The 56,303-nt window shown below is 67.0% G+C and carries 57 protein-coding genes (1 of these 57 running past the window's edge); 34 read left to right on the forward strand and 23 right to left on the reverse strand.

What is annotated here, in order from left to right; translation table 11 throughout:
- Window positions 1-1,178: DUF3556 domain-containing protein (locus NCO8_RS08980; RefSeq protein ID WP_067638046.1), on the reverse strand; the 1,178-nt coding region annotated here is incomplete at its 3' end.
- A gap of 90 nt (window positions 1,179-1,268) precedes the next feature.
- The gene (locus NCO8_RS08985; RefSeq protein WP_067638048.1) at window positions 1,269-2,705 is read right to left on the reverse strand and encodes a class I adenylate-forming enzyme family protein; all 1,437 of its coding nucleotides are present in this window, start codon (window positions 2,703-2,705) and stop codon (window positions 1,269-1,271) included.
- Between the two features lie 160 nt (window positions 2,706-2,865).
- On the opposite strand from NCO8_RS08985, the gene NCO8_RS08990 reads away from it, so the two are divergent.
- The 4 genes from NCO8_RS08990 to NCO8_RS09000 all read left to right on the forward strand — a co-directional run bounded on the left by NCO8_RS08990 (window position 2,866) and on the right by NCO8_RS09000 (window position 8,852).
- On the forward strand, window positions 2,866-4,086 hold the full coding sequence (locus tag NCO8_RS08990) for an RsbRD N-terminal domain-containing protein (protein WP_067638050.1): 1,221 nt from the start codon (window positions 2,866-2,868) through the stop codon (window positions 4,084-4,086).
- 207 nt (window positions 4,087-4,293) lie between these two features.
- Window positions 4,294-4,461, forward strand: a complete 168-nt coding sequence (locus tag NCO8_RS31800) for a hypothetical protein (protein WP_166655812.1) — start codon at window positions 4,294-4,296, stop codon at window positions 4,459-4,461.
- Window positions 4,462-4,554: 93 nt separating this feature from the next.
- On the forward strand, window positions 4,555-5,817 hold the full coding sequence (locus NCO8_RS08995) for a PucR family transcriptional regulator (protein ID WP_067639877.1): 1,263 nt from the start codon (window positions 4,555-4,557) through the stop codon (window positions 5,815-5,817).
- A 974-nt stretch (window positions 5,818-6,791) separates the two neighbouring features.
- A complete protein-coding gene (locus tag NCO8_RS09000) occupies window positions 6,792-8,852 on the forward strand; it encodes an AMP-binding protein (RefSeq protein WP_067638052.1) in 2,061 nt (686 codons plus the stop codon).
- Window positions 8,853-8,875: 23 nt separating this feature from the next.
- On the opposite strand, the gene NCO8_RS09005 is transcribed toward NCO8_RS09000, so the two are convergent.
- Window positions 8,876-9,544 (reverse strand): hypothetical protein, encoded by a 669-nt coding sequence (locus NCO8_RS09005; RefSeq protein WP_067638054.1) that lies wholly within the window; start codon window positions 9,542-9,544, stop codon window positions 8,876-8,878.
- A gap of 363 nt (window positions 9,545-9,907) precedes the next feature.
- On the opposite strand from NCO8_RS09005, the gene NCO8_RS09010 reads away from it, so the two are divergent.
- Window positions 9,908-10,204 (forward strand): polyprenyl synthetase family protein, encoded by a 297-nt coding sequence (locus NCO8_RS09010; RefSeq protein WP_067638055.1) that lies wholly within the window; start codon window positions 9,908-9,910, stop codon window positions 10,202-10,204.
- Window positions 10,201-11,160: a phytoene/squalene synthase family protein gene (locus NCO8_RS09015; protein WP_067638057.1), complete on the forward strand. Its 960-nt coding sequence runs from the start codon at window positions 10,201-10,203 to the stop codon at window positions 11,158-11,160. The genes NCO8_RS09010 and NCO8_RS09015 overlap by 4 nt, the downstream gene beginning before the upstream one ends.
- 70 nt (window positions 11,161-11,230) lie before the next feature.
- Here NCO8_RS09015 and NCO8_RS09020 read toward each other — a convergent pair whose 3' ends face one another.
- The 3 genes from NCO8_RS09020 to NCO8_RS09030 form a co-directional block, all read right to left on the reverse strand.
- On the reverse strand, window positions 11,231-12,706 hold the full coding sequence (locus NCO8_RS09020) for an SDR family oxidoreductase (protein ID WP_067638059.1): 1,476 nt from the start codon (window positions 12,704-12,706) through the stop codon (window positions 11,231-11,233).
- Between the two features lie 12 nt (window positions 12,707-12,718).
- On the reverse strand, window positions 12,719-13,180 hold the full coding sequence (locus NCO8_RS09025; protein ID WP_067638061.1) for an SRPBCC family protein: 462 nt from the start codon (window positions 13,178-13,180) through the stop codon (window positions 12,719-12,721).
- Window positions 13,181-13,241: 61 nt separating this feature from the next.
- Window positions 13,242-14,726, reverse strand: coding sequence for a cytochrome P450 (locus NCO8_RS09030; RefSeq protein WP_439951672.1), 1,485 nt, complete (start codon window positions 14,724-14,726; stop codon window positions 13,242-13,244).
- A 161-nt stretch (window positions 14,727-14,887) separates the two neighbouring features.
- On the opposite strand from NCO8_RS09030, the gene NCO8_RS09035 reads away from it, so the two are divergent.
- Window positions 14,888-15,268 (forward strand): VOC family protein, encoded by a 381-nt coding sequence (locus NCO8_RS09035; RefSeq protein WP_245655287.1) that lies wholly within the window; start codon window positions 14,888-14,890, stop codon window positions 15,266-15,268.
- 161 nt (window positions 15,269-15,429) lie between these two features.
- On the opposite strand, the gene NCO8_RS09040 is transcribed toward NCO8_RS09035, so the two are convergent.
- Window positions 15,430-15,783, reverse strand: a complete 354-nt coding sequence (locus NCO8_RS09040) for a histone-like nucleoid-structuring protein Lsr2 (protein ID WP_067638065.1) — start codon at window positions 15,781-15,783, stop codon at window positions 15,430-15,432.
- Window positions 15,784-15,959: 176 nt separating this feature from the next.
- Window positions 15,960-16,607 (reverse strand): TetR/AcrR family transcriptional regulator, encoded by a 648-nt coding sequence (locus tag NCO8_RS09045; RefSeq protein ID WP_084456811.1) that lies wholly within the window; start codon window positions 16,605-16,607, stop codon window positions 15,960-15,962.
- Window positions 16,608-16,685: 78 nt separating this feature from the next.
- On the opposite strand from NCO8_RS09045, the gene NCO8_RS09050 reads away from it, so the two are divergent.
- Window positions 16,686-17,255: a hypothetical protein gene (locus NCO8_RS09050; RefSeq protein WP_067638067.1), complete on the forward strand. Its 570-nt coding sequence runs from the start codon at window positions 16,686-16,688 to the stop codon at window positions 17,253-17,255.
- 38 nt (window positions 17,256-17,293) lie between these two features.
- Window positions 17,294-18,091 carry an SDR family NAD(P)-dependent oxidoreductase gene (locus NCO8_RS09055; protein WP_067638069.1) on the forward strand — a complete coding sequence of 266 codons (798 nt, stop codon included), beginning with the start codon at window positions 17,294-17,296 and terminating at the stop codon, window positions 18,089-18,091.
- Here NCO8_RS09055 and NCO8_RS09060 read toward each other — a convergent pair.
- Window positions 18,078-18,740, reverse strand: a complete 663-nt coding sequence (locus tag NCO8_RS09060) for a cyclase family protein (protein WP_084457103.1) — start codon at window positions 18,738-18,740, stop codon at window positions 18,078-18,080. The two genes, NCO8_RS09055 and NCO8_RS09060, sit on opposite strands and share 14 nt — an antisense overlap.
- Before the next feature lie 372 nt (window positions 18,741-19,112).
- Here NCO8_RS09060 and NCO8_RS09065 point away from each other — a divergent pair, with 372 nt between their 5' ends.
- The 6 genes from NCO8_RS09065 to NCO8_RS09090 all read left to right on the forward strand — a co-directional run bounded on the left by NCO8_RS09065 (window position 19,113) and on the right by NCO8_RS09090 (window position 24,018).
- The gene (locus NCO8_RS09065) at window positions 19,113-19,736 is read left to right on the forward strand and encodes a hypothetical protein (protein WP_067638071.1); all 624 of its coding nucleotides are present in this window, start codon (window positions 19,113-19,115) and stop codon (window positions 19,734-19,736) included.
- Window positions 19,733-20,806, forward strand: coding sequence for an NAD-dependent epimerase/dehydratase family protein (locus NCO8_RS09070; protein WP_067638073.1), 1,074 nt, complete (start codon window positions 19,733-19,735; stop codon window positions 20,804-20,806). The genes NCO8_RS09065 and NCO8_RS09070 overlap by 4 nt, the downstream gene beginning before the upstream one ends.
- 303 nt (window positions 20,807-21,109) lie before the next feature.
- Window positions 21,110-21,817: a hemerythrin domain-containing protein gene (locus tag NCO8_RS09075; RefSeq protein ID WP_067638075.1), complete on the forward strand. Its 708-nt coding sequence runs from the start codon at window positions 21,110-21,112 to the stop codon at window positions 21,815-21,817.
- Between the two features lie 30 nt (window positions 21,818-21,847).
- On the forward strand, window positions 21,848-22,366 hold the full coding sequence (locus NCO8_RS09080) for an SRPBCC family protein (protein WP_067638076.1): 519 nt from the start codon (window positions 21,848-21,850) through the stop codon (window positions 22,364-22,366).
- Window positions 22,367-22,381: 15 nt separating this feature from the next.
- Complete coding sequence (locus NCO8_RS09085) at window positions 22,382-23,551, forward strand: zinc-dependent alcohol dehydrogenase (protein ID WP_067638078.1); 1,170 nt, start codon at window positions 22,382-22,384, stop codon at window positions 23,549-23,551.
- A complete protein-coding gene (locus NCO8_RS09090) occupies window positions 23,548-24,018 on the forward strand; it encodes a DUF1360 domain-containing protein (protein ID WP_067638080.1) in 471 nt (156 codons plus the stop codon). The genes NCO8_RS09085 and NCO8_RS09090 overlap by 4 nt, the downstream gene beginning before the upstream one ends.
- Window positions 24,019-24,204: 186 nt before the next feature.
- On the opposite strand, the gene NCO8_RS09095 is transcribed toward NCO8_RS09090, so the two are convergent.
- Together NCO8_RS09095 and NCO8_RS31190 are read right to left on the reverse strand one after the other, a co-directional pair.
- Window positions 24,205-25,398 carry an MFS transporter gene (locus NCO8_RS09095; RefSeq protein WP_067638082.1) on the reverse strand — a complete coding sequence of 398 codons (1,194 nt, stop codon included), beginning with the start codon at window positions 25,396-25,398 and terminating at the stop codon, window positions 24,205-24,207.
- Window positions 25,395-25,553 (reverse strand): hypothetical protein, encoded by a 159-nt coding sequence (locus NCO8_RS31190; RefSeq protein WP_157104846.1) that lies wholly within the window; start codon window positions 25,551-25,553, stop codon window positions 25,395-25,397. Before NCO8_RS31190 ends, NCO8_RS09095 begins: the two co-directional genes overlap by 4 nt.
- Before the next feature lie 115 nt (window positions 25,554-25,668).
- Between NCO8_RS31190 and NCO8_RS09100 the strand changes: the two genes are divergently transcribed.
- Window positions 25,669-26,253, forward strand: coding sequence for a helix-turn-helix domain-containing protein (locus tag NCO8_RS09100; RefSeq protein ID WP_067638084.1), 585 nt, complete (start codon window positions 25,669-25,671; stop codon window positions 26,251-26,253).
- Window positions 26,254-26,415: 162 nt separating this feature from the next.
- Here the strand turns inward: NCO8_RS09100 and NCO8_RS09105 are convergent, their stop codons facing one another.
- The 3 genes from NCO8_RS09105 to NCO8_RS09115 form a co-directional block, all read right to left on the reverse strand.
- Entirely contained in the window at window positions 26,416-26,721 is a 306-nt protein-coding gene (locus tag NCO8_RS09105) for a hypothetical protein (RefSeq protein WP_067638086.1), read from the reverse strand.
- A gap of 160 nt (window positions 26,722-26,881) precedes the next feature.
- Window positions 26,882-28,105, reverse strand: a complete 1,224-nt coding sequence (locus tag NCO8_RS09110) for an ABC transporter substrate-binding protein (protein ID WP_084456813.1) — start codon at window positions 28,103-28,105, stop codon at window positions 26,882-26,884.
- A 131-nt stretch (window positions 28,106-28,236) separates the two neighbouring features.
- Window positions 28,237-29,118 (reverse strand): DMT family transporter, encoded by an 882-nt coding sequence (locus NCO8_RS09115; protein WP_067638088.1) that lies wholly within the window; start codon window positions 29,116-29,118, stop codon window positions 28,237-28,239.
- A gap of 144 nt (window positions 29,119-29,262) precedes the next feature.
- Between NCO8_RS09115 and NCO8_RS09120 the strand changes: the two genes are divergently transcribed.
- Both NCO8_RS09120 and NCO8_RS09125 read left to right on the forward strand, forming a co-directional pair.
- A complete protein-coding gene (locus tag NCO8_RS09120; RefSeq protein ID WP_174550310.1) occupies window positions 29,263-29,436 on the forward strand; it encodes a hypothetical protein in 174 nt (57 codons plus the stop codon).
- A 73-nt stretch (window positions 29,437-29,509) separates the two neighbouring features.
- Window positions 29,510-30,442 (forward strand): phosphotransferase family protein, encoded by a 933-nt coding sequence (locus NCO8_RS09125; RefSeq protein ID WP_245655288.1) that lies wholly within the window; start codon window positions 29,510-29,512, stop codon window positions 30,440-30,442.
- 73 nt (window positions 30,443-30,515) lie between these two features.
- Here the strand turns inward: NCO8_RS09125 and NCO8_RS09130 are convergent, their stop codons facing one another.
- On the reverse strand, window positions 30,516-31,388 hold the full coding sequence (locus NCO8_RS09130) for a TetR-type transcription factor C-terminal domain-containing protein (RefSeq protein ID WP_067638094.1): 873 nt from the start codon (window positions 31,386-31,388) through the stop codon (window positions 30,516-30,518).
- A gap of 128 nt (window positions 31,389-31,516) precedes the next feature.
- Here NCO8_RS09130 and NCO8_RS09135 point away from each other — a divergent pair, with 128 nt between their 5' ends.
- The 5 genes from NCO8_RS09135 (at window position 31,517) to NCO8_RS09155 (ending at window position 36,889) form a co-directional block, all read left to right on the forward strand.
- Complete coding sequence (locus NCO8_RS09135; RefSeq protein ID WP_067639883.1) at window positions 31,517-32,725, forward strand: acyl-CoA dehydrogenase family protein; 1,209 nt, start codon at window positions 31,517-31,519, stop codon at window positions 32,723-32,725.
- Entirely contained in the window at window positions 32,722-33,744 is a 1,023-nt protein-coding gene (locus NCO8_RS09140; RefSeq protein ID WP_067638096.1) for a phosphotransferase family protein, read from the forward strand. The genes NCO8_RS09135 and NCO8_RS09140 overlap by 4 nt, the downstream gene beginning before the upstream one ends.
- A complete protein-coding gene (locus NCO8_RS09145) occupies window positions 33,741-34,478 on the forward strand; it encodes an SDR family NAD(P)-dependent oxidoreductase (protein WP_067638098.1) in 738 nt (245 codons plus the stop codon). Before NCO8_RS09140 ends, NCO8_RS09145 begins: the two co-directional genes overlap by 4 nt.
- Before the next feature lie 228 nt (window positions 34,479-34,706).
- A complete protein-coding gene (locus NCO8_RS09150) occupies window positions 34,707-36,254 on the forward strand; it encodes an MFS transporter (RefSeq protein ID WP_067638100.1) in 1,548 nt (515 codons plus the stop codon).
- Entirely contained in the window at window positions 36,254-36,889 is a 636-nt protein-coding gene (locus NCO8_RS09155; protein ID WP_210739936.1) for a TetR/AcrR family transcriptional regulator, read from the forward strand. The genes NCO8_RS09150 and NCO8_RS09155 overlap by 1 nt, the downstream gene beginning before the upstream one ends.
- A 23-nt stretch (window positions 36,890-36,912) precedes the next feature.
- On the opposite strand, the gene NCO8_RS09160 is transcribed toward NCO8_RS09155, so the two are convergent.
- Window positions 36,913-37,272, reverse strand: a complete 360-nt coding sequence (locus NCO8_RS09160; RefSeq protein WP_067638102.1) for a nuclear transport factor 2 family protein — start codon at window positions 37,270-37,272, stop codon at window positions 36,913-36,915.
- Between the two features lie 133 nt (window positions 37,273-37,405).
- Between NCO8_RS09160 and NCO8_RS09165 the strand changes: the two genes are divergently transcribed.
- Both NCO8_RS09165 and NCO8_RS32860 read left to right on the forward strand, forming a co-directional pair.
- Complete coding sequence (locus NCO8_RS09165) at window positions 37,406-38,350, forward strand: sigma-70 family RNA polymerase sigma factor (protein WP_067639887.1); 945 nt, start codon at window positions 37,406-37,408, stop codon at window positions 38,348-38,350.
- A gap of 91 nt (window positions 38,351-38,441) precedes the next feature.
- The gene (locus NCO8_RS32860) at window positions 38,442-39,296 is read left to right on the forward strand and encodes a YybH family protein (RefSeq protein WP_067638103.1); all 855 of its coding nucleotides are present in this window, start codon (window positions 38,442-38,444) and stop codon (window positions 39,294-39,296) included.
- Window positions 39,297-39,347: 51 nt separating this feature from the next.
- On the opposite strand, the gene NCO8_RS09175 is transcribed toward NCO8_RS32860, so the two are convergent.
- The 3 genes from NCO8_RS09175 to NCO8_RS09190 form a co-directional block, all read right to left on the reverse strand.
- The gene (locus NCO8_RS09175) at window positions 39,348-39,929 is read right to left on the reverse strand and encodes a TetR family transcriptional regulator (protein ID WP_067638105.1); all 582 of its coding nucleotides are present in this window, start codon (window positions 39,927-39,929) and stop codon (window positions 39,348-39,350) included.
- Complete coding sequence (locus NCO8_RS09180) at window positions 39,916-41,436, reverse strand: MFS transporter (RefSeq protein ID WP_067638108.1); 1,521 nt, start codon at window positions 41,434-41,436, stop codon at window positions 39,916-39,918. The genes NCO8_RS09175 and NCO8_RS09180 overlap by 14 nt, the downstream gene beginning before the upstream one ends.
- 338 nt (window positions 41,437-41,774) lie before the next feature.
- Window positions 41,775-43,607 carry an FAD-dependent oxidoreductase gene (locus NCO8_RS09190; protein ID WP_067638112.1) on the reverse strand — a complete coding sequence of 611 codons (1,833 nt, stop codon included), beginning with the start codon at window positions 43,605-43,607 and terminating at the stop codon, window positions 41,775-41,777.
- Between the two features lie 291 nt (window positions 43,608-43,898).
- Here NCO8_RS09190 and NCO8_RS09200 point away from each other — a divergent pair, with 291 nt between their 5' ends.
- Window positions 43,899-44,369 carry a winged helix-turn-helix transcriptional regulator gene (locus NCO8_RS09200; protein ID WP_067639889.1) on the forward strand — a complete coding sequence of 157 codons (471 nt, stop codon included), beginning with the start codon at window positions 43,899-43,901 and terminating at the stop codon, window positions 44,367-44,369.
- Between the two features lie 255 nt (window positions 44,370-44,624).
- Here NCO8_RS09200 and glpK (NCO8_RS09205) read toward each other — a convergent pair whose 3' ends face one another.
- Window positions 44,625-46,127 (reverse strand): glycerol kinase GlpK, encoded by a 1,503-nt coding sequence (gene glpK, locus NCO8_RS09205; protein ID WP_067638116.1) that lies wholly within the window; start codon window positions 46,125-46,127, stop codon window positions 44,625-44,627.
- Between the two features lie 28 nt (window positions 46,128-46,155).
- Window positions 46,156-46,908 carry an IclR family transcriptional regulator gene (locus NCO8_RS09210; RefSeq protein ID WP_067638118.1) on the reverse strand — a complete coding sequence of 251 codons (753 nt, stop codon included), beginning with the start codon at window positions 46,906-46,908 and terminating at the stop codon, window positions 46,156-46,158.
- A gap of 122 nt (window positions 46,909-47,030) precedes the next feature.
- Here NCO8_RS09210 and glpK (NCO8_RS09215) point away from each other — a divergent pair, with 122 nt between their 5' ends.
- From glpK (NCO8_RS09215) to NCO8_RS32020, 7 genes are all read left to right on the forward strand, one after another.
- The gene (glpK, locus tag NCO8_RS09215) at window positions 47,031-48,533 is read left to right on the forward strand and encodes a glycerol kinase GlpK (RefSeq protein WP_067638120.1); all 1,503 of its coding nucleotides are present in this window, start codon (window positions 47,031-47,033) and stop codon (window positions 48,531-48,533) included.
- Between the two features lie 26 nt (window positions 48,534-48,559).
- Window positions 48,560-50,239: a glycerol-3-phosphate dehydrogenase gene (gene glpD / locus NCO8_RS09220; RefSeq protein WP_157104847.1), complete on the forward strand. Its 1,680-nt coding sequence runs from the start codon at window positions 48,560-48,562 to the stop codon at window positions 50,237-50,239.
- 155 nt (window positions 50,240-50,394) lie between these two features.
- Window positions 50,395-50,814 carry a VOC family protein gene (locus tag NCO8_RS09225; RefSeq protein ID WP_067638124.1) on the forward strand — a complete coding sequence of 140 codons (420 nt, stop codon included), beginning with the start codon at window positions 50,395-50,397 and terminating at the stop codon, window positions 50,812-50,814.
- Between the two features lie 76 nt (window positions 50,815-50,890).
- Window positions 50,891-51,226 carry a YciI family protein gene (locus NCO8_RS09230; RefSeq protein WP_067638126.1) on the forward strand — a complete coding sequence of 112 codons (336 nt, stop codon included), beginning with the start codon at window positions 50,891-50,893 and terminating at the stop codon, window positions 51,224-51,226.
- Window positions 51,223-52,440, forward strand: a complete 1,218-nt coding sequence (locus NCO8_RS09235; RefSeq protein WP_067638128.1) for an RNA polymerase sigma factor — start codon at window positions 51,223-51,225, stop codon at window positions 52,438-52,440. Before NCO8_RS09230 ends, NCO8_RS09235 begins: the two co-directional genes overlap by 4 nt.
- 105 nt (window positions 52,441-52,545) lie before the next feature.
- The gene (locus NCO8_RS09240) at window positions 52,546-53,043 is read left to right on the forward strand and encodes an SRPBCC family protein (RefSeq protein WP_067638130.1); all 498 of its coding nucleotides are present in this window, start codon (window positions 52,546-52,548) and stop codon (window positions 53,041-53,043) included.
- Between the two features lie 437 nt (window positions 53,044-53,480).
- Entirely contained in the window at window positions 53,481-53,768 is a 288-nt protein-coding gene (locus tag NCO8_RS32020; protein ID WP_174550311.1) for a hypothetical protein, read from the forward strand.
- Window positions 53,769-54,062: 294 nt separating this feature from the next.
- Here the strand turns inward: NCO8_RS32020 and NCO8_RS09250 are convergent, their stop codons facing one another.
- Window positions 54,063-54,533, reverse strand: a complete 471-nt coding sequence (locus NCO8_RS09250; protein ID WP_210740021.1) for an RrF2 family transcriptional regulator — start codon at window positions 54,531-54,533, stop codon at window positions 54,063-54,065.
- Window positions 54,534-54,626: 93 nt separating this feature from the next.
- Here NCO8_RS09250 and NCO8_RS09255 point away from each other — a divergent pair, with 93 nt between their 5' ends.
- Complete coding sequence (locus NCO8_RS09255; RefSeq protein ID WP_245655289.1) at window positions 54,627-55,853, forward strand: MFS transporter; 1,227 nt, start codon at window positions 54,627-54,629, stop codon at window positions 55,851-55,853.
- Between the two features lie 55 nt (window positions 55,854-55,908).
- Here the strand turns inward: NCO8_RS09255 and NCO8_RS09260 are convergent, their stop codons facing one another.
- Window positions 55,909-56,303 carry the 3' portion of a TetR/AcrR family transcriptional regulator gene (locus NCO8_RS09260; RefSeq protein WP_067638135.1) on the reverse strand. It continues 307 nt past the right edge of the window, so only the last 395 of its 702 coding nucleotides appear in the window; its start codon lies off the right edge, out of view; it ends in the stop codon at window positions 55,909-55,911.

The following is a 56,303-nucleotide window of genomic DNA, read 5'->3' on the forward strand; positions in this document are numbered from 1 at the left end:
GGGTTCCCGACGATCGGGAAGAACGCCAGCCCCACGACGATCGCCAGGGTCAGCCACGGCGAGGACATGTCGAACACCGCGTACCCCTGGCTGTTCGGGTAGCCGAGGAACAGGAACACCGTCAGGTAGGCGAACAGGATGTTCCATTCCAGCGGCACCGCCAGCGGAAAGGTGGAGGTGATGAACAGGTGGAACACGACCATCATTGCCACGCCGGCCAGGGTGAGCCAGTGGTTGGTGGAGAACAGCAGCACGATCGGGGTGACCACCTCGACGGTTGTGCCGCCGACGTGCGCCATGAACGCCGCAAGCCTGGAGGGGCGGATGTCGTGCGGGAAGTCGCGGTAGTGGGCTCGCTTGACCGACCGGAACGGCACGGAAGGGCTGTTGGACACCATCGGCGGCACGACATTGGCGAAGTGCTTGCCGAACTTCGACGCCCCGGCACCGACCCACACGATCACGATCAGCAGCTTGGCGGCGATGATCATATCGGTGAACGGCAGCAGGGCGAAGAACACCAGCGCGGGCAGATATTGCTCACCACGCGCGGCCAGGAAGATCGTCTTGTCCCGCAGCCCACACAGGATGTACAGCGCGATCGCGACGATGAGCAGCGCGGGGCTGATCAGCCCGGAAGTGTTGTCGGGCAGCCGTTCCAGCAGCGACTGGGATGCACGTCCCGGCGCCAGCAGCGCGAGCCCGAGGGCAGCGAGGAAGCCGAGGTACAGCACCACATCCAGGGGTGTTCGGGTGTTGCCCGCGGTGAACGGCACCCGCCGCCACGGTCGTAGCCGGATGGTTCCCGGCCGGGCGAAGAACAGCACGCCACCGGTCATCGGCTTGAATTTGCCCGCCAGCGGACCCCAGGACCCGGCCACGCCGATCGCCTCGAGCAGGACAGTCCACACCACCAGCTTCTGGTAGACGATCGGCTGATCCCACCAGGCGCCGATGTCCCAGAACGGGCCGGTTCCCGAGGTCAGCGTCGACACCAGGACGCCGCCGAACATGTAGAGCACCAGAAGTTTCAGCACATAGACGCTGTGGATCATCTTCGGTGAGCCGAAGCCGTATTCGACCCAGTGCAGGGCCAGGGTGCGCACACGGTCGCGCAGTGGCAGATCGAGAAATGTCTCCGTATCCACCGGGGGGAAATCACCTGTTTTGAACCCCATTGTTCTCATGCCTTTCTTGTCGTGTTCCGGGCGCGCGCGACCGCGACCGGAATTGCCTCGAATTCCGAATTACCTTCCGGTGGAGTGTGTTCAGGCGGTCGTCGCGACCGCGCGGAGCCGGTTCTTGTCGATTTTGCCGACGGGATTGCGCGGCAGTTCGGTGGTGAGCACGATCGCCGCGGGCACCTTGAACGCGGCCAGCCGCGCGCGGCAGTGCTCGGTGAGTTCGGCGGCGGTCACGGAGCCGGTGGCGACCACGTGCGCGACCGGCACCTCCCCGAGCACCGGATCGGGCGCTCCGACCACCGCCGCCTCGTGCACGGACGGATGGGTGTAGAGCGCGTTCTCGATCTCCTTCGGGTAGAGGTTCTCCCCACCACGGATGATCATGTCCTTGATCCGGTCGACGAGGACCAGATAACCATCGGGGTCGAAATAGCCGATATCACCGGTATGCAGCCGGCCATCGATCACCGTCTTCGCCGTCTCCTCGGGCTTGCCGAGGTAGCCGCGCATGACATTCGGTCCGCTGATCACCACTTCGCCGCGTTCCCCGGCGGGCTGCGCGACGCCGTCGAGGTCGACGACCTGCACGGTCTGACCGGGCAGCGGCAGGCCGACCGTGCCCGGTTTGCGTTGTCCCGACGCCGGATTCAGTGTCGAGGCGCACGTGCCCTCGGACAGCCCGTAGCCTTCCACGACCGGGACACCGAAGCGGTCCTCGAACCGGGCGATGAGTTCTGCGGGCATGGGTGCCGCGCCGCAGATCGCCAGCCGCAGCGAGGAGGTGTCGGGACACAGCTCGGCGGGCTGGGCAACCAGCATGGCGTAGATGGCGGGCACGCCGGAGAAGTAGGTCGGGCGGACCCGCTCGACCAGGTCGAAGAAGCCGGTCGCGGAGAACTTCCCGGCAATCGTGGTGTGGCCACCGGCCAGCAGCGGCGACAGCACGCTGACCACGATCCCGTTGACGTGGAACAGGGGCAGGATCAGCAGACTGTGGTCGGTGTCGTCCAGGCCGAGCGCGCCGATGACCATCGCGCACATGGCGGCAAGGTTGTCGTGGCCGAGCAGCACGCCCTTGGGGCGGCCGGTGGTACCGCTGGTGTAGATGATCAGCGCCAGACCGTCGCGAGGGGCCACTGCCGCGACCGGGCCGGCGGAATGCGCCAGTTCGGCCACGTCGAGGGTGGTCCCCGCTCGGCCGGGGTCACCGACGACCACCAGTGCTCGCGAATCGGCGATCTGAAAGCTGATGTCGTCGTCGGTCAGACCCGGGTTCACCGGTGTCACCGCCGCACCGAGCTGCCAGGCGGCGAACAGCACGACCACGAGGTCGACGCGGTTGGGCAGCACCACCGCGACCACGTCACCCGCGCGCACGCCCGCCTGGCGCAGCACCGAGGCGGCGCCGTGCACCCGCTCCCGGAACTGCTCGTTCGTCAGCGCGGTGGTGTCGTCGGCCAGGCACGGCGCGTCCGGCGCGGAAACCGCTCGGGTGATGGGCAATTCGACGATCTGTCGCATGATTCCTCACGAGGCTGATTGTGATCTGAGTTACATCAATCACCGTAGGGACCGGTCTCCGCGGCGGCTACGGGCCGGGAGACCAGCGTTGCGAGCCCCCGTTGTGCCACGGATACAAACAGCCTGGTCGGCGGGTGGACGCGGGGTAGTGTCGGCGCCCATGTCCCCCGACTACGACGCCCTTGTCCGCGAGGTGGCGGGCCGGATCAAGGCGGATCTGGACCGGCTCACCCCCGCGATGACCACGATGTTCGCCGACACCATCCCGGAGTTCCGTCACGATGACGAGATCCGCGGACTCATGGTCGCCAGCACCGAGTCGAACCTCACCGCCATCATCGACATGCTCACCCTCGGCATCGGGCTCGGCGACATCACCGTGCCGCCCGCCGCCGCCGAATACGCCCGCCGTTTCGCCCAGCACGATCTGTCACTCGAGGCGCTGCTGCGGGCCTACCGACTCGGCGAGCACATGTTCGTGCAGCGGACGATCAGGTTACTGACCGAGTTGGCGCCGCCCACCGAAGTGGCGCTGGCCGCGACGGCGCGCATCGCCGAGCTCGTCAACAGCTACATCGACCAGGTGATCGAGGGCCTGATCGATATCTACGGCACGGAGCGACGCCGCTGGGACGCACGCACCGACGCCGCCCGCGCTGCCCAGGTACGCGCGGTGCTCGACGCCGAGGAGCTGGATCTGGCCTCCGCGGAGCAGATGCTGTCGGCGTCGCTGCGCGGCTGGCACCAGTTCGTGCTGCTGTGGACACCGCCGGGAACCGCCGACCCAGGGCCTGTGCTGGGAGCCGGCATCCAGGTGCTGGCTGCGGTGTCGGCCCGTTCACCCATGACCGTCGACATCGACGAGCACACCCGCTGGGTGTGGCTGGCTTCGACCGGCAGGCCCGTCCTGGACACCACGCGGCTGGCCCGGGAGCTGCGCGCGACACCGATTCTGTCGATGGCCGTAGGGGATCCCGCGACGGGGCTCGCGGGGTTCCGGCAGAGTTTCCACGACGCGCAGCGGGCTCGCTCGGTGGCGGTGGCCGCCCGATCGCGCGGTGTACTCGCCTACGCGGACGTGGCGCTGACCGGGCTGCTCGCCGACGACGTGTCGCGCGTCCAGGCCTGGGCGGGGCGCGTGCTCGGCGGACTGATGGGCACCGACGAGACGGCGGCCAGGCTCCGGGAGACGGTGCGCGTATTCCTCGACGCGCGAGGCAGTTACACCGATGCCGCCGCGCGTCTGCACGTCCACAAGAACACCGTGCACTATCGGGTGCGCAAAGCCGAGGAGGTGCTCGGGCATCCGCTCAGCGAGCACCGGCTCGACATCGAGGTGGCGCTGCTGGCCTGTGCGCAGCTGGGGCTACCGAGGGCCTGACCCGCCGTGGTGGCGGCGCCCGTATACATACCCGATGCGGGGCGGAAACGGCCGTAACCATTTGTTGTGGATTCCTCCGAGGATTGTGCGGCGAGCGAAATGGGAACGTCAAAACCTCGGCCGGACGAATGAGATCCGGGAGTCGTCGTGATCTGATCGAGATGTCCCGAGGATGGGACGTTCACGAGCACAATCGAGGAAGTACATATGAACGCCAAAATCAGCCGCCCGCTCGCCGTTGCCGCGCTCGTCATGTCGGCCGCCGCGCTGAGCGCGGGCACCGCCACCGCCGCCGCGCCCGCACCTGTTTCGGGTTCGGTCGAGGTCTGCCTGCCGCTGCCGCTGGGGCCGCTGGAAGTGAGCTTCTGCCTCTGACCTGCCAGACCGTGCGGCGGGTGTGGGCGAGCGTCGGGGCGCCCGCACCTGCCCGTGGCCGGTAACTACGAACTCGGGTGGGAAGGATTCACCATGGCTGTTACGACCTCCATCGAACCGTTCTTGACCGCCGCGGGCCGCCCGGTATCGACACCCCTGAGCGATGTGCGTGCGATCTCGCGGCAGATGGTCGTCCATTTCATCGAAAACGTCGTCCCCTGCGGCACACTGCCCGGTGAAGCGCTCGACGGTGATATCACCACCGTCACCAGAATCTGCCTGGAACTCACCCGGAGCATGCTCGACGGCCGCGATCTGCCCGGCCGGGTGGAGCGCGTGCAGGCCGCCGCCGCCGACTGGGCGCGCGAGGGCATTCCGATCGACACCATCCATCACGCCGTGTACGAAGGCTTCAAACTCGGCTTCGACCTCATCATCACCAATGTCACCAACCATGATTACGACACCATGGTCGGCGTGGTACGGCGCCTGATGGACGCCCAGGACATGATCACCGCCGCGGTGTCGGCGGCGTATGTGCGGGAACTGCGTGCTGTCGTCAGCGAGCACCATACGGCCGTGCACACGCTCACCTCCGCGCTGCTCGGCGGCCAGAACACCGCGACGGTTGCCAGGGAATGCGGCATCGAGATCGACACCGAGTATCACGTCATGGCGCTCGAACTTCCACCCCATGCAAAAGAATCGGAACCGGGGTTGAACGCGAAAGTAGTTGCCCGACGCAAGCTGCGGCGAGTCCAGGCCGAACTCGCCGACCGATGCGACGGCAAGGCACTCTCGCTGCTCAGCGTGGACGGCGGAACACTGCTGCTGCCTGCCTCCGAATTCGCCGGAGCAGACCTCGACGACCTGGTGACACGCCTGTCCGCGGCCGCCCAGGTACCGCTCCGCGCGGTGGTGACGACGGCGGCGCCGACGGAGATCCCGCGCGCTGCCGAAGAGGTCCACGAACTCATCGAAATAGTGCACCGCCTCGGCGGGCCGAGCAAGGTGTACCGCCCGCACGAATTGGCATTCGAATATCAGCTCACCCGACCGGGACCCGCCCGCGACTATCTGAGTTCTGTCCTCGATTCCCTCGAACCGCATCCTGAATTGATGCAAACCCTCGAGGTGTATTTGGCGACGAATATGCAACGTGCGCGTACCGCGCGAAAGATGTTCATCCACACCAATACCGTCGATTACCGGCTCAAGCGGATCACCCAGATGACCGGATTCGACCTCAACGACATCACCGGTCTGTGCTATCTCCGCGCGGCCCTGCTGATCCGGGCACACCGCAGCACGAAAACCGCCGAATTCCCCGAAGACCCCGGCACGCGCGCGAGCTGACACCGTCGCACCGATGAGCATTCCGCTCTGGTGGTCGAGAGAGGTTCGCCGCTGTTGCGGAAGCCGGTGGTCCCGTTGTAGCTGCGGGCCAGCACGATCCATCGGTCGGTTCCTGGGAGGTGAAGTCCGCGTGGCGCTTTCGAGGCACCGGGCAGCCAGGTGAGTGCGGCTAGCGCGGTCGTGGCAAGACGGGAATCGAGGCCGAAGAACGTGCGGACAGGCACATTGAAGTCGTGCTGGAGAGTGTGCTGGTCGGCGAAATCGAGCCGGTAGAGCCGCCGTGGTCTCCGGTACCCGGGTAGCCGGAAGGCCTCGGGCTGTGAGTAGTTGCGGATGTAGTCGTCGCCGTCGCGGAAAATGCTTGCCCAGCAGTCGATATGACCATTCGACGGCGGCAGCGCCGTGACGTTCACCCGCGCCGAGGAACACAGCGAGGTCGATAGGGCCCGGCGATGTTCGGTGCACTGCTGCTGCGAGTAGGTTGGTCACCCCAGGGGCGAGGCCGACCTCGACGACGACCGGGGACTGCGCGTTCACCCGCGCGAGGTCGTGGAGATATTCGGAGGTCGCCGAGATTTCGACGAACGCGGACCCGCGGTCACCGGCGAGTGCGGCCAGTCGCGGATTCTCGGCACCCGCGGCACAACTGCACCGCTGGGACGATGCGGTCGCCCAGCTCCTGCATGGCGGACTGTTCGCTGATCCGTCACCACTGACCGTCGATCCTGCCCAGCGAGTGGACTGAAGCGCGCAGGCCTACCCGCATTCCGATCGGCCGACGATTGGCAGTGTTCACAGCCGGTGCGCATGTTCTTCGGTAACCGTCAAGCATCCGGGGAATTCGCGTTCGGCCACGGTGCCGTGCGCGACCATGACTTCTGGTGCAGTGCCTGACGAAAGGCGCCGTCGCGGCACAGTGGCCGGGATGCGTGGGCACTTCCCGGCAGCGTGGCCGGGCCGAGAGAGGCGCAGAGATGTCGAGTGATGTCGTGGATGTGACCGTGGACTTCGCCGTCGCGAGGCAGGCGTTGTGGGAGGTGCTGCTGGAACCGCAGAGCTATCCGCGACTGTGGTCCGGCATCGGAGGATGCCAGCGGTTGACCGGCACCGAGGGGGACACGAGGTGGCAGGTCCGCATCGGCGACGCGGATGTCGGCGTGCGCACCATCGATCTGGCGTTGCGGATCGGTCGCTGGTACGAGAGTTTCGAACTACACAACCCGGAAACGGGCAGTTTCGCGCTGATCCGGCTCGCCGGTGACCAGCAGCGAACCAGCGTGAGCGTCACCGCCTTCGCCGCACCGCGGCTGCATCCGGCGCTGGCGGAGACGCGCGACGCCGAGACCGTCCGGTGGATCAGGGCCGGGTTGCGGCGTGCGGTCGATGTGGTGCGTGGGGCGCAGACATCGGTGGTGGGAAACGGCGACCGGGCGCCGATCCGCCGCAAGTCCGAACTTGTGCGCTGGGTGGTGAATTCCGGGCTGGTCGCGCCGCCGGTGACCTCGGCGCGGCAACTGCGGTCCTTGTACCGGTGGGGTTTCAACCTGGCGGGCGGTTACGCGGCGGGCGCGGCGCACAGCCCCGACCAGCTCGCCCTGATCGACACCGTCAGCACGGCCACATTCGCCGAAACCGACAAGCGCACCACCGCGCTGGCCGGGGCGATGTACGAGGTCGGGTTGCGCGCGGGCGACGCGATCGGATTGCTCGCCGCCAACCACTGCGGCATGGTCGAGACGATGGTCGCGGCGGGCAAGCTGGGCGTGGACGTCGCACTGCTGAACGCCGGCCTGTCGGGCAGGCGGATCGAGGAGATCGTGCAGCGTCACCGGCTTTCGGCGTTGTTCGTCGACACCGACCTCGAGCACCTCGTGCAGTATCTGCACAACGGCGTGCCGCGCTTCGTCACCGACGACCTGCCCGCGGACCCGGGCCGGGTCACCATCGAGGATCTGATCGCCATGGGTAACACGACTTTTCCGGTCCCCACGGTGCCCGGGCGTCAGATCGTGCTCACGTCGGGAACCAGCGGCACACCGAAGGGCGCAAGGCGACCGCATCCGAAGGGATTCGACACCTTGGTCGCGCTCCTGTCGCGAATCCCGATCCACGTGGGCAGCACGATGATGATCCCGGCGCCGCTGTTCCACACGTGGGGGCTCTCGGCATTGCAATTGAGCACCGCCGTGCGGGCCACCGTGGTGCTCGCGCAAGGATTCGATGCCGAGGAATGCCTTCGTCAGGTCGCTGAACACCGGGTGAACACCCTCATCGCGGTGCCGACCATGATCCAGCGCATGGTCGACCTGCCCGCCGCGGTGCGCGCTCGCCACGACCTGAGCAGTCTGCGTCATGTCGTCAGTTGTGGTGCTCCACTCGTCGCGGCGACCGTCGATCGCTTCCTCGAGGACTACGGTGATGTGCTCTACAACCTCTACGGTTCCACCGAGGTCTCCTGGGCGAGCGTGGCAGCGCCCGAGGACCTCCGTGCCGCCCCGACCACGGCGGGTCGTCCGCCGCTGGGGACCCGGATCGCGATCCTCGGCGCCGACAACCAGCCGGTGCCGATAGGGGTGACCGGCCGGATCTTCGTCGGCAACCACATGCTGTTCGACGGCTACGTCAACGACACTCCGCCCGAGGAGGCCGACGGCATGCTGAACACCGGCGATCTGGGCTATCTCGACGCGGAGGGCAGACTGTTCGTGGCGGGACGCGACGACGAGATGATCATCTCCGGTGGCGAGAACGTCTTCCCACGTCCGGTCGAAGAGGCTCTGTCGTATCTGCCGCAGGTCAGCGATGTCGCGGTGGTCGGGGTACCCGACCGTGAATTCGGTCAGCGATTGGCCGCATTCCTCGTCAAACAGGAAGGCTCCAGCCTGGATTCGGGCATGGTGCGCACCTACATCCGCAACCGGCTCAGCCGCTTTTCGGTCCCACGCGATGTCACTTTCCTCAACTCGCTGCCACGCGGAGAAACCGGCAAAGTGCTCAAGCGCCTGCTCGTCGATCCCGCGGGTTTCCCCGACTGAACGATCGAATTCCGTTCACTCGATCACGAGGCATGCGGATATCCGATTTCGGAGATGTCTCGGGCCAGGTCCACCAGGGTGGCCTCTCCGTTCAACGACGACACGAGTTCCTGGTCGAGCGGCCGCAAGGCATACACGTCACGTACCGCTTCCAGGTCCACAGAGATCTCGTAATAGTCCTCGGCGAAGCGCTGGAACGCTTCAGGTGAGCGGTCGACCAGTAGTTGGAACAGATAGTTCGCCCCATCAGGGTCGGCATGGTCCGGGGGGAAGTCGATCGTGCCGTGGTGCCACTGATCATCGGTCGCCTTCCGCCACAAGCAGGCCGTCACAGCAAGCACGCCGTCCTCGTCGGTGAATGCCGGCTCCTCGACCAAGGGCATGAAGACATCGGGAACATCGTCGATCACTCCCGGCCAGGGCTGGCGGTCATGGCCATACGGGCTCATCGGCGACTCGTGGCCAAAGCCCCGGATATATACCCCGGCCACCGAGAACACGATGGAGTATTCGTCTCCCGACCCGTTGCGCATCGAAGCCATCTCCTGGCCTTCGGCCCAGGCACCGTCGAAGGAGTAGTAACGGCTTTCCCAGTCCGGGCTCAGGATCGCGTCGAGCATCGCCAGCGAGCGGCACAGGTCCCGCAGGTCGGCGATGGCAGGAAGCCGGCGGGCTACGTCATAGACAGTCACGCGCTCATCCAACCGGACCCCTCTGACACCCGGCCGCGGTGCGGAACAACTTGTGGCGGCGTGGCGCGCAGCCCCGGTGAGATCAACGTGGCCAATCGGCTCGGCGTGATCTTGCGGCAGCCGGGCGGCTCCTACGCGCCGCGCATGTACGCCGCCGAGATCGACTGAAGGTCGAAACCTGCTCAGACCCCGGATAATTCGCGCCGGGACGGGCGTCCACCGATCACGCGGCCGACGGCATCGGGGGTCATCCTGGGCAAGGTGTGTCTTCGAGGATCGGGCGCCACGGTGCGGGCGAGCCGATACGCTCAAGATCGACGCACAAACGATGCAATTTGAGGTAAATGGTGTCACAATCGAGGCGTGAATGAAGAGCGAGCCGCCACCGCAGCCGACCCTCGCGGACTCTCCACCGACGACGGCTCAACGCAGTTCGCACGGTGGCTCGCGCAGACACAGAGGTCGGTACGCGATCACGTCGACGAGTTCGTCCGGGCGCGTTGCGCGGCGTCCGAACCAGCGCTGCGCGCGGCCGCAAGTGTGGGACTGCTGCATGCGTTCGCGCTCGTGCGAGACGACGTGATGGACGGGTCCCGCGTCGGACGGGAACGGCAGTCGACCCACCTGCGTCTGGCCGCGTGGCATACCGAGCAACGATGACTCGCACCGAACTCGACGCCGCCGGTATCCGTGACGCGGGGTTGCGCGCGTCCTATCAGAGGTGCCGGGAGCTCAATGCCCGGCACGGGCGCACATTCTTCCTCGCCACCCGGCTGCTCGCGCCCGCCCAGCGCCCAGCGATCCATGCGCTCTACGGCTTTGCCCGATGGGCGGACGACATCGTCGACGAGCCCCCGACCGGCGACGATGTCGATTCTGCGGCGGCACGCCTGGACGCGGTGGCCCAGACCATGCGCGACAGTTTTCGCGGTATTCACGACGACCCGATCCTGGCCGCGCTTGCCGATACCGCCGCCAGATACGGGATCGAGCACTCGCTGTTCGACGATTTCCTCGACTCGATGCGGATGGATCTGACGGTGACCGACTACCCGGATCGGGCCGCGCTGGATCGCTATATCCACGGTTCGGCAGCGGTGATCGGCCTGCAGGTACTGCCGGTGCTCGGCACCATCGGCCCCCGATCCGAGGCCGCGCCCTACGCGGCGGCGTTGGGTAAAGCCTTCCAGCTCACCAACTTCCTTCGCGACGTCGCCGAAGACCTCGACCGTGGCCGGGTGTATCTGCCTGCCGACGAGCTGGCTGCTTTCGGTGTGGATCGCGCCCGCTTGCAGTGGTGCCGGACCAACCGGCGCACCGACTCCAAGGTGCGGTCCGCGCTGGCCGCTCAACACGCCGTCGCCCGGGACTGGTACCGGTACGCCGATGCCGGAATCGCGTTGCTGCACCCGGTATCGCGACCCTGCGTCGCCACCGCGGCCGTCTTGTATTCGGAGATCCTCGACCGGATCGAACAGAGCGAGTTCGCTGTGTTCACCGCGCGGGCGACCGTGAGCAACGCGCGCCGAACGCGCGTCGCCGGTTCGGCGCTGGCTCGTGCGTTGTGGGCGCGGCGAGGTAGCCGGGCACGGGCACTGACCCCCACCGGAGGCTGAGGTGATCGGGTCGAGCCGAGAGAAATAGCGAGATTCGGACCCTCGGCTCCGAATCCGAGGGTCCGAATCTTCAACCTGTCGGCGTGCTATCGGGGGTGCGTTCCGCAGTACTCGTGATGTTACGGACCATGCCTCCGAAAACGGCGCTGTGGAACGGGCTGATCGCCTTCCAATACAGGTGCCCGACGAGTCCGTGCGGTTGAAAGATCGCGCGCTGACGGTATCGCGAACCACCGTTCGGGGCGGGCTCGACACCGAGCTCGAGCCACGCCAGGCCCGGCACCCGCATCTCGGCGCGAAGGCGCAGCAGGTGTGGTCGGTCGATATATTCGACGCGCCACCAGTCCAACGCCTCGCCGGAGTGCAGGCGCCGAGGGTGTTTGCGGCCGCGGCGAAGTCCGACACCTCCGGCCACCCGGTCGATCCAGCCGCGGAGCGACCAGGCGAGCGGGAACGAATACCAGCCGTTCTCACCGCCGATGGATTCGATCACCGCCCACACCGTGTCCGGATCCGCGGAGGTGTGATGTTCGCGAAGGTCCTCATAGAGGGAGCCGCCAGACCAGTCCGGATCGGTGGGTAAGGGATCGGAGGGTGCGCCGTAGGTGCTGGCATCGGACCAACGAGTGGGCACCTCGGCGTTGCGGATGCGGGTCAGCGCCAGCTCCACGGCACGTCCGTACCGGGTGAGGCCATCCGGGGGATCCGAGATGTACGCGGCGATATCGTGCTCACCACAGACCACCTCGTGGACGAGCGACTCGATGAGCGGCACAGCCAGCGCACGGGGCACCGGCGTCACCAGGTTGACCCACTGCGCGGACAGCCACGGCGTGAGCACCGGAACCGGCAGCACGACTCGACGATTCAGCCCGGCCACGACGGCGTATTCGCGCATCATGGTCAGGTAGGTCATCACGTCGGGCCCGCCGATATCGACGGCGCGGTTGACGTCGGCCGGCAACTCCGCAGCGTGCACCAGGTAATACAGAACGTCTCGAACAGCAATCGGCTGAATCCTGTTGTGAACCCACCGTGGGGTGACCATCGCGGGCAGGCGTTCGGACAGATACCGCAGCATCTCGAAACTTGCCGACCCGGAACCGATGATCACCGCCGCACGCAACTCCGCGGTGGGAACACCGGAGGCACGCAGGATCTCGCCGACCTCGGCACGGGAGGCCAGGTGGCGAGACAGTTCGGTGTGTGGCGGGACGATTCCACCGAGATAGACGATGCGCCCGACCCCCGCCGACAACGCGGCCGCCCCGACGATCCGCGCGGCTTCACGATCGATATCGGCGAAGTCGCGACGGGTCAAGGAGTGCACCAGGTAGTAGACGACCTCCTGACCACCCACCGCCGAACGCACCTGGTCGCTGTCGGTGACATCTCCCTCGACCACCTCGACCCGATCGAGCCACGGCACTTCGGCCAGCTTCGCCGGTGTCCGGGCGGCCACCCGGACGTCATGACCGGCCCGAAGCAATTCGGGTACCAACCGGCCACCGATGTAGCCGGTCACCCCGAAGATCACACACCGCATGCTGATTCGCGACTAGGGCTTGGGGCGATCGACATCGCCTCGCCACGCTCCCGTTTCCGACCCACGGCTTTCGATGAAGTCTTTGAAGCGGCGCACGTCCCCCTTGATGCGGCGATCGAGCACCCCGGTTTTGTCCGCGATGTTCTCGACGAATCCGTCGGGATCGATGTCCATCTGCACGGTGACCCGGGTCGTCGAGTCGTCGAGCCGATGAAAGGTGACCACTCCGGCATGCTGCGGACCATCGTCGGATTTCCAGGCGATGCGTTCCTCCGGATGCTGCTCGGTGATGGTGGCATCGAATGTCCGGGAAGCTCCGGCGATGTCGACAGTCCACCGGGTGTGAGTGTCGTCGAGCTGTTCGATGCGGTCGACACCGTGCATGAACTGAGGGAACGATTCGAACTGGGTCCACTGGTTGTAGGCGGTCGCCACCGGCACGTGCACGTCGACAGCTTCGATGACAGTGCTCATTCTCGGCCTCCTCGGATCGAATTTTCTACATTCAGCGGCCGAGTGCCCACTCGCCCCGAGTTCACACCGATTGATGCAAATTCGCTTCAACCGGGCTGCGGTCCGACCGCCGCCTAACGACGTCGACGACGTGCTCGAAGGCGCAGACCCGCGGGCTTGAGGGTGAGGGTTTCGCGCACGTCGAGGTCATATTTCGGGTCGGGTTCCAGGTCGAGCTGGTGCAGAAGTGCCGCGAGGGTGACGGCGATTTCGTGGTGCGCGAACTGGCGACCGATGCAAGCGCGGGGGCCGGTGCCGAAGGGTTTGTAGACGCGGGGCGGCAGGCCGCGAATGTTGTCGGGCAGAAATCGGTCGGGTTGAATTGATCTGCGTCGTGACCCCAGGCCGGGTCACGGTGGGCGCCGAGGAGCAGCACCAGCACCCAGTCCTTCTTGGCGAACCGGTATCGGCCGCAGAGCGTGGTGTCGTGCTTGGCCCGGCGGAAGTATCCGGGGCCGGTCGGCCACAGTCGCAGGGTCTCGTCGATGACGCGCCGCAGACTGCGGAGCTTGGCCACGTCGTCATACCGGATATCGGGGAATTCCGGTGTGGGCCAGCGCTCGTCGAGCTCGGCTCGGACGCCGGCGGCGATGTCGGGACGGGTCGAGAGGTAATGGAGAGCGAAGGCGATGGTGTTGGCGGAGGTCTCACTGCCCGCGATGAGGAAGGTGAGGATCTGATTCCGGATGTTCACTGTGTCCAACCGCTCCCCGGTTTCCGGGTCGGCACTGTCGAGCATGAGATCGAGGATGTCGCGATACCGACGGTGTGAATCGTGTTTGCGGGCTTCGATGATGTCGTCGACGACTGCGTGAGCGTGCGCCAGATCGGCCTCGTGCCGAGCATGGTCGGCCCGACGGAAGACCTTCTCGAACAACGGAAGTACATCCGTGCGGCGGTTGGCATAGGAGAGCTCACGCACCATCGCTTCGACAAACGAACCGCTGTTGGAATCGGCCAGTGAACCGAAGGAATGCGAGAAACCCGCGCGCGCGATGATTTCGAACGTCAGCTTGTTCGTCGCCGCGGGCACGTCGATCCACTCCGCTGTCGTCGACCACAGGTCGGTCAATTCGCGGACGGTGCCGGTGATCGCGGCGTGATAGTCGGCCATCGCCGATTTGGTGAAGGCGGGAGCGAGAACGGCGTGTGCTTTGGCCCAGTTCGGTTCCGAGTTGTAGGCGGTGAACAATCCGTCACCCGCCAGTGGCCGCAACTTCATCAACGCGTGCCCGACATGCTTCTCCCACCGCGACTCGTCGTTGACCTCCTCGATGGCCTCGACCCCGGTGACGATGACCGCAGGGTAACCGAACAACTTCTGCTCGAAGACCGGCCCCAACTCCCGCGCCTGCTCGGCGAGTCGCTGGCACGGCTTCGCGAAATCGGTGGTCAGGACGTCACCGACCAACGGCAGCCGAAACCGGGGATGCGGTGGCTTCTCGGAGAGCTGGGATCCGGGAATGCTTTCTCGCGCTACGAAATTCGCGAACACGGCGGGTTCCACATCGCGAGTGTAGGCGCAACTGGGTCGGCGAATGCCGAACGCAACGCTCCGGTCGATGACGCCCGGAGCGTTGCGTTTTCGCGGGCGGGGCCCGGTCGGACGGACCGGCGGCCCGAGGTTGACCTGCACTGTGGTTGAGGTTGCACAGTGGCCGGATGCGGATGAATCAGATCACTATCGGTGCTACGAACCTTGGGCGGTCCGAGCAGTTTTATAGGCTGCTCGGGCTGCATCTGATCGTCAAAACCGACCATTACCTGCGTTTCCGATGCCCTGACGGTGACAGCACGTTTTCGATCGAGCTGGTCGAATCCCTGCGCGGCGGTGGGCCGGTCTCCGTCTACTTCGAATCCGACGACCTCGACAACCAGTGCGCTCGGCTACGTGCTGCGGGCGTGGTGTTCGACAGTTCGCCCGTCGACACTCCATGGCTGTGGCGCGAGGCATGGCTGCACGATCCGGACGGTCATCGGCTATGCCTCTTCTATGCCGGAGTCAACCGGCTCGACCCACCATGGCGGATCGCTGAGTCGACGTCCTGATTGCGGCCGACCCGCAGTCGATCAGGGGCGCTCGGTCACCGCGCGAGTCGTCTGCAGCGCCGACAAGCTCGCCGACTTTGCAATCGGCGTCATGACACGGCACCGGACATCTCGGCGGGACTGGCCGGGGCATCCGGGCCGGGGGCGCTCGCCACGCCTGCCTATGCCGAGGCTTCGTCGTAGGCGGCGATGATCTCGGCGGCGATGCGGCCGCGGGTGGAGACGGTGTGGCCGTTCGCGATCGCCCAGGCCCTGATGGCCGCGAGGTCGCTGCGGCGACCTGTCTGGGCGGCGGGGGTCGCCGTGGCGTGTCGGCGGGTGTTGCTGGTTTTGGCGCGGCCGGTTCGCCGGGCGTAGGGGATCCACTGTTCGAAGGTGTTGCGCAGTTTGGTGGCGTTGGTTTCGGACAGGTCGATCTCGTAGGTGTGTCCGTCGATGCCGAAAATGACGGTTTCTTCGGCGGCGGATGTGCCGTCGAAATCGTCGACGAGGGTGACAACGACCTTGCGCGCCATATGGATTCCTGTCAGTTGTGTATACGGGTTCGGTTCGGCGATGGCCAGGGTAGTAGCACTCGGCGCGAGTCGTGCATGCGGACCGTGTGATCCACTTGTCTGGTTGAGGCGGACCCGGTCCTCGCGGGCGGCGGATCGCCGACCCGGCGTCAGGATTGCGGCCGACCGGCAGTCGATCAGGGCTCTCGGTCACCGCGCGAGTCACTGCTGATCCTTCGTGCGGGCGCTCGATGTGCCTGTGCGGCAGCGACATCCGAGGAAGCGACCTTCGGTGGGCCGGATGTGGCGGTGAGGCTGCGGACGAGCAGGTCGATGACCGCTCGCTTGTCCACGTCGTCGTGCTGGTGGGTGAGGAGCCCTTCGATCACGAAGGTGCCGATGGCGGACATGGCCGCGAGATCGGTCTCGGCGACTCCGGCCGCGCGGAGGTTGTCCGCGAACAGCGCGCCGGCGAGCTGATGGAACCCGGTGTGCCAGGCGGCGACGGAGTGGGAGGTGGCCACCCGGGCGTGCACGGTATTGACCAGCCCGTGCAGCTGTTCGAGTTGGTCGACCACCCATAGCAGCTGCTCGTTCAGCGGCAGGCCGTCGATCTCCGCGTAGGTGGCCAGTGCCTCGGCCAGAATGCGGTCGAGGACCGCGATGAGCAGCTCGTCCTTGTCCTGGAAGTACCAGTAGATCGTATTGACGGTGACGCCCGCGCTTTTGGCGATCCGCGCTGTGGACGCCGAGTCGAAGCCGTCGTCGATGAGCAGGCGTCGCGCGGCGGCGATGATCTCCTCTTGCTTCTCCTCACGGTTCTGCGGGCGTCGGTTCCTTGGCACCTCGACACTCTATCTTGAACCGCGCTCAAGAAGGCGGTACGTTTCTTGAGCGACATTCAAGAAATGAGGCTGGTTCACATGGACTCCGACAACGTGGCCGACGAGCTGCGCCGACTCGACACCCGAGGTCTGCTTGCCCTGTTCACCACTCTGGAAGCCCCCACGATCGCCGAAATCGACGGCGAATACGCCGCCGCTCTGCTGGCCCAGCCGAATCTGTTCGCCGTGGTGACCGGAAAGGTGGCCGTGGCCAACCCGCTCGAGCCATGGCGGTGCAAGGCTTTCCGGCCTGTCGACGAGAACAGCGGGCGTGGTTACAACACCTTCGGCAGGCTCGGCCGAGTCCGGCAGCGCTACCCGATGCGTACGCTGTTGGCCCCGTCCCGCTACGACGGCGCACTGTCCTACACGCTCGTCTATCGCGCCTACACCTCGCTCTGCGGCTCGATCCACATGGTGGACGAGGTGCGGCGGGCCGCGCCCGGCGTCTACCTCGGAATCGGCACCTGGGGGTTCACCGATGCCCAGCGCCGCGTCCCCCGGCCCTTCCTGCTGACCGGCCCGATCGGCTCCTATCGCGGAGACATCGGTAAAGCCCGCCGCGACTTCACCCCGGGCACCCGCGAGCTGCCCGGCACGCCCGCCTGACACCACTCACGTCTCGGCCCTATCCGAACGAAGGAATCATGACCACAACTCCCTGCACCGCCCTGATCACCGGCGCGTCCGCCGGCATCGGCGCGGCGTTCGCCCACCACCTCGCCGCGAACGGTTACCAACTGCTGCTCGTCGCCCGCCGCGCCGATCGTCTCCGGGAACTCGCCACACAGCTGACCGCACGCCATGATGTGCGCTGCGAGGTGTTCGCCGCCGACCTCACCGACAGCGCCGCACCAGCCGCGATCGTGGACTACGCCGACCGGCAGGGCTTGCCCGTCGACGTCCTGATCAACAACGCCGGTCTCTCGGGCAAGACAGCATTCGCCGACACACCGTGGAACGCCCTGGCTGGGGAGATCCAGTTGATGGTCACCGCCCCGACCGAACTCGCCCACCTCGTCATCCCCGGCATGAAGAATCGCCACTGGGGTCGCATCGTCAACCTGTCGTCGGTCGCTGCCTTCGCCCCGCCCGGCGCCGGCTTGCTCTACACCGGCATCAAGTCCTACGTCCTCGACACCTCACAAGCCCTCGACATGGAACTCAAACACCACGGCATCCACGTCACCGCCCTGTGCCCCGGCTTCACCCGCACCGAATTCCACGACGTCATGGGCACGCGCGACAAGGCCGACCATCTGCCCCGCATCCTCTGGCAGCAGCCCGACGCTGTAGTCGCCGAGGGCTGGGACGCTGTGATGAAAGGCAAGCCCGTGTGTGTCCCGGGCATCGTCAACAAGATCTCCGCCGTCGCCATGAAGCCCTTGCCCGTCCGCCTGGGCTACCTCCTCGGAAAGACCTTCAACCCCTTCAAGAACAGCTGAAGCCGACCCGGGCCACCGCCCGGATCGGTGCGCCGTCGGCCCCGCGCAGCGGCAGCGGAAACAACGAAACCTCGATCGATTCGCCTGACGCCTGCGCGTTCGACAGCTCGTCGAGTGCGGTGAGGTTCTCGGCGATCACGGCGTGCGCACCGCACAGGATCCGGTGTGCGGGCAGGTCAAGGTCGTCGGTCCCGGACGGGTCGATGCTCGGCGCGTCGATGCCGACGGTCCGGATTCCCTTGTCCACCAGCAGTTGTGCGGATTCCGGGTGCAGGTATGGGTGGGTGAAGTAGTCCGGGTTGCCCCACCGCGACGACCAACCGGTGGCGATCAGCACGATCGTGCCGGGTGGCAGGTCGACGTCGAACAGTGCCGGTCCGATCGCGGTGTGCGCGGGCACCGATCGCACATCCACGATCCAGGCTGGTCCGACGAAGCGCTCGAGGGGCAGTTGATCCAAGGTCGGCAGACTGTCGTCCAGATGAGCGGGCGCGTCGACGTGCGTCCCGGATTGCGACCCGAGATGCACGCGCAGCACGTTCACGCCGTCGGTGGCGGCACGCAATGCCGGTTCCAGCAGAACTTCCGGATCGCCCGGGAACACCGGCATGCCGGTGTGGATCGGCCGGGTCAGATCGATCAGGCGCACCACGTCAGCATACGAGAGCCGTCGACCGTGCTGAGGCCGCTGTGCTGTCCCCCCGCGAAAACCGTTGGCGCTGCAAGATATTCGGCCGATAGCCTGATTAGACCCGCCGAGTAGCTCAGGGGAGGAGCGAACTATGTGGGACTGGGGGAGATCTGTCGCCGAGCACGCGGCTGCCACCGCGTGGACCACCTGGCCACCGCCGGAAAAGCCACCGACCGTCGTCGACCCACCGCCGGGTCGCGCGATACGACCATATGAAGCCGGTCGTGCCGAGTGGTTCGACAGGGGGCGAGTCGGGTAGGTACGCAGCACCTGGTCGAAGGTCGGTTTCCGATCGTATTCACGGGTATACGGGCCCCGAGGGAGGTGTCCATGTACGACCAGTTCACAGCGGCCGATGAGCGGCCCCTCTCGTCGGCCCACGCGCGCATCGCATTCGCCGACAATCTGTTGCGGGCCGCAACCCGACCGGAACGCATCGCCGAGGTGTTCGCGACGATCATCGGCGACCACATCGAAACCGGCCCGATCACCGTCGGCCCGGGTGGGTTGGTCTCCGCGACCGCGGCAGGCCGCACCGAGCGCGTGCAGGTCACACCTTCACAGACGGATTGCTGCCAGATGGCGGTGTTGGTACCGGTCACGTTCCGGATTCAGGCAAGGCTTGGCGGAATCCCTGCCCACTACCTCGCCGCGGCATGTGTGCGGACTCGGGTCACCGTTGTTCCCGACGCCCCGTGTGCGCTGGTGGTGCGGCATCAGTCGATCTCCCGGCACGATGTGACCATCAAGGTGCGAGCGAAGAACGCCCTTGCTCGACTCGCCGAGCCCTTCGCGCACCTGAACTCCCTGATCACCGATCAGGTGGTCAGCTACGTCAACAGCCTGGTGACTAGCCCGCGGGTGCGTGAGTTGAGCCGCATCGACGTAGCCCAGCTCATCGAACGCGCCTGGGACACCGGACTTGTCACCGGCCGCATGGTCGGTCATCAGTGAAGGTCGTGATCACCGGGGCGAGCGGCAGTGTAGGTACGGCACTGCTGCACACCGTGCGTGCGGAGGGTTGTGAGGTGGTGGGTGTCGTCCGGCGCCCACCCCCAGCAGACTGCCCTCCCTACACCGGTGTCCGCTGGGTTCGCTGCGATATCGGCGACCCGGCGGCGCTGCCGCAGCTGACCCACGCGTGCACCGGCGCGGATGCCCTCGTCCATCTGGCGTGGGCGATCAATCCGCGCACCGGAGATCCGCCGATGGAACGGACGAACCGCGTCGGCACGGCCAACGTGCTGCAAGCCGCCGCAGCCTGCGGGGTCGCCCACCTGACATGTGCGTCTTCGGTGGCGACCTGCACGCCGACCGCACGATGGCGACGAGTCGATGAGCGGTGGCCGCTGGACGGCATCACCACCAGCGCCTACAGCAGGGGGAAGGTCGTCCTCGAACAACAACTCGACGCCTTCGCCCGCGCGAACCCCTCGCTACGAATCGCACGGATCCGTCCGTGTGCTGTCGCGCAAGGCGCCGCCGCCGCCGAGATCGCCGACTGGGTACTGAGCCCGTGGCTGGCCCGTGCCGTCATCGGTCACCGCCTGCTGCCGGTGCCCCTGTGGCGCGATCTTCGCCTGCAGCTGGTGCACGCCGAGGACGTGGCTGCCGCGATCTGGTTGATCGTGCGCGAACGGGCGACGGGAGCCTTCGGTCTCGCTGCCGAACCGGTGCTTTCGGCGCCCGTTCTCGCCACGATCTTCGGCGGATTCCGGCTTCCTGTGCCACGGCCGGTGCTGGCCGCTGCCGCGTGGGCAGGTTGGCGGCTGGGATTGCAACCGTTGCACCCCGGTTGGCTCGATCTGGCCGACCAGGCGTGCTTGGTCGACGCGGGCCGCGCCCACCGAGAGCTCGGCTGGTCACCGAAGCACGACGCCATCGCCGTCGCCACCGAACTCGCCGCCGGGTTTCGCGCGCACCGACGCGGCGACAGCCCGGCGCTGGCACCGCCACGAGTACCCTTTCATTTCGGATCGCCGACGCATCAGAGCCAGGCCCCGCCGCGCCGGGCCGGGCCATGAGCGGAACGCAGCCTCGGTACTCGCTGAGCGCGCGCTTCGACGGTGTGAGCAAGGCCGGTCTTGTGGATGCGCACACGTGCCTGCCGCCGCGGCCTTGTCCAGCATCACCTGGCGCGATCCGGAAACCGCTCCCTCCCAGCGAAACCGGTGATGCCCGTGATTGCCCGATCCGTGCGCGAGCAATATCGCGCCGCGATCACCTCGTGCAATCGACATCTCGAACACGCGCGCGGAACGTGACGATGCGGTTTGTGGCCCCGAGCACCGGGTAGGCATCGCATACCCGCACTGGGAGGAGGACAGGTGCCACGGTCACTATCCGTCCAAACAGAAGACGAACTCGGTGGCGCGCTGAGTGTGTTGACGCTGCAACGCCGCGACCACCATCGGCTGGACCTGCTCTTGGAGCGCGTCGCGAACACCACCGGCAGTCAGCGCCAAGATGCTCTGACCGCGCTGTGCCGCCTCGTCTTCCCACATGCGTTCGCGGAGGAGGCGGTGCTGTGGCCGCTGGTTCGCCGGACCCTGCCGGACGGTCCGGCGCTGACGTTGCGGGTGGAACAGGAACATCAGGAGATCAACGAGTTGTTCGCCGAGCTGGAACGGACGGATCCAGACAGCCCGCAGCACCGTCGATTGTTCGAGCGTATCGCCCAGCTACTCCGGCAGGACGCGCGAGACGAGGAGGACCTACTTCTGCCGAAGCTGCAGGAGGCGCTGGATCCGCGTGCGTTGCGCCGGGCCGGCCTGCTGTGGTCGGCGCTGCGGTACACCGCTCCCACTCGTCCACACCCGACCGTCTCGCGACGGCCACCGGGCAACGCACTCGCCGCGCTGCCGCTGACCGGACTCGATCGGGCGCGGGATCGGCTCGACCAGGCTGCTCGACGAGTACCTGCCTCGTTGGCGGCCGGATGCCGAAACACCAGCCACGTCCTCGCCTCTGTCGCCGGAGCCGTCGAGCACCTGCCGCTGCTGCGTCGCGGCGAGCATTCGACCACGCGAGGCTGACACTTCCGAGAGGTTTCGAAAGGGAATGTCATGAGTTACATCGAGAAGGCCAAGGAACAGCTGACAGCTCTCGTGGGGAAGGTCATCGATTCCGCCAGTAGCGGTGGCGGTGCGCAAACCGTCACGATCAGCCGCCCGCGCGCCGAGGTCGAACAGTTCTGGCACGATCCCGAGAAGCTGTCGCAGGTGCTCGGTGACGTGGCCGGGGTCCGCGCCACGGGACCGACGAGCTACGAATGGGTTCTGCACCGCCGGGACGAGGACCCGATCACCTGGGATACCACTCTGCAGACCGAGGAAGACGGCCTGCGTTTTGTCGGCGCCACCGAGAACGGCGTCCACGCCGGGCCCGCCGAGATCCGCGTGACATTCCGGGACGCGCCCCGCGGTGCCGGGACCGAGGTGAGCTTGCGGGTCGAGTCACCGGTACCCGACTTTCTCATCGGCGCAGCCACATTCAAGGTGCTCTACCGGGCGCGCGCGTTGCTGCAGACCGGTGAGGTACCCACCCTCGCACACAATCCGAGCGCGCGTGCGGCCGCGCACTGACCTAGGAGGCGATACATGCGTGCACTCTGTTGGAACGGCGTCAACGATCTGGCGGTGGAAACGGTCGACGACCCCACACTGCTCAACCCGCACGACGTCATCGTTCAGGTCGGCTTGACCACGACCTGCGGATCGGATCTGCATTTCATCGACGGCTATCTGCCCGGCATGCGCGAAGGCGACGTGTTCGGGCACGAGTTCATGGGTGAGGTTGTCGAGGTGGGCCGTGAAGTCACCGCGCGCAAAGTCGGTGACCGCGTGGTGGTTCCGTCGTTCATCGGGTGCGGGTCCTGCTGGTTCTGCGAGCACGACCTGTGGTCGTCGTGTGACACGACGAATCCGAATGCCGAACTGCAACAGCCGATTCTGGGGTATCCGACCGGGGGAATCTATGGATACACCCATCCGTTCGGTGGCTATCAGGGATCGCACGCGCAGTATGTCCGCGTGCCGTTCGGTGACGTCAACTGCTTCACCATCCCCGAGGGCGTCACCGATGAACAGGCCCTGTTCCTCTCCGATGCCGTGCCGACCGGCCTGATGGGCGCCGATTTCTGCGACATCGCACCCGGCGACACGGTCGCGGTGTGGGGCAGCGGTGGGGTGGGCCTCATGGCCGGGCACACCGCCCGCTTGCTCGGCGCGGGTCAGGTCATCGTCATCGATCGGTATCCGGAACGATTGGCTCTGGCGCGCGAACAGTTCGGCGCCGAAACCATCGACTACACCGCGGTCGACAGTGTGCTGGAGGCGGTGCGGGAGATGACCGGGGGTCGCGGCCCGGACGCCTGCATCGAGGCGGTCGGGATGGAAGCGCACGGCACCGGACTGCAGCAGGTCTATGACCGCGCAAAGCAATTGCTGCGGCTGGAAACCGACCGCGCGACTCCGTTGCGTGAAGCGATCGTCGCGTGCCGCAAAGGCGGGGTCGTGTCGGTACTCGGTGTCTACGGGCTGACCGACAAGTTCCCGATGGGTGTGGTGACCAACAAGGGTCTGACGATCCGATCGTCGCAGCAGCACGGTCAGCGATACATGCCGCGGATGTTCGACTACATCCAGCAGGGCGATCTCGACCCGTCGTATCTCATCACGCACGACTTACCGCTGGAGGACGCGGTGCGCGGTTACGACATCTTCAAGAACAAGCGCGAAGGTTGCATCCGGGCGGTATTTCGCCCATGAACGGCAGCCAGCGCCGCCTGGGCGGGTACGCCGCGACGATGGGGCTCTACGCGGTGGTCGTCGCCGCCGTCGCACTGTTGAGCAGGGTGACCGATCGTCGACTCCCGCGCGCCATGACCGTACCGGAACTGATCACCACCGCCGCTGCCGCGCACAAACTCTCCCGCACTGCAACAAAGGCGGCCGTCACCAGACCCGTGCGAGCCCCGTTCACCGAAGAGGTCGGCACCGGTGGCCCCGGCGAAGTGATGGAGCGACCGAAGGGCCAACAGGGCATCCAGCACACGATCGGCGAATTACTCAGCTGCCCTTTCTGTTTCGATGTGTGGGCAGTCACGGCGCTCACGGTCGGACACGTCTTCGCACCCCGTACGACCCGCTTGGTAGCCGACGGGATGACAGCCCTGGTCGGCGCCGACTTTCTGCACCTCGCGTACGCCAAGGCCCAACAGCTGGCCGAAGGTTAGTTCGCGGTCACGCCGTCGGTCTACGTTCGCGAGAGCCAGGTGCCCGGAAGCTCGACCACTGGCCGACTCAGGTCTTCGGTCAGACCACATCGAGGAGTCACTGGTCTGTCCGGCCAGGTCCGCTTGCCTACGGCGCCGGCGCGAGTCTTCGGAGACCGAGCTCGCGCCGGCGCGTTGAGCGGCGGTCTAAGGTGTCGGTCGTGACTCGTCGAGCCGGATCAGGGGGCCGGCCAGCACTGCGAGCACGGCTCCGAGCAGGCAAACCGACGTCAGAGCCATCTCCTGCGTGAGGATCACGGCCGCCAACACCGGGGTGCAGCTGATACCCAATTGGAAGGCTGAGACCGTGGTGGCTCCCGCGAGAGTCGGCGCGTCGCCGGCGATGGTGAACACCCGGCCGTACAGGGCGGGGTTGAGCACAAACGCCGCCACACCCAGCAGAAATACCGCAGGAACGACGATCCAGATCTGTCGCATCGACACCGCGAGCACCACGGACAGAATCACGATCGCGCCGGTTCCGGTGCCCAGTGCCAAGTGGGGGCGCCGGTCGGAGATCCGGCCACCGATTGTCAACCCGGCGAAGGCCCCGATGCCGAACAGCGCGAGGACGGCCGGGATCCAGACCTCGCCGACATCGGTGATATCGCCCAGCATGGCGGCCAGGTAGTTGAACGTGAGCATGTATGCCGCGGTGGTCGTAATGGTAATCGCGTAGATCACCCACAGCTTCGGCTTGCGTATTGTGGCGAGTTCGCGTGTCACGACCGATCCGGTGCCTGGTCGGGCATCCGTTGCGGTAGCGGGAATCCCGAGAACACAACCGGCGATCCCGACCAGCGTGAGGGCGACCACGGCCCAGAATCCGCCCCGCCACCCACTGAAATGGCTCAGTAGTGTGCCCAAGGGTCCGCCTGCGACCATCGCGACGCTGAGCCCGCTCACCACCACGCCGGACGCGCGAGCGTTGCGGTCGGGAGTGACCAGGCCGATCGCGGTCACCGAGGCGATCGCGAAGAATCCGGCATAGGCGATACCGGCCACAACTCTGGAGGCCAGCAGTACCGGATAGCTGCCGAGCAGGCCGATCGCGATGCTCAGGGCGAAGACGACCTGTGTGGCCAGCAGTGCGGTGCGGCGCGGCAACCTCAGGCTGAGTACGGCGAACGGCGGTCCACCGAATACGACACCGAGCGCGAAGGCGGTGATGAGCATGCCGGCCGACGACAGCGGTACATCGAGGTCGGTGGCCACGTCGGGAAGCACACCTGCGAGCAGGAATTCGGCGGTGCCCATCGCGAACAGGCTGAAGCCGAGCAGGTATACCCCGGCGGGCAGGCGGTCGCTGCGTCGGTTCGTGAGCTGTGTGGTGACGGTCATCGACGATCACCTGCCGACGCGACGTCACGCACGGACCTGTCGATCAGGCGCACCCAGAAGTCTGCCAACCGTTCTCGTTCGGCCTCGATTCCGTCGACGCCGGTCGCGTCGAACTCCGTCGGCGGCATGCCGCCGCGGGATGGAAACCTATGCATAGCCGTATCCACTGTTTCGTTCATTTGTAAGCACCTCCGAGACGAGCATCGGTGTGCCTGTGCGGAATCGGCAAACAACCTTGCCGATTCCGGGATGGATTGGTTGGCTGGCCGGATGGATGACCAACCGACCGTGGGCGCCGTGATCGAGCAGATCGCGCCACGTTTGCGACGTGCCCGCGAACAGCGGAAACTCAGTTTGGCCGACCTTGCCCGGGCCACCGGTCTGTCGACCAGCACGCTGTCCCGGCTCGAATCCGGGCAGCGCAAACCCAGCCTCGAATTGCTCCTGCCGATCACGGTTGCGCTCGGAATCGCGCTCGACGAGATCGTCGCCGCACCCCGGATCGTCGATCCTCGTGTGCCGCAGGAACCGACCAAGAACGACGGCCGGGTGCTGGTCCCACTGTCCCGGCACCAGGGCGATCTCCGTGCCTACAAGATGATCATCCCCGCCCACGATGAAGAGCCCTACCTGCGGACCCACGAGGGCAATGAATGGCTCTACGTGCTGCGCGGACGACTACGCGTCCGGCTCGGCGAGCACGATTTCGTGATGGACGCCGGTGAGGCGGCAGAGTTCGACTGCCAGATCCCGCACTGGTTCGGTGCGGCGGGCCGCGGCAGTGTGGAACTCCTCAGCCTGTTCGGACGACACGGCGAACGCATCCACATCCGTGCCCGGACCTCCCGCCGCTGACAGCGCACCACGCACGCTCCCAGTTCCATACGGGGGCGACAACTGTTTCGACAACCTCGACGTCTTCTTCTGGTCGTATGTGCGCTACCGGGCGGTGCGCGCGCCGTCCCGGCGAGGGTCCGGGACGACGCGTGGATCGTCAGCCGCGAACCGGCGGTTCGATCATCGCCTGCGGTCGCACTCGACCCCTTCGACGATATCTCCGGAGACCATGCCGGAGCTGCAGATCCACCGTGCGCCGTCGTCGGGGCGTGTCACCACGAATTCGCCGTCGATCGGGCCTTCGGTGGGCGCATCCTCGCCCGGGGTGCAGCCGGTGCCGACGATGTCGGGGAAGTTCGGCTCGACCGTGGTGCAGGTGTAGGACCACACTGATTCGGCGGCGGCTGTCGGTGCGCCGAGCAGCAGCGTGCCCGCCACGACGACCAAGGCGGGTAGGAGCGTGCGGGCGATGCGAGTACTTGTCATGAGATCTCCTTGTTCTGTTCCGTGGAAGGACGAATCGGTCGTCCACCCGGAGCGGCAGAAAGCGTGGCGCGCCGGGAATCCGGGTGGGCCATCAGGAGAAATGCGAATTGCCATCGAACGATAACGCGGTGTGCTGGGCATTCAGGGGCGACACGCGTGCTCAGCAGACCACCAGATCCGCGGTCGGCCGCAGCCCCTCGACACTGCCGGGGGTGATCACGGCGAGGTCGTATGCGCGCCCGGCCGTGACCTGCCACTGCCCACCGGCCAGCGGCACGACCGCGACGCCGGGCACCGGTCCCGAGGTCCAGTCCAGTCGGCCGGCCATGGTCTGGATATCGGTGCGGTGCAATGCTTTTGCGATCGCGTCGGGGTCGGTGGGGTCGTCGGCGGTGCGCAGCGCGTGGACGGCGACCTCGAACAGTGCGTAGGCCAGGCCGAGGGGCTGCAACCACGGCCGTCCGGTGCGCTGGGTGTAGGCGTCGGCGAGTTCGGCGGCGGTGGTGCCGTCCAGGGAGGACCGGTAGGGGTGCACAGGCGTCCAGTAAGCCAGGGTTCCCACATTGTCCTGGCCTGCCTCGCCGCCGGAGCAGGTGGCGGTGGGTGGGTAGGCGAGCCAACGGGAGCAGGTGATCAGGCGCGGGTGCCAACCGCATTCGGTTGCCCTGCTTCGGAACAGCGTGAGGTCGCGGGTGGTGGCCGCGCTGGTCACCAGCTCGGCACCGCTGTCCCGGAAAGCGCGCAGGTGAGTGGCGAAGTCGGTGGCGGGCTCGTGATAGCCCGTCGGGTCGACCAGTCGGTGACCACGTCCTCGTGCGACGGGGGCGAAACCATGGACGTGGTGGCGCGACCAGTTGCCCTGGGGGCCGTCGTTCCACAGGCAGCCGACCGCCGGGCCGTCGGGCGCCGCGCGCTCCCAGAGGTCGGCGAACACCTCGGCGATGTCGTCGAGACCCCAGCAGAAATGGAACGCCCGCTTCAACGGCCGATCGCCCCGGCCGTAGTAGTACACCTGCCAGGGGAAGGTGCTGGAAACGCAGACGCTGCCGAGACTGTCGCACGTGTCGGCGACCACCGGCAGAACCTGGGTTCCGGCAAGGGTGAGCACGATGCGCGCCCGCTCGTCCCGGACGAGTTCGGTGACCGCCTGGCGCGCACCGTCGGCGGTCGACTTGCTGTCGCGGCCGGCGATCCGCAGTCGGGTGCCGCGGGGCGCCAGCCGGTGCAGGTGTGGGGTGAGCTCCGCGAGGGCGAAGTCGAGTGGGTCGCCCAGGCTGGAAAGGCGGCCCGAACGCGCGACGACCACCCCGATGGTCAGAACCGGTCGGCCTGCTTCGACCCGGGGGAGGGGTGCCTCGCTGCGGGCGGTAGGGCCTGCGTCCATGACATCTCCTGTCGATGGCGGGTGCGAGTGGACTGAACCGTGCGAGACGAGCGCTCGTATCTGCCGAAGGATCGCATACCGAGTCGAAGAATCAGCGCAGCCCGACGTGTCGATCGGGTGGTTTCGTGTGTTCAGGTCCGGACGGGCACCGCGTCGCGCACGCGCGCGGTGGCGCTGCGGGTGCCGATGATCGAGCCGATGATGACGAGCGGGAAGCCGATTGCCATGCCGATCGTCAACGGTTCGCCGAGCGCCGCGATGCCGAGGACGATCGCCACCGCCGGATTGATATAGGTGACCACGGTGGCCCGAGCTGGGCCGACCTCGGCGATGAGCGCGAAGAACACGAGAAACGCGGCGGCCGTGCAGATCACGGCCAGCCCGAGCACCGACCAGGCCGCGTCGGCGGGGATGTGTTCGGGCCAGGACACCGCGGTGAACGGGGTGTAGACCAGGGCCGCGAGCAGCAGCGACGCCGTGACCACGCCGAGCGCGGGCAGATCGGCGAGAGTTCGGTCGTAGATGATCGGGCCGATGGCATAGCCGATGGTCACCACGGCCACCGCGCCGAGCGCCGCCGGTGCGGTGAGGTCGATGTCGAGACCGACCAGCGCCGCCACACCGGCGAAGCCGACGGCGAGGCCGAGCGTGCGGCGACCGTCGAAGTGGTCGTGGCCGAGCATCGTCACCAGGACGACGGCGATCAGCGGCACCGCGGCGAGCAGAATGCCTACGGTGGAGCTGTGCAGGGTCTGTTCGGCGTAGCCGAGCAGCACCCACGGGCCGATGATCTCGACGGCGGTGTAAGCGAGCAGCATCCGCCAGCGCGCGAGGACGCCGCGAAAGGCGTTGGTGTAAAGGGCGACCGGTAAAAGAAGCAGGCCACCGATCGCGGTGCGGCCGAACGCGACGACCACCGGGTCGATGCTCTCGACCGCGATGCGGATCATCGCGTACGGCACACCCCAGATCACCCCGAGGGCGAGGAACAGGACCCACCCGCGCCTAGTCACCCGGCTCACCCACCATTTCTGATCCCGCGGGGAGCACGGCGCTCACCCATTTTCATCCTATGATTTCGGCGGTCCGGGCCTCCCGCTAGTGGCTGATATGACAACTTTCGTCAATATCGCGCCAGTTCGCTGAATATGATCGAGATGGCCCCGCCTTCTTTCACCTACACCGAGCTCACCGAAACCGGAAGGGCCGCTTACGAAAAGGCGCGTCCCACACACGATCGCACCCTCGAACGGGCACTTGCCGACGCCGAGGCGATTCCCGAACTCGCGCCGCTCATGGGCCTTCTGCACGGCGTTCCGGCGCCGCGCTGAGCGCGACAACGTTTGATCCGTGGTGGCCGTGAACCCTTCGACCATGGCACCATCGGTGCCCATGTCGACCCCCATGAGTACCGCTGAACTGGCCGACCGCACCGCGCGTGCCGTCGACGCCGCGGTCGCCGCCGGCCGCGCACAGGGGCTCACCGTGACCGACCCCGCTGTCCTGCACGATGTGTTCTCCGTGGTGGTACACCTAGCGCCCGCACCGGTCGTGGTGCGGGTACCGACGGTGGTCACCCTCCCCGTCCACGAGCAGTACCTGCGCCAGCGCATCGAACTCGATGTGGTGTCCTGGCTGGCCGGCCGGCAAATCCCCGTGATCCCGCCGAGCCCGCTGGTCCCGGCCGAACCCGTACGCCGCGACGGCTTCTCGATGACGTTCTGGCAGTACGTCGACCAGGACCCCGACGTCGAACCCGACTACGTGCGCAACTCCGCCCGCGTCGCCGACCTGCACCTTGCCCTGCGCGACTATCCCGGCGACCTGCCGTTCCTCGCCGCCGCCGAACCACACACCATCACCTCGAGTCTGACCGTGCTCGCCGAGCGGCCCGACCTCCTCGCTCCGGCTGACCTAGACCGAGTCCGCCGCGAATGGGCACTGCTGGAACCCCTGGTCTCCTCGCGCACCGCGTTCGACGCCGAGTTCCCCGGCATCACATCGCAACCCATCCATGGCGACGCGCCCGCGGTCAATATCGTCACCACCCGCACCGGCCACCTCTACGCCGACTTCGAACTCACCTGCCTCGGCCCCATCGAATGGGATCTGGCCGCCATGGGCCCCGAGGGGGCCGCCGCCTACGACGCTGCCGCCAGGGCCAACGGAACACGTCCGCTCGACCCGCGCGTCGCACAGTTCGCCGACGCGGTCGGCATGGTCCGTGCCATCACCTGCCTCACCCTGGTCGACCAGCAGCCGATCCTCGCCGACGCGCTCGCGCCCGCTCTCGACGCCTGGCGAAAGCAACCGTTCGCGAACGGGCTGTTCGACTGACAACCCACCGAGGAGTGTCCGCGCCGTAGCCTGGCGGCCCGCTCCGGGATCACGGTCGATCCGTACCGGAAATTCACCGGCTTATGCCGAGTAGGCCGAGGGCGAAGTCGGCGTAGGCGGTAGCGATCTGCTCAGGGGTGGACGGGCCGCCGAGGCGGAACCATTGTGGGAGGGCGGTACACATTGTCGCGATCGCGCGGCCGGCGGCTTTCGCCTGGTCGGTGCCGCGGTTGTCCTCGGCGAGGGCGGTGTCGATGTCTTCGTCGAGCAGGTATTGGATCTTGTTGCGGGAACGGGTGATTCGCTGCCGATCGGCAGGATCGAGGCTGCGCATCTCGCTGGCGCCGATGAAGGCGAGTTCGCGGCGATGGGTGTGGAACAGCGCGAGCGCCTCGACCGTGCGGATCAGCCGTTCGCGACCGGTGGCCGCCTCGCTCCGGGCTGCGCCGACCCGCCAGTGCAGCTCGTCCATCGTGAGGTCGAGTGCCCGCACCAGCAGGTCCTGTTTGTCGCGGTAGTGGTGGTAGACGCCGGGCACGCTCATGCCTGCCCGGTGTGCGATCGACCGCATGGTCGCGCCGTGGTAGCCGGTTTCCACGAAGGATTCGATCGCGGCGGTGAGCACGGGATCGATGTCCAGCGGCGGGAACTCACGCCATGCGCGGGTCGTCTCGGTGATCGGCTCGATGACGGCGCCGCGCGGACGCTGTGTGGTCACCGGGTTTCGTGACTCGTCGAGCAGCCACTGCGTCGTGGTGCCGAGTTCGGTGGCCAGGCGGCGGAGCCGGGGTACCGAGACGCCCGTCTTACCGGTCTCCACGGCACTGAGCGTGGCCGGGCTGACCCCGATGCGGCGCGCGGTCTCCCGCAACGACAGCCCTGCCGCGACTCTCGCTTCTCGCAGCCGCGCACCCAGATCTGTCGGTCCGTTGTCGAGCGTGTTCATGCTGTTCAGAATAGCTGAACAGAACGTGTAACGAGAAACGCTGTAGTTGACAGGTATTAACGAACATGTCAGTGTGCTGAGTGTCCAACGCCGAACGATCGTTCGGTCTGGGAGCGAGGAGTGGTTTCGTGGCGATCGATCTGTCCTATCCGCCCGAGGTGCAGCGGCTGGCCGACCGCACCCGCGGGTTCGTTCGCGACCGGGTGCTACCGATCGAGGACGCGCACGACGGCGACATCACTGCCGCGGGCGGCGACGCACTGCGCAAGGATCTGCAACACGCCGCACGCGAGGCCGGTGTGTTCACACCGCACGCACCGACCGAGTACGGCGGGCACGGACTGGGAATGGTGAACCGCGCACCGATCTTCGAAGAAGCGGGTTACTCGTTGTTCGGCCCGACAGCACTGAACATCGCGGCCCCGGACGAGGGCAATGTGCACATGCTCGCCCACATCGCCGATCCCGAGCAGAAACAACAGTTCCTCGCCCCGCTGGCGCGCGGCGAGGTCCGCTCGGCCTTCGCGATGACCGAACCCGCCCCCGGTGCGGGTTCGGACCCCTCCGCGCTGACCACCCGCGCCGTGCGCGCCGAGGGCGGGTGGCGGATCAACGGTCACAAGTGGTTCATCACCGGCGCCGACGGCGCGGGCTTCTTCATCATCATGGCCCGCACCTCGGGTGAACCAGGAGATCGCGGTGGCGCGACCATGTTCCTCGCCCCGGCCGAGACCCCGGGAATCCGAGTGGGCCGCCATATCGACACCCTGGACCGATCGATGCTCGGCGGCCATTGCGAGGTGTTCTTCGACGACGTGCTCGTCCCTGACTCGGCTGTACTCGGGGCGGTCGACCGCGGCTTCGAATACGCCCAGGTGCGGCTGGGGCCTGCCCGCATGACCCACGTGATGCGCTGGCTCGGAGCCGCCCGCCGCGGTCACGACGTCGCGGTGGCGCGGGTGGCCGAGCGTCGCGGATTCGGTTCGCGGCTCGGCGATCTCGGCATGATCCAGCAGATGATCGCCGACAACGAGATCGACATCGCCGCCACGCGGGCGCTGCTGACCCGCGCATGCTGGGAACTCGACCTCGGCGAACCCGCCGCGAACGCGACGTCGATCGCGAAAACCTATGCGGCCGAAGCGATCTTCCGGATCATCGATCGCAGCATGCAGATGTGCGGTGGCCTCGGCGTCTCCGCCGACCTGCCGCTGGCTCGGCTCTCCCGCGAGGTCCGGCCGTTCCGGATCTACGACGGTCCGTCCGAGGTGCACCGCTGGGCCATCGCCAAACGCGCGGTGAGCGCGGCCCGTCGCGCACAGCAGGACATGAAATGAGCCTTCCCGGAATGGATGTCGTCGCACTGGAGAAGTTCCTGCGCGACAGTGGCGTCGCGGTGCGCGGTGAGCTACGGGTGGAACTGATCGGCGGTGGCCGCTCGAACCTGACCTTCGCGGTCGCCGACGACGAGTCGAGCTGGGTGGTGCGCCGTCCGCCCGTCGCCGGGCTCACCCCCTCCGCCCACGACATGGCCCGCGAATTCACTGTGACCTGGGCGCTCGAGGGGTCGGCGGTGCCGGTCGCGAAGACCGTCGCATTCGATGCGCAGGGCACCGCGCTCGGCGCCCCTATGACCGTGGTCGAATACGTCGACGGAACGGTGATCCGCGACCAGGACGACCTAGCCGCCCTCACCGACACCCAAGTGGCGGCGAGCGCGGCCGAGCTGGTGCGCGTACTGGCCCGATTGCACGAAATCGACCCGGACGCGGTGGGTCTCGGCACGTTCGGGCGCCCCACGGGTTTCGTCGAACGGCAGGTGAATCTGTGGGCGGCCCAATGGGATCGGGTGAAGACCCGTGAGCTCGCCGATGTCGCGGCGCTGCACGCGGCGCTGGCGGAATCAGTGCCGAACGCCTCCGCGGCCTCGATCGTGCACGGCGACTTCCGGATCGACAACACGATTCTGGACGCGGCCGATCCGGCCCGGGTGCGTGCTGTCGTGGACTGGGAGATGTCGACACTGGGGGATCCGCTCACCGATGTCGCGCTGATGTGTGTGTACCGCTCACCGGTGTTCGACCTGGTTCTCGGCTCCTCGGCCGCGTGGACCAGCGATCGGATGCCCACCGCCGACGCTCTCGCACAGGCCTACGCGACGGCCTCCGGCCGAGACCTGGGCGACTGGGGGTTCTACCTCGCGCTCGCCAACTTCAAACTCGGCGTGATCGGCGAGGGCATCACCCACCGCGCGCTCCAGGGCTCGGGCGCCGGAGCAGGCGCCGAACGTGCGGCCGAGGCGACGCCGGAATTCATGGCGGCCGGGCTGCGGGCAATGAAAGGACACCGGAAATGACCAGGTCCGCGCTCATCAGCGGCGCCTCGCGGGGTATCGGCCTCGGCATCGCGAAACACCTGGCGCAGCAGGGCTATTCGCTGACCATCACCGCGCGCGACGTCGACCGTCTGCACGCAGTCGCCGAGGAATTGCGTGCGGACGGCGCGGCGGAAGTGGTCGTTGCCGCTGCCGACATGTCCGACGAGGAGGGCGTCGCGCGCGTGCTCGGCGCGCACACGGATCGATTCGCGACGATGTCGGCCCTGATCCTGAACGCGGGTGTCGGTACCGCGGGCCCGCTGGCCGAATCGTCGATGCGGCGCTTCGACAAGACCATCGAAGTCAACGTCCGCGCTCCCATCCAGCTGATGCAGGGCGCGCTGCCGCTGTTGCGCGCCGGAGCCCGGGAAAACCCCGGTCGCGGTGCGAAAGTCATCGCGCTGTCATCGATCACCGGCGTCTACGCCGAGGCCGGGCTCGCCGTCTACGGCGCGGCAAAAGCGGCGCTGATCTCACTGCTGGCCACCCTCAACGCCGAAGAATCCGGAAACGGAGTCACCGCCACCGCCATCGCACCCGCCTACGTCGACACCGAGATGAGCGCCTGGATCCACGATCAGGTTCCCCCAGAGCAGATGCTCGCCGTGAACGACATCGTCGAGATGGTCGACGCACTGCTGCGGTTGTCCGCCCGCGCAGTTGTGCCGACGATCGTCATGTCCCGCGCGGGCACCGACGGCTACCGGGCCTGACTGCGCTGTCGCGATCAGCGCTTGGCCGTTTCATCAGCTCCATCAGGCTGGAGGAGCTGCGCATCCCGTCCGAAGAGTCTGAGCTCACGGGGTTTGGTTCGTCCGCTTTCGTGCTCGCCCACCGTTTCGTCGTCGACCTTGAACGGAGTTGTTGCCAAGCGGAGTCGTCGCCAGTAATTTGAACTATCGTACAAATAGTACGTTGGTTCAACTAGGTGGGGTTCGGCGATGAGCGGTGATCAGGAAAATCGGCGCGCGGGTTGGCGGGAATGGGGTGGGCTCGCGCTGTTGGCGTTGCCGACCATGCTGCTCGGCCTTGATGTGACGGCCCTGTACTTGGTTGTTCCGAGTTTGGCCGTTGATCTGGATCCATCCGCGACCGAGACGTTGTGGATCATGGATGCCTACGGCTTCTTGATCGCCGGGCTCCTGATCACGATGGGAACGCTGGGGGACCGGGTCGGTAGGCGTCGGCTCCTGATGATCGGAGTGGCGCTTTTCGCGACAGCCTCGGTCGCGGTGGCATTCGCTCCGACGGCCTTGTGGTTGATCGCGGCGCGTGCGCTGCTCGGAGTGGCCGGGGCAACGCTGATGCCTTCGACCCTTTCCCTGATCAGCACGATGTTCACCGATCCCGGACAGCGAGCATCGGCCATCGGTGTCTGGGCGACAGCGTTCGGCCTGGGGATGGCCGCGGGCCCGATCGTGGGTGGCGTGCTGACCGCGGCACTCTGGTGGGGTGCGGTCTTCCTCATCGCCGTCCCGGTCGCCCTGCTGGTGCTGGCGGGCGCGCCGACGCTGCTTCCGGAGCGATGGTCACCTGCCGGTCGGCTCGACGTGCTCAGTGCCGGGCTGTCACTGGCAGCGATACTGCCGGTCGTCTACGCGATCAAGCATGCCGCCGCGCACGGTATCGACCTCCCCGCGGTGGCGGCCGCCGTGGTCGGTGGTGTCGCCACCGTCGCGTTCGTCCGCCGTCAACTGCGTCTGCCGGAACCGCTGCTCGACGTGAAGCTGTTCACCAGTTCGACCTTCTCCGCGGCTCTGTCGGTGCTGTTGATCGGCCTCGTCGGCTTCGGTGGCGCTATGTTCCTGGTGACGCAATACCTGCAGCTCGTCGCTGGCTTCTCCCCGACAACGGCCGGTTTGTGGATGGGTCCGCCCGCGCTTGCCATGCTCGTCGGCGCCATCGGGGCACCGTTGCTGGCACGGCGTGTCTCGCCCGGTGTGGTCATGGCGGCGACTCTGGCGTTGTCGCTGGTGGGGTATGCGTTGTTGGCACTGGCGGGCACCGACGGCAACGGCACCGTCGTCGTGGGCTTCGCCCTTGTCTATCTCGGCCTCGGAGTCATCGCCGCGCTCGGCACCGATATCGTTGTCGGCGCGGCGCCGCCGGACAAGGCAGGATCGGCGGCCGCACTGTCCGAGACCGTCCAGGAACTCGGTATCGCAGCCGGTGTGGCACTCTTGGGAAGCTTCACCACCGCGATCTACCGCGGCAGCATCGAGGTTCCCGCCGGGTTGTCGGCATCGGTGGCCGCGACCTACAGTGACAGCCTCGCCGGCGCGTCATCGTTGGCGAGCCGGGTATCAGGCGACGCTTTGGAGCATGCGCGAACCGTGTTCACCGTTGGACTCAACACCGCGTCTGTGGCAGCAGGTGCCGCGATTGCGATCGCTTCCCTGGTCTGTTTCGTGACGCTGCGGCACCTCGAGCCACTCGGTGCCGTCGACCGGCCGGCCGAGGCGGCGGTCTCGCCATCCGGGAGCGAGTGATGAACGACGACAAGGCGATGGCAGTCGAGCCGGACGTTGCCGACGGACGCAAGGCGCGTGGCCACCGGCGACGAGCTCAGATCATCGAAGCAACGCTGGAGATCGTCCGCCGCGACGGTGCGACGGGTGTCACCCACCGCACCGTCGCCAAGGAAGCCGGGATCACCACCAGCCTGACCCTCTACTATTTCGCCACCCTGGACGATCTGCTGGTGGCCGCCTTGACGAGCGTCACGCAGCAGTACACCGGCCGCATCCAGGATCTCATCGCCACCGACGACGATCCCCTCGACGGCTTGTCGGAACTCATCGCGGAATCCGCCGGCCCGGGACGTGAACGAGCTCTCGCCGAGCGGGAGCTGTCGACCCTCGCGGCGCGCCGTCCGGCGCTGCGCCCGGCCGCGCGCGCCTGGCGCGACAAGGTCGCCGAACTCGCCCGAACACAGACCGACGACCCCGACGCGATCGAGGCTTTCGTCGCGCTGTCGGACGGTTTGTGTACTGCCATCCTCCTCGATGACCGCGACGCCGACCCCGCACACATTCGAGCGGTTCTCCGGAAAGCGCTGTCGCGAAACGGCTCGGTCGACAGCGATCGAGTGTCGCCTCCGAGAGCTCGCGGGCGAGACGATTGAACTGAATTGTGGTTACAGGAGCATCAGTCCGTCGCGCTGGCATGTGCCGCGATAATCCGCCAGCCGTGCTCATCGTCGTGCAACCATGAACGCGTGTAGCGCATCCTGGCTCCGAAAGGCTCGCCGTTGACGGTCCCCTCGATCGTCCCGAGGAACCAGGTCACCCCGGCATTCCCGTCGGTGAGAACGTTCAGTTCTTCCTCGACCAAGGCCGTCACCACCTGGGTCCGGGTGCGGTGAAGCTCCAGATCATCGGCCTTGGTGTAGACGTCTGCGCCGAAGGTGAAGATCAACCGGTCATCCAGCAGACGGTCCAGTGCCTGCACATCCCCGGCAAGTTGTGCGGCCTGTAACCGCCGCTCGGCGTCCCGCAAGTTCTCCATGCACCTCACCCTGCCAGCCGATGTCCACTCACGCCATGTTCGTTTTCGGCTGAGAGCGAGGCGCCGACGAGACCCATATGAATCGACATCTGGCCCCGGGCACACCAACTCTGAGGTGTGCCATGATCGCGAGGTGGACAGTGCCGATGGTCATGCCGCCGATCGCGCCGAGTTCGACCGCCTCGTCGGCCCCTTGCGCGCGGAACTGCACGTGCACTGCTACCGCTTCCTCGGTTCGGTTCATGATGCCGACGACGCCCTGCAGGAGGCCCTGCTCCACGCGTGGCGCTCGCGCGCGAACCTCACCGATCCCGGCAAGTTTCGGCCGTGGCTGTACAAGATCGCGACCAACCGGTGCCTGACCATGCTCGAGCAGCGCGGCCGCCGCGAACTCCCGATGGATTCGGAGCCGGATGCGCCTGCGGCCGAACGGATTTGGCTCGAACCGTACCCCGGCATCGGGGTGGGGGAGCCCGGGCCGGAGGCACGCTATACGGCTCGCGAGTCGATCGAATTGGCGTTCGTCGCGGTGATCCAGCAGTTGCCGGGCGTGCAGCGGGGTGCGTTGCTGTTGCGCGATGTCCTCGGCTTCAGCGCGAGCGAGACCGCCGAATTGCTCGACGTGACCGTGGCATCGGCCAACAGCGCCCTACAACGGGCGCGGGCCCGCCTCGATCAGCGCGAACCGTCTGTGGCGCCCGACGATCCGCAGGCGCGCCGCCTCGCCGAGCGGTACGCCACCGCCTGGGAGAACGCCGATGTCGACGGCATCATCGCGCTGCTCGCCACCGACGCCCGCTACGCCATGCCGCCACTGCCCGAGTGGTATGCCGGACAGCCCGCGATCCGGGAATTCCTGGTGACCGGCCCGCTGCACTGGCGCTGGCGCTTCCGCCCGACCGTGGCCAACGGCCAACCCGCGTTCGGCACCTACTGGTGGGACCCCGAGCGTTCCGTCTTCGCGGCCATGGCCCTCGATGTGCTGACAGTGCGCGGCGGTGCGATCACCGACGTGGTGTCGTTCCTCGACCCCGCACTGTTCACCCGCTTCGCCCTCCCAGAATTCGTGACCGACTGACGATTAGTTCGGCACGACCGGCTGGGTCATACCGGTAGTGGGACGTTCCCACGGCCGGGGCCCGCCCTCGGCACCCCGAAGGGAGACCGTCATGTCGCACGACGAAGACCAGATCCGCACCCTGATCCACGAGTGGGCCGCGGCCGTCCGCGCCGGTGACCTCGAGCATGTGCTGGCCGACCACACCGCCGACATCGTCATGTACGACGTGCCGCCACCGCAGAACGGCGTCCGTGGCATCGACGCCTACCGGCAGACCTGGCCACCGTTCTTCGCCTGGCTCGGCCGCGGCGCCGCCTTCGACATCGTCGAGCTGAACGTGTCGGCCGGCTCCGACATCGCCTACGCACACGCGCTGCTTCGGTGTGGATCACCGGAAGAGCTTGCGGCCGAACCCGATACCCGCCTGCGCCTCACTCTCGGCCTGCGCAAGGACGATGGCCGGTGGAGGGTGGCCCACGAACACCATTCGTTCCCCGACACCACCGCCGACCCGGCCGACGACATCGCCGAGATCCGCGCACTGCATCAGCGGTGGTTCGCCGCGACTGCCGAGAAGGACCTCGACGGCCTGATGGCGGAGATCGCGGACGACGTCGAATCCTACGAACACGACGCACCGCTGCACTACACCGGCGCGGACAACGTCCGCGAGGTCTGCCGGCGGGGACTCGAATCCGCCCCCGGGCGGGTGACCTGGGACGTCCCCGAAATGGCAGTCGAGGTCCGCGGGGATCTCGCCGTGGTGTGGGGCCTCAACCACCTGAGCGCCGAGGACGCCGATGGGCAGGTCGATCACTCGTGGTCGCGAGGCACCCGGGTATTCCGCAGGCGTGGTGGACGGTGGTTGCTTGTGCACCAGCACGTGTCGTACCCCTACGACCCGGAAACCGGTGCGGCGGCAACAGATCTCGTACCCGAGGACGAGCCGCCGCGAAGTGCGTGACCAACCTGCGTCGGTACTGCCGCGTTGCAGGGTGGCCGCAGGTCGGTGAGGTTATTCGACCTCGGTCATCGCGAGGAGTTCAGCGCGGGCGATCTCGAGGTCTTCGTCCGACAGATAGGGGCTGGCGGCGGCGACCGCGAGCCCTTCTGTGGCGTATCGGATCAAGAGGAGCCGGGTGTGGGGGAGACCGTCGGCGGCGAAGGCATCGGCCAGGATGCGGGCGTCTCGTTCGTAGAGGGCTTCGCGCTCCGGTGAGGTACCGAGGGTGGTGATGAGGCTGGTGGGGGCGAGGACTCGTTTCACGTATTCGCTGTCGCCGGTGAAGGCGCGGATGTAGGCCCGGGTGAATTTTCCTGGCCTGTTCTCCGACAGGTCGATCTGGGCGCGCACCTCTTCGTGCAAGCGGGTGAGGATGTGCTCGGTGACTCCGTTGACGAGTGCTTCGCGGTGGGGAAAGTGGTGCATGAGACCGCTTTTGGTGACGCCTGCCGCGACCGCGATATCGGCAAGGGCCACATTGGCGCCGCGTTCGGTGAATACCGCCTCGGCCGCGTCCAAGATGGCGCGGCGGGTTCGTTCCTTGTCGCGGGTAGCGGTGCGGTCGCCGGTGGTTGTGCGGTCAGACTTCGTCATGTCGAGCTACTTTCACAGTGCCGTGGGAAGGGATGGCACGCCAAGCGAGGATCGCCGCGACGGCGAGGATCGCCGCCGCGATGAACGATGTGGTCTGCATGGCGTGGGCGAAGGAGTCCTTGGCCAGCGCGACGATGCCGGGGTCGTCGACCGTCGCGACGGTGGCGGCGAGCGAGTCCTCCACGACGGCGGCGCGGGACGCGTCGGTATCGGCAGGCAGGTTCACATGCGACCGGTAGTTCGCCAACTGGATGGACCCGAGAACCGCGATCCCCAGCGCCCCGCCGAGTTCGTACGCGGTCTCCGCGATCGAGGACGCCGCGCCCGCGCGTTCCCTGGGCACGGCGGTGACCACGGCGTCGACCGCCAGGGTCATGGCCACGCCCACGCCGAGACCGAGTACCGCCAAGGCGACACCCAGACCCCAGTAGCCGGAGTGGGTGGCGGACAACCCGAGCAGGAGAAGGCCGACCGCGGCAGTGGCGAGACCGGCACCGATCGAGCGGCCCGGGCCGAATCGGGTGACGAGCACACCGACGAAGGCGATCACCACGATCGACGCGATCGTGGCCGGAAGTTCGGCCATCCCGGCCCGCAGCGGCCCGTAACCGCGCACGAGCTGAAGGTACTGGGAGAAGAAGAACAGCAGACCCATGAACGCGAAGATCGACAATGCCGACGAGGTGACCGCACCCGTGAATGCCGGTCGGCGGAACAGCGCGATATCGAGTAGCGGGTACTCGAGATTCAACTGCCTGCGCACGAACAACCATCCTGCCACCACACCCGCTGCCGCGAACGCGAGCACAGTCCAGTCGAAACCCGTTCCGACCCAATGCTTTATCGCGTACACCAGGGGCACGATCGCGACAATCGACAGCGCCGCCGAGATGAGGTCCACCGGCCGGTCGGCGTCGCCGCGCGACTCCGGGAGCAGCACGACGCCCGCGACGAGGACGACCAGCATGATCGGCACGTTGATCAGGAACACCGAGCCCCACCAGAACCGTTCGAGCAGCGCACCGCCGACGAGTGGCCCGAGCGCGGCACCTGCTGTGGCGCCCGCGGACCAGATCGCGATCGCGGTGGTGCGTTGCCGTGGATCGCCGAACAGGTGACGAACGATCGACAGTGTCGAGGGCATCAGTGTCGCGCCCGCGACACCGAGTAGCGCGCGAGCGGCGATGAGCGTTTCCGGGTTCGGCGCGAACGCGGCAAGCACGGACGCACAGCCGAACGCCGCCGCACCGATGAGCAGCAGCCGTTTGCGCCCGATCTTGTCGGCCAGATTGCCCATCGTGATCAGCAAGCCCGCCAGCACGAACGAATAGATGTCGCCGATCCACAACAGTTGCGTCGCGGTCGGTGCGATGTCGGTGGTCAGTGACGGGACGGCCAGGTACAGGACTGTGCCGTCGATCGTGAGCAGTAGCACCACCAGGACCAGGGCGGCGAGCGCCCACCATTCGCGCCTACCCGCACGGTTCGTTTCGAGGTCTGGGCTCACCGCACCAGACTAACCGTCCGTCTGTCTGGTTGTACAGTCCAAATGGACTTTAGATGTGCCACGACGAAACCCCAGCTCACGCGAATTACTCCGACACGACCCCCGAGGACGCGGTCGCCGTCATCCTGCGCGACGGCGGGGTGATCGTCGAGGGAGGTTCTTCGGCGAGGTCGGTCCACCTCGAGAACGGTGCCGATTCCGCCGGCCGGAATCGGCCCGAACGGCCCCGGTACTGATCGTCTATCGAGAGGACGCCTGCTCGACGCGTCCACGGTCCTCGCGTTCGTGCGCAATGCCCGCCAGGACCTGGTGTGCCCGCTCGCGGTGAAGGTTTGCCTTCACTCCTTCTCGTTCTCTCGACCGTTGTCGGCCGTCTGGTTCACCGCATCCGTCAGGTCGCCGACGATCCGGCGCAACTCTTCGATGTGGTTGTCGCGGAGCTGGTGCGGCGTGAGGTCGTACTTCAGGCACAGTGCGGCGGCGGCGGCCGTTGCGATCGCGTGCTGCGCTCCGTTGCCCATGAACTTCGTGACCGAGCCGGCGATGTGGGTGACGCTGATGTGCTTGCCTGCCATCATCACGTTGTCCAGATCGGCTGAATACAGGCATCGGAACGGCACTTCGAACGGGAGGCCGTCGCGGGTGTCCCACTTCCAGTCCTTCAGGCGGAAGTCGTATTCGTCGTCGATCGGGTAGTGCAAACAGAACGCCCCGGAGTTCATCGCCACTGTGTCGGGGAAGCGTCGGTGCTCGCGAATGTCGTTCTCGGTCAAGACGTATCCGCCGAGATATCGTCGGAACTCCCCTTGCCCGGCGACGAAAGCGACCCAGTCCAGCGCCAGGTTTGCGTAGGTATCCGGTTCGAGGGCCTTGACGTTGGCGAAGGTTCCATAGATCGCGCACAGCAGGTGATCGCGGATTTCCTCGCCCTGGGTATACGGATCGAGCCATTGGCCGTACTCCCAGAAGTGTGTGGCGGGGAACAGCATTCGGCGGCGGATGCTCGGATCCGGATGACGGAATCGCCCCGCCACGGGACCTGGCCCGTTGTCGACCCCTGGCTCCACCAGTTGCCCGCCGAGATTCGCGTAGTCCTTCGCGACGGCCTGTGCCCAGGGGGCATCCGGAAACGGCACCGGCTCCGAGTGTTCGCGAGTCCGGAAGAACAGCGTGTGACCGTGATGCTGGTCGAGATGCTCGGCTGGAGCCGTCGGTTCGTTGTACTCGGCCCTGGATTCGTGGCCGAACAGGGTTCGTGCGCCTGCGAGCAGGCCGACGATCGCTGTCCCGCTGCAGTCGATGACGAGCGGAGCGGAAAATCGATACTCCCGCCCGGTCCGTGTGTCGCGGGCGTCGACCGCGGTGACTCGTCGCTCGGCGGTGATCACGCGGAAGACTTGGTGCTCGGTGTAGAGCGACGCGTTCGATTCCGCCTCGAGGACCTGGCGTGCCATCAGATCGCCGTCGGGGTGGCGCTTCGACAGCTCATGCACGAGCGGTCCGGTCTCGCCGCGGGGAGTGAGGCCGATCTCGACGCTCGCGTTTCCCCCGAGGACGGGCCGATTGTGCAGGAGCGCGACCCGTAGCCCGAGCCTGGCGGCCGCCAGGACTCCGGCGGCGCCCGTGACGCCTCCGCCTACAATGACGACATCGAATTCGCCTGCATCCGTAGGCGTTTCAGGTAGGCCGCACAGTCGGCGGCGCCACTCGCGCGCCTCAGCGCCGCTGCCTTCGGGGGGCGGCGCATCGTCGAGGCTGAGGTAGATCGCATCGCATCGCGCGTCGAAGCCTGTGTGATCGTGGAGGGTCACCTCTGTCCGGCGGCTGTCGAGGTGCAGGAGCCCGGCGTCTTCCCACATCCACCCCTGGCCGCTTGCGCCGAACTCCTTCGAGAGCGTGTGGTCACCGATGGTGACGGCGAAGCGTCCCGGATGGTGCGTCGGTACCCAGTCCTTGGTGCGGACCCAGATGCGATAGGTGCCCGCCTCGGGGATCTCGAGCGTCGCTCGAGCGTCGGCCACCGGCACTCCGAGGCCATGGGCCAACAGGTAGGGGGCGCCCATCTCGACGTCGAACTGCGAGTCGAGCAGCCAGCCGCCTCGGTCGTGAAAGTCCGCTGCTCGGACGAGAAGTCGTGCGCTACTCGTGGAGCGCCGTGCGGTGGCGGTCATCGTGTGCGGTGGGTGTGATCGACGGTCCGGCCGCTGGGGCTCGGCCATGTCGTCGTGTGGCGAGGTGCGCAGTTGTTCAACCGATCGGCAAGCATGAGCTCTCCTGGGCGTTCGGGCTATCGGGACAGCGGGGCGCCGAGTTCGACCGGTCGATGGCGCAGATCCTGAACGTCACCTGCCCGGCAGCGGCCGATGCGTCGGTGTCCGTCTGGATGCCGACTGGCGAGATGACTTTCGCAAGCGAAGTTAGCTAGGATGCACCTGACTGTCAATATCGAAGTGAGGTGCGATGTGGACTGGCTCGGTCTGGACACCGCGAACTGCCCCGTTCAGCGAACGCTGGAGCTGGTCGGCGAGAAGTGGAGCTTGTTGATCGTTCGCGAGGCGATCAACGGCGTCCGCAGGTTCGACGACTTCCATGACCATCTGGGCATGTCGGAGGCTGTTCTCGCCGACCGGCTCCGCAAGCTTGTCGCTGCAGGCATCCTGATGACCCGGCCCTACCGGTCGCCGGGCGGACGCACCCGCAACGAGTACCGGCTGTCCGAGAAGGGCTGGGACCTGTGGCCTGTCATCGTCTCCTTGATGCAATGGGGAGACAAGTACACGGCTGATCCGGAGGGGCCGTTCCTGGACGTCCGCCACGCCGATTGCGACGCGCCCGTGCGAGTGGTCGTCGAGTGCAGTCACGACCACGCCGCCCTTGCTCACAACGAGGTCGTCGTGCGACCGGGCGCGTCCGCCCGTCCACGCCGCCGGTAATCGCCTGCATCGACGGGGGAGTAGGTCCGGCGAGCGATCGGAGAAATAGGTCGTGACGGCGATCCACGCGTGGGGTGGGTTGCATCGGCGAAATCTGTGAACCCAGTGCGGCTTCGGTCGAATGCTGCCCCACGTTCTCGAGAGTTCGGGCCTACGACGGGTCACGACAACTCCGGATGCGAGTCGTTGGCGATGGCGCCGACGCGGTGAATGACCAGTCCGCTTGTCCTGGTGGCGTTGTGTTCGCGGCGCTGCTCAGCGGGGGCGGCGTGTCGGCCGGGACCAGCCGATGCTGAGTTGGACGGCCCGTTGCCAGTGCTCGTATTCGTCTTCGCGGGCGGAGCGGTTGTGACCGGGCACCCATTGGGCGGCTGCTCGCCAGTTGCGGCGTAGTCCTTGCAGGTCCGGCCAGTAGCCGGCGGCCAGGCCCGCTGCGTAGGCGGCGCCGAGGGAGACCGTTTCGGTGACCAAGGGTCGTGTGACGGGGATGTCGAGGACGTCGGCGATGATCTGCATGAGCAGGTTGTTGGAGGTCATTCCACCGGCCACCCGCAACGAGCGTGCGCGCAGGCCCGCGTCGGCGTTCATGGCCTCGAGGACATCGCGGGTCTGCCAGGCGGTGGCCTCGAGTGCCGCGCGGGCCAGGTGCCCCTTGGTGACGTAGGAGGTCAGGCCGATCAGCAGGCCGCGGGCGTCGCTGCGCCAGTGCGGGGCGTAGAGGCCGGAGAAGGCGGGGACCAGGTAGCAGCCGCCGTTGTCGTCGACAGTGCTTGCGAGGGTTTCGATTTCGGGTGCGGTGGTGATCAGGCCGACGATGTCGCGCAACCAGCCGACCAGTGAGCCGGTGACCGCGATCGGGCCTTCCAAGGCGTAGACCGGTTCCTCGCCGATCTGGTAGCCGATGGTGGTGAGCAGGCCGTGTGCGGAGCGGATGAGCTCGGAGCCGGTGTTCATCATGAGGAATCCGCCGGTGCCGTAGGTGCATTCGGTCTCGCCGGGTGCGAAACAGGTCTGGCCGAACAGGGCGGCGTGCTGGTCGCCGAGTGCGGCGCCGATCCGCACGCCCGGTGCGGCGGTGACCGCGGTGCCGAAGTCGCCGGTGGAGGGTTCGATGCGGGGGAGCATGGCGCGCGGAATGTCGAACAGCCGCAACAGTTCGTCGTCCCATTGCCGGGTGGTGAGGTTCATCAGGAGGGTGCGGCCCGCGTTGGTGACGTCGGTGACGTGCACGCCGCCGGTCAGGTTCCAGATCAGCCAGGATTCCATGGTCCCGACCAGCACCTCACCGCGTTCGGCGCGCGCCCGCAGCCCCTCGACGTCGTCGAGCAGCCAGCGCAGGCGTGGCGCGGCGAAGTAGGTCGCCAGCGGTAGTCCGCTCAGTTCGGTGATGCGTTGTGCCGCAGGCGAATTACGGAGGGATTCGACGAACTCCTCGGTGCGGATGTCCTGCCAGACGATGGCGGGACGCACCGGCACACCCGTCGCCCGGTCCCACACCACGGTCGTCTCGCGCTGGTTGGCGATGCCGATGGCCGCCACCTGCTCGACGCCGATCCCGGCATCGCGCAGGGCGGCGGGCAGGATCCGTTCGACGGTCCGCCAGATCTCGAGCGCGTCCTGCTCCACCCAGCCGGACCGGGGATAGTGCTGGCGGTGCACGCGCTGAGCCAGCCCGGCCAGGCGCGCGTGGCGGTCGAAGACCAGACACCGGCTCGAGGTGGTGCCCTGATCGATCGCAAGGACGAAACGTGGCGTCATAGAAAGCCTTTCGGCAGGTTTGTCTCGATCATCGCGCCGCCGTGAGGTCACGATGCACGGCCTGCGCGGCGGCACGCACCTGGTCGACCAGTCCGGCACGCGGCTGGGAGTGGCTGTCGCACAGCCGGTCGACCGGTCCGGAGATGCCGATGGCCGCGACCACCAGCCCGCCCCTGGTACGGATGGGTGCGGCGATGCCCGCTTCGCCGGTGCGGTATTCCTCGACCTCGCCCGCCCAGCCCGCACGCCGGACCTCGGCGATCGAGCGGGCCGAGGCGGCGGGATCGGTGATGGTGCGATGGGTGAAGGCCTGGAGCGCACCGCGTTCGGCGGCCGGTTCGTAGGCGAGCAGAACTTTCCCCAGGGCGGTGGCGTAGGCGGGCAGTACTTCGCCGACGGCGAGGACCTGCTCGCTGTTGTCCGGCCGGAAGACGTGGTGCACCACCGTCACCCCGGCCGGGCGGGCAACCGCCATGCGCACCGACTCGCCGGTGCGCGCGGCGAGTGCGTCGGCGCGGTGGATGGCGCGTGAACGCAACTCGTTGACGTCGAGGTGGTCGGAACCGAGCTCGTGCACGGCGGGCCCGAGCAGGTAGCGACACGTCACCGGATCCTGGTCGACGAAACCCGTGCCAAGCAGTGTCCGCAGGATCCCGTGGGCGGTGGGTTTGGCCAGGTCGAGGGCGGTCGCCACCTCGCCGACGCCCATCGGGCCCGACCCACGCGCGAGCAGCCGCAACACGGCCGCGGCACGTTCGATCGATTGGATCGGACCCGGCATCGTCTGAACCTATCAGCCCGGCGTTCAGCATTGTCGAACGGCGACCGTGGCTCGCCGCTCGACTCGTTCCTAGCGTGGACCCCGGTGAACGGGCTCGACGGCGAGCCCGCGGAAGGACCACGATGAACCGGTATGTGGGCGCGATCGATCAGGGCACGACCTCGACGCGCTTCATGGTTTTCGATCACGCGGGCAGCGTGGTCGCACGGCATCAGCTCGAGCACGAGCAGATTCTCCCGAAACCCGGTTGGGTGGAACACGATCCGACGGAGATCTGGGAGCGCACCCGCACCGTCGTCGGGACCGCGCTCGCCCGGGCCGGTCTGACCGCCGCCGACCTGGCCGCGGTCGGTGTCACCAATCAGCGCGAGACCACCCTGGTCTGGAACCGCCACACCGGCCGCCCGTACTACAACGCCATCGTCTGGCAGGACACCCGCACCGATCGCCTCATCGCCGACCTGGACGACGAGCACACCGAACTGATCCGCAAGCGGACGGGCTTGCGTCCCGCACCGTATTTCTCCGGCGGCAAGCTGCGCTGGATCCTCGACAATGTCGAGGGGGTTCGCGCCGACGCCGAACGTGGCGACGCCCTGTTCGGCACCATCGACAGCTGGTTGATCTGGAACCTCACCGGCGGCACCCACGTCACCGACCCGACCAACGCCTCGCGCACCATGCTGATGGATCTGCGGACCTTGCGCTGGGACGAGGAACTGTTGCGCGTCTTCGACATTCCCGCCGCCATGCTGCCCGTCATCGCGCCTTCGTCGAACCCGGCCGGATACGGAACCACGATGCCGGACGGCCCCTTCGGCGGGATGGTGACGATCGCCGGCGCACTCGGCGACCAGCAGGCCGCGGCCGTCGGCCAGGTGTGCTTTCGGCCCGGCGAGGCCAAGAACACCTACGGCACCGGCAATTTCCTCATGCTCAACACCGGCACCGACATCGTGGATTCCACCCACGGGCTGCTCACCACCGTCGCCTACCAGTTCGGTGACGACGCACCCGCCTATGCGCTGGAAGGGTCGATCGCGGTCACCGGTTCGGCGGTGCAGTGGTTGCGCGACCAGCTCGGCATCATCGCGGGTGCCGCGCAGATCGAGGACATGGCGGCCCAGGTCGACGATTCCGGCGGCGTGTACTTCGTGCCCGCGTTCTCCGGCCTGTTCGCCCCCTACTGGCGACCGGACGCGCGCGGCGCCGTCGTCGGCCTCTCGCGTTACAGCAACAACGCCCATTTGGCCCGGGCGACACTGGAATCCATCGCCTACCAGACCCGTGACGTGGTCGAGGCCATGCAGCGTGACGCCGGGACGCGGTTGAGCACGTTGCGGGTCGACGGTGGTGTCACCGTGAACAACCTCGCCATGCAGATCCAGGCCGACCTGCTCGGTGTCCCCGTCTCCCGACCTGTCGTCGCCGAGACCACCGCGCTCGGCGCCGCCTACGCGGCCGGGCTGGCCGCCGGCTTCTGGGCGGGCACCGACGAACTGCGCTCCAACTGGCACGAGGACCTGCGCTGGTTGCCCACCTGGTCCGACGCCGACCGCGAACGCGGCTACACCCGCTGGCTCAAAGCCGTCGAACGCACCCTCGGCTGGGCCGACCTCGACTGATGCACCCCCACACCAAGGAGCACACTGTGTCCGTTTCCCTGGACCCCGCCTACCGCGCCGCGGCGATCGCGGCACTCGGCGACACCGAGATCGACGTGCTGGTGATCGGCGGCGGCGTGACCGGCGCGGGCGCCGCGCTCGACGCGGCCGCGCGCGGCCTGTCGGTGACCCTCGTCGAGGCCCGCGATTTCGCCGCGGGCACCTCCAGCCGCTCGTCCAAACTCATCCACGGCGGGTTGCGCTATCTCGAGCAGATGGACTTCACCCTGGTCCGGGAGGCACTCAAAGAGCGTGGGCTGCTGCTGAATTCGCTCGCACCGCACCTGGTGCGCCCGGTGCCGTTCCTGTTTCCGCTACGGCACCGGGTGTGGGAGCGCGCCTACATCGGCGCGGGCATCGCCCTCTACGACACCCTCGGCGGCGCCCGGACGGTGCCCATGCACAAGCACCTGACCCGTTCCGGCGCACTCGACCTGGCTCCCGCGCTGCGCGACGACGCCATGACCGGCGCCATCCGCTACTACGACGCCCAGGTCGACGACGCCCGGCACACGATGATGATCGCGCGCACCGCCGCCGAACAGGGCGCGACGGTCCTCACCCGCACCCAGGTGATCGGGCTCGAACGCGACGGTGAGCGGGTCGTCGGCGCACGCGTGCTCGATCTGGAAACCGGTGCCGCCCATACTGTCCGGGCGCGCACCGTGATCAGCGCGACCGGTGTGTGGACCGACGACATGATCGCGATGACCGGCGTCGACTTCCCGTTCCACGTCCAGATGTCGAAGGGCGTGCACATCCTCGTGCCCCGCGACCGCCTCGACCTGCACACCGGCCTGATCATGCGTACCGAGAAGTCGGTGCTGTTCGTGATCCCGTGGGCCGAGCACTGGATCATCGGCACCACCGACACCCCGTGGTCGCTGGACAAGAACCACCCCACCGCCACCGCGGCCGACGTGGACTACATCCTCGAACACGTCAACGCGGTGCTGCGTGAGCCACTGACCAGGGCCGACATCGTCGGCACCTATGCCGGGCTGCGACCGTTGATGACCGGTGCGTCGAAGGAGACCGCCAAGCTCTCCCGCGAACACGCCGTCGCCGAACCCGTGCCCGGCCTGTTCGTCATCGCGGGCGGCAAGTACACCACCTACCGGGTGATGGCCGAAGACGTCGTCGACGCCGCCGCCACCAGGCTCGCCCGGCACGTACCCGCGTCGCCGACCGCGCGGCTGCCGATCCTCGGCGCGGACGGCTATCGCGAAATGCTCGCCGCGACAGAGGAATCGGCCACCCGCACAGGACTGTCGCCCGAGCAGGTGCGGCATCTGCTCGACCGCTATGGTTCCCTGGCCACCGACCTGTTCGATCTCGTCGGCGCCGACCCCGCCCTGCGTGCACCCCTCGCAGGCGCCCCGGGCTATCTCGCCGCCGAAATCGTCTACGCGGTCACCCACGAGGGCGCCCTGCATCTCGACGACCTGCTGACCCGTCGCACCCGCATCTCCATCGAGGTCCCCGACCGCGGGCTCGCCGCAGCCCCCGTCGTCGCCCGCCTCGTCGCCCCGCTCCTCGGCTGGGACGCCGCGACCACCGACCTCGAGATCGATCGCTACCGCGACCGGGTCCACGCCGAACTGCTGGCCAATCAGGCGAGCGACGACGAATCGGCCAACAGCGCCCGCCTCGTCGCCGTCGGCTGATCGGCCGTTTACGTACGGGTCGAAGAACTCGGGGTCGCCGAGGTGGGTGAGGGCGTTCTTTCAAGAATCACGACAGAGGGTGTCGTGATTCTTTGGGAGTCTTGATCCGGCAGTCATCGGGCAGCCCGATCGGTCAGTGCATGAAGGAGCGTTCAATGAGTTCACAGGTCAGTCCGTGCATCACCTTCAACGGCAACGCGCGGGAGGCGATGGAGTTCTACCAGCAGGTCTTCGGTGGAGTGTTGGAGGTTTCGACGGTCGCGGACTTCGGCTCACCGGACTCGCCGAGCGCTGACAAGGTCATGCACTCCCGTTTGGACACGTCTGCCGGCTACACGTTGATGGCATGGGACTTTCCGGATGAAAGACCCGGCCATCCTTCCTATCGGCCGGGCAACAACGTCGCGATCTTCCTCGATGGCGACGACGGAGAACTCCGCGACTACTTCGAGAAATTGTCCGTCGGTGGCACCGTTACGCTGCCTCTGGAAAAGCAAGTATGGGGAGATGAGGCGGGCTCGCTCGTGGACCGATTCGGGATCAGCTGGATGTTCGACATCACCGCCCGCCACTGATCGGCGTCGCCGCCGCACCTGGGGTCAACGCGCCAGGGGTGATGCGGCATGCGTTTCTTGCGTGCATGATGTCGGCATGAAGTACGTGTTGCTGATCTGCGACGACGAGACGACTTCGCCGACCATGGAGGAGATCGCCGCCGATCCGGCGTACCGCGCGTTCGAGGACGAAGTGCAGCGGCGCGGCGCGAGCCTCGGCGGCGCGCGATTACGCCCGGTGGCCGATGCGACGACAGTCCGCAACCGTGATGGGGAAACACTGGTGTCCGACGGGCCGTTCGCGGAGACCAAGGACTTCATCGGCGGCATCGACATCATCGACTGCGCGGATCTGGATGACGCGATCGCCATCGCAGCACGTCATCCGTACGCGAGTCGGGGTTGCATCGAGATCCGCCCCGTCTGGGAATGACTGCGCCACAGGCGGTTCGCGCGGCGGTGGCGGCCGCGTTTCGCGACGAGTGGGGTCAAGTGGTCGCGACCCTGATCGGGATGACCGGAGATTGGGATCTCGCGGAGGACTGCGCGCAGGAGGCGTTCGCCGCGGCGCTGACGACGTGGCCGCGCGATGGTGTGCCGAGCCGTCCGGGAGCCTGGCTCACCACGACGGCGCGCAACCGTGCGACCGACCGGCTCCGCCGGGACACGGCCGCGGCCGCGAAGCTGCGCCGGCTCGCCGTGCTGGCACGAGACCCGATCGAGCCGACGACGGACAGAATTCCCGACGAGCGGTTGCGGCTGATCTTCACCTGCTGCCATCCGGCGCTGCCGTTCCCGGCCAGGGTCGCTCTCACATTGCGCACGCTGGCGGGCTTGAGTACCGCTGAGATAGCGAAGGCGTTCCTGACGGCCGAGCCCACGATGGCACAACGCTTGGTCCGCGCGAAACGCAAGATCACCGAGGCGGGCATCCCGTACCGCGTGCCACCGCCGGAACTGCTGCCGGAACGACTCCCCGCCGTCCTTGCGGTGCTCTATCTGATCTTCAACCAGGGCTACGACGACGAGGACGAAACCCGCGGGCTCGCGGACGAGGGGATCCATCTCGCGCGCGTCCTTGTCCGGCTGCTGCCCACCGAGCCCGAGGCGCGCGGCCTGCTGGCCTTGATGCTGCTGCTCGAGGCGCGCCGCGAGAACCGCACGGACCACGGCGTGCTGGTCACGCTGGAGAACCAGGACCGGTCGCGATGGGATCGCGCGCTGATCGCCGAAGGCGTGGCGACGCTCGACGACGCGCTGGCTGTGCGTCGTCCCGGCCCGTATCAGGTGCAGGCCGCGATCGCCGCCTGCCACGCCACCGCGCCCGACGCGGCGTCCACGGACTGGCCACAGATCGCAGCCCTCTACCGCGAACTCGCGCAGTTGGCTCCGTCCCCGGTCGTCGACCTCAACCGTGCCGTGGCGGTGGCCATGGCCGACGGTATTTCCGCAGGCCTGGCCCTCGTCGACGAGATCGCCGAGTCCGGCCGTCTCGACGGCTACTACCTGCTGCACGCGACCCGAGGCGATCTCCTCCGCCGCGACGGCCGGATCACCGAGGCCGCCGCAGCGTACGAGGCCGCGCTGGAACTCGCCCCCACCGACGCCGAGCGCCGCTACCTGGCCGAACGCCTCCGCGGACGCTGACAGATCCGTTCCGGAAATCTCGGAGAATTTTTTCTCACGCCGATGTCGATTCCGCGCGCTCTGTTTCGTCGGTGGTACACAACCACCCGATAGAGAGGCAAGAAGATGTCGAACACCGAGTACCTGAGCGCCACGATGTCGGTCGACCATACACCGGACGAGGTCTTCGCCGCCGTCACCGATGTGCGCGGCTGGTGGAACCAGAACATCATCGGCGATACGGCCGCCGTCGGCGACGAATTCGTCTTCACCGACGACGTCGACTATGCGGGCGAGACGGCCAGGACCAACAAGGACGGCATCCGGTTCAGCCGGTTCCGGATCACCGAGGTGGTGCCGGGTAAGCGGATGGTCTGGCACGTCGTGGACTCCGACCTCAGCTTCGTCGACGACCGCGACGAGTGGACCGGCACCGATGTCGTCTTCGACATCACGGCCGACCAGACAGGCACGACCCTGCACTTCACGCACAAAGGCCTGACCGCCGCAGACTCCGAATGCTTCGACGAATGCTCCCGCGGCTGGAACTTCTACATCACCAAGAGCCTGCCGCAGTTGATCACCACCGGCACCGGCCTGCCGTTCGCGAAGTACGACGCCTGATCCGTCGCGGCTCGACTCGCCGGCTACCGCACTGTTTTGTCGGCGATGCGGTACCCGGCCGAGGTCTGTTGAGCGCGGAACCAGTGGTCTATGAGAACGGAGGCTCCTTCTGGGGTGGGATCGGACTTGATCATCGCGCTGATGCGCTGGGCTTGTGCGGTTGTCGGCAAGAAGCCGACCAAGAGGGTAGGAAGCAGGAGCCTGCGGGCCAACAGTTCTTGTCTCGAGGTCACCTGGGGCCTGCGGACTACCGAAACGTTGACGCGGATCGCGTGTTCGTTGCCCGGCGGAACGCCTGGTCGATCGGATTCGATGGCGGCATAACGGAACCCATGTGCGAGGTTGCAAGCGGAGCAACCCAGGGGGCCGCGGCTGAGACGGTCGCCACATTCGTCACAGGTGATCCGGTCTAGCGCGGCGTCGACGACTCGCCAGTCGTGCTGGGCGGGTTCCGCAGCTATCAACCGGGCAACGTCGAGTTCACTTTCGCCTCGCCACTGATCGAAGAAGTGCTGCCACTTCTCCTCCACGATGCCATCGACGAGAAGCCGACATCGACGACAATCAGGCGCTCCACCGTACTCGTGACCACCACACTCGTCGCATCGCACCAGCGCGGCACCGACCCCTGGCCTCATACAGGTAATTTTCGCGCCGACAAGATGGCTGGCGCCAACGAATTGCTCAGGTCAAGGCTCGTTCTCCAAGGGATGTTCGATCGCTGACCGCACGCGATACTGCAACTCTCCACGATCCTGAGCAGCACTGCACGCCGAGACCCGGCTATCCAGATCTCCCTCTGCCGACATGACTTCGGCGATGCCGACCGCGCTGCCCTGGGCGAGATGAAGCGCGGTGGCTACGCCCACACGCCCACGGGCCCGGTAGCTGGCAACACATTGTCGGCCGGTGGCCGCCGCGCGCCGGCGTCCGCTCATCCTCGGGACCCGGGCCCGATGTAGCCCTCACACGCCGGCACCAGCGGGACACGGGGGAGTTGTGTCGCTGGGCTGGTGGATTCAGCTCTTGGTCAGCCACTCGCGGACATCGGCAAGGGCTGTGCCCCCGCTGTCTGCGTCGATGTCAGCGGCCAGGTCGGCGATGGAGACGTGGGCGAGCGCGTGTGCCCATGCGGTTTCGGCGGCAGCCATCGCACGGGCGATCGCGCACGGTCGTGCACATTGCCCGGCGGGGATGCCCAATGGTCCGCGCTGCCTGATCTCGGCGCATCGGTAGGCGGGTTCGTCGCCATCGATAGCTTGCACCACCTGTAGGGCGCTGATCTCCGAAGCAGGTCTGGTGAGGGTGTAGCCACCGGCTTGGCCCATGGCGGAGCGCACGATGCCGGCTCGCGACAAAGCCTGGAGGTGCTTGGCCGTATATGCCGGCGGGGTGCCGTGCAGTTCTGCCAGCCGCGCCACGGGCACCGGTTCATGGCTCTGACCGAGGGTGACACAACTGTGTAGGGCCCATTCCACGCCGCTCGACATCTTCACGCCCCCATCCTAGCCAATCTCGGACAAGAAGTATCCGAGATGTGATACAACTCGGATACTTGTTGTCCGAGATAGATTGCTGGAGTCATGACGCTCAAAGAAATGCCGTCCAACCCGGTGCCCTCCGACCGCACATCCTTGGGCCTGGCGGCCTTGGCACTGTTTGTCGCGGCCGCTAACCTGCGGCCGGCGATCGCGGCGGTCTCACCGTTGGTCGGCCAGATCCGCGCCGACCTCGATCTGTCGGCCACCGCGGTATCGCTGTTGACCACCATTCCAACGCTGGCCATGGGGGTATGCGCCCCGCTCGGTGCTTACGTGGGCCGGCGCTACGGGCTGCAGGCCGGTGTGCTCGTCGGGCTCGTGATCATCGCTGTGGCCACCGGTGCGCGAGTGTTCGGCGCTTCCACTTGGCTGCAGTTGAGCAGCGCCGCGATCGTAGGCGCGGGAATCGCCATCGCACAGACCCTGCTGCCCGCCGTGGTCAAGTCGCGCTTCGCCGCCCGAGCCGGGCTGGTCACCGGCATCTACACCGCCGGACTCGGCTTGGGAGGCGCGGTGGCGGCCGGGGCGACCGCGCCGTTGGCCGCGGCTCTGCACTCCTGGCCTGGTGCGTTGGCGTCCTGGGCGGTGCTCGCGCTGGGCGGGATCACACTGTGGTCCGCCGCTGGGAAGGCTTTGCGCCTGGACGATGTCGCGGCCCCCGCCGGGCCCGCGACCAAAGGCATGCCCTGGCGCAGCGGTGTGGCCTGGAGACTCACCATCCTCTCGGCTGTCAACTCCGCGCTCTACTACTGCGAGCTGGCCTGGGTGGCGCCCCTGCTGCACGACGATGCCGGTCTCGACGCATCCACCGCCGGTGTCATGCTGACGGTGATGATCTCGATCCAGGTGGTCGCGATGCTGGCCGTACCGGCGCTGCTGGGAGAAGGCCGGGGACCCTGGGCGGGCCTGGCTCTGATGATGACGCTGACCGCCGCCGGTTTCCTCGGGTTGGCGTACGCGCCGGGCGTCGGGACGTGGGTTTGGATCGCAGTGCTCGGTATCGGGCACGGCGGACTTTTCACGCTGGTGCTGACCCTTCCCGTACTGGCCGGTCGGGATCCGGGAGAAGCGGGGCGGATCAGTGCGATGGCGTTCTTCGTCGGCTATGCCTGCGCGGCGCTGGCCCCGCTCCTGGTGGGCGCGCTGCGAGATGCCACAGGTGACTTCACCGTCGGCTTCGGAGTGCTTGGTGGCCTCGGTCTGCTGATGCTCTGGCCCATCGCACGCCTGCGCAATACCATCGGTCCGAATTCGGTTCGCCCCCTGTGACAGTGGTACGAGGGCTGTCCACCTGCCTGTCCGCTGGTTGTCACGACGCCGGACATCATCGACCGAGTCTCGGGTCATCGCCAGTCCCACTGTTCCGGGTGATGCTCGCGACGAGTCCGTCGATGACGTCGGCAACCGCTGTCTCGGTGTGGAATTCGGCGCGGATGTCTGCCCACTGGGGGAGCAGTCTTGCGACGGTGGGGAAATCGGTGAGTTGATCGGTGGTGATCAGGTCCGACCAGTAGGGCTGGGCGGGCTCTGTGCCGTGATGGGTTCGGGCGGCGCGGCGGCTCATCAGCTCGCCGACGACGAACCGCCAGACGGTGAAGTACATGTATCCGGCCTTGCGGTCGGTGGCACCCAGGTCGGTCGCGGCATCGACGAATTCGTTGAGCATCCACATCGCGGAGCGACCGAAGCTCTGGCCGGTGACGAGAATGTCTGCCACCC

Source organism: Nocardia coubleae NBRC 108252, assembly GCF_001612805.1.
Classification (GTDB): Bacteria; Actinomycetota; Actinomycetes; order Mycobacteriales; family Mycobacteriaceae; genus Nocardia; species Nocardia coubleae.

Bases quoted from the DNA above. Each gene is read 5' to 3' on its own strand.
- NCO8_RS09090 (WP_067638080.1), top strand. From the start codon at position 23,548: ATGAACGGCAGCCAGCGCCGCCTGGGCGGGTACGCCGCGACGATGGGG.
- NCO8_RS09160 (WP_067638102.1), bottom strand. From the start codon at position 37,272: ATGGAGAACTTGCGGGACGCCGAGCGGCGGTTACAGGCCGCACAACTT.
- NCO8_RS09190 (WP_067638112.1), bottom strand. From the start codon at position 43,607: ATGACCGCCACCGCACGGCGCTCCACGAGTAGCGCACGACTTCTCGTC.
- NCO8_RS09105 (WP_067638086.1), bottom strand. From the start codon at position 26,721: ATGACAAGTACTCGCATCGCCCGCACGCTCCTACCCGCCTTGGTCGTC.
- NCO8_RS09235 (WP_067638128.1), top strand. From the start codon at position 51,223: ATGACTGCGCCACAGGCGGTTCGCGCGGCGGTGGCGGCCGCGTTTCGC.
- NCO8_RS09175 (WP_067638105.1), bottom strand. From the start codon at position 39,929: ATGACGAAGTCTGACCGCACAACCACCGGCGACCGCACCGCTACCCGC.
- NCO8_RS09015 (WP_067638057.1), top strand. From the start codon at position 10,201: ATGACTCGCACCGAACTCGACGCCGCCGGTATCCGTGACGCGGGGTTG.
- NCO8_RS09155 (WP_210739936.1), top strand. From the start codon at position 36,254: ATGAACGACGACAAGGCGATGGCAGTCGAGCCGGACGTTGCCGACGGA.
- NCO8_RS08990 (WP_067638050.1), top strand. From the start codon at position 2,866: ATGTCCCCCGACTACGACGCCCTTGTCCGCGAGGTGGCGGGCCGGATC.
- NCO8_RS09140 (WP_067638096.1), top strand. From the start codon at position 32,722: ATGAGCCTTCCCGGAATGGATGTCGTCGCACTGGAGAAGTTCCTGCGC.
- NCO8_RS09125 (WP_245655288.1), top strand. From the start codon at position 29,510: ATGAGTACCGCTGAACTGGCCGACCGCACCGCGCGTGCCGTCGACGCC.
- NCO8_RS31190 (WP_157104846.1), bottom strand. From the start codon at position 25,553: ATGCATAGGTTTCCATCCCGCGGCGGCATGCCGCCGACGGAGTTCGAC.
- NCO8_RS09230 (WP_067638126.1), top strand. From the start codon at position 50,891: ATGAAGTACGTGTTGCTGATCTGCGACGACGAGACGACTTCGCCGACC.
- NCO8_RS09225 (WP_067638124.1), top strand. From the start codon at position 50,395: ATGAGTTCACAGGTCAGTCCGTGCATCACCTTCAACGGCAACGCGCGG.
- NCO8_RS09020 (WP_067638059.1), bottom strand. From the start codon at position 12,706: ATGCGGTGTGTGATCTTCGGGGTGACCGGCTACATCGGTGGCCGGTTG.
- NCO8_RS08985 (WP_067638048.1), bottom strand. From the start codon at position 2,705: ATGCGACAGATCGTCGAATTGCCCATCACCCGAGCGGTTTCCGCGCCG.
- NCO8_RS09040 (WP_067638065.1), bottom strand. From the start codon at position 15,783: ATGGCGCGCAAGGTCGTTGTCACCCTCGTCGACGATTTCGACGGCACA.
- NCO8_RS09255 (WP_245655289.1), top strand. From the start codon at position 54,627: ATGACGCTCAAAGAAATGCCGTCCAACCCGGTGCCCTCCGACCGCACA.
- glpK (WP_067638120.1), top strand. From the start codon at position 47,031: ATGAACCGGTATGTGGGCGCGATCGATCAGGGCACGACCTCGACGCGC.
- NCO8_RS31800 (WP_166655812.1), top strand. From the start codon at position 4,294: ATGAACGCCAAAATCAGCCGCCCGCTCGCCGTTGCCGCGCTCGTCATG.
- NCO8_RS09000 (WP_067638052.1), top strand. From the start codon at position 6,792: ATGTCGAGTGATGTCGTGGATGTGACCGTGGACTTCGCCGTCGCGAGG.
- NCO8_RS09150 (WP_067638100.1), top strand. From the start codon at position 34,707: ATGAGCGGTGATCAGGAAAATCGGCGCGCGGGTTGGCGGGAATGGGGT.
- NCO8_RS09210 (WP_067638118.1), bottom strand. From the start codon at position 46,908: ATGCCGGGTCCGATCCAATCGATCGAACGTGCCGCGGCCGTGTTGCGG.
- NCO8_RS09080 (WP_067638076.1), top strand. From the start codon at position 21,848: ATGAGTTACATCGAGAAGGCCAAGGAACAGCTGACAGCTCTCGTGGGG.
- NCO8_RS09050 (WP_067638067.1), top strand. From the start codon at position 16,686: ATGGACTCCGACAACGTGGCCGACGAGCTGCGCCGACTCGACACCCGA.
- NCO8_RS09055 (WP_067638069.1), top strand. From the start codon at position 17,294: ATGACCACAACTCCCTGCACCGCCCTGATCACCGGCGCGTCCGCCGGC.
- glpK (WP_067638116.1), bottom strand. From the start codon at position 46,127: ATGACGCCACGTTTCGTCCTTGCGATCGATCAGGGCACCACCTCGAGC.
- NCO8_RS09250 (WP_210740021.1), bottom strand. From the start codon at position 54,533: ATGTCGAGCGGCGTGGAATGGGCCCTACACAGTTGTGTCACCCTCGGT.
- NCO8_RS09110 (WP_084456813.1), bottom strand. From the start codon at position 28,105: ATGGACGCAGGCCCTACCGCCCGCAGCGAGGCACCCCTCCCCCGGGTC.
- NCO8_RS08995 (WP_067639877.1), top strand. From the start codon at position 4,555: ATGGCTGTTACGACCTCCATCGAACCGTTCTTGACCGCCGCGGGCCGC.
- NCO8_RS09035 (WP_245655287.1), top strand. From the start codon at position 14,888: ATGAATCAGATCACTATCGGTGCTACGAACCTTGGGCGGTCCGAGCAG.
- NCO8_RS09025 (WP_067638061.1), bottom strand. From the start codon at position 13,180: ATGAGCACTGTCATCGAAGCTGTCGACGTGCACGTGCCGGTGGCGACC.
- NCO8_RS09130 (WP_067638094.1), bottom strand. From the start codon at position 31,388: ATGAACACGCTCGACAACGGACCGACAGATCTGGGTGCGCGGCTGCGA.
- NCO8_RS09100 (WP_067638084.1), top strand. From the start codon at position 25,669: ATGGATGACCAACCGACCGTGGGCGCCGTGATCGAGCAGATCGCGCCA.
- NCO8_RS09065 (WP_067638071.1), top strand. From the start codon at position 19,113: ATGTACGACCAGTTCACAGCGGCCGATGAGCGGCCCCTCTCGTCGGCC.
- NCO8_RS09120 (WP_174550310.1), top strand. From the start codon at position 29,263: ATGGCCCCGCCTTCTTTCACCTACACCGAGCTCACCGAAACCGGAAGG.
- NCO8_RS09240 (WP_067638130.1), top strand. From the start codon at position 52,546: ATGTCGAACACCGAGTACCTGAGCGCCACGATGTCGGTCGACCATACA.
- NCO8_RS09145 (WP_067638098.1), top strand. From the start codon at position 33,741: ATGACCAGGTCCGCGCTCATCAGCGGCGCCTCGCGGGGTATCGGCCTC.
- NCO8_RS09085 (WP_067638078.1), top strand. From the start codon at position 22,382: ATGCGTGCACTCTGTTGGAACGGCGTCAACGATCTGGCGGTGGAAACG.
- NCO8_RS32860 (WP_067638103.1), top strand. From the start codon at position 38,442: ATGTCGCACGACGAAGACCAGATCCGCACCCTGATCCACGAGTGGGCC.
- NCO8_RS09095 (WP_067638082.1), bottom strand. From the start codon at position 25,398: ATGACCGTCACCACACAGCTCACGAACCGACGCAGCGACCGCCTGCCC.